We start from the raw sequence: 55785 nt of genomic DNA, 5'->3' as shown, positions 1-55785 counted from the left end.
AGCCGAAACGCTCGCCGCCGGCTGCGATCCGCAAGACGCGGTCTCGCTCCGTGGACACCGCGATGGGCCTCATTGAAGTGAGTAAGGCAGGGAGGACCGTCGCCAGTTCTCTAGGAGGAGCTGGCGACGGTCTTTTTTTGGAAAGGGAATTTCATGTCGGGTAGCGACTCTCAAGCGGACAAGCCAGTAGGTCAAGTTTGCAAGCCGCGCACTTCAAATCTGAGGCGATGGTCATTGCGTGCGATGATGCTTTTAGTGACCTGCATCGTGATTGCTAGCGCACTAGCTGGCTACCACATACAGGTTGGAAAGCGTCAAGCGGTGGCGATTGCTAAGATTGAGTCGTTGGGCGGCAAGCCCCTACGCACCATACAACGCGAAGACGTGTTCTACACGGCTGGGAAGATTCCCGAACCGCGATGGGAGTGGTTTCACGATTTCCTCGGAGAGGAATACTTTGTTTACGTGCCGTACGTTGACCTTACTGACCGCTCGGTAACTGAGGATGCTTTGGTTGAAATGATACCGTCAATTGAGACCTTGAGACTCAAAGAGGGGCTCAACGAGGTAGGCAAGTCCTACATCGCGCTGGATGTGACGGGGAACCCTAATCTTGGCACAGAGTTCATTGAAGAGATTCGCAATCGACTTCTCTATTGCAAAGTCATTTCAAGACTTACATCGCCTACGAATTCTTATAAATAGTTTTGTCTGCTTCTGTAGCCAACTATCACAACGTCACCGGCATCCCCAGCAACGCGGCGACGACGCTCGTTCCCGATACTGCCAACCACAGCGTGGAGGGAAAGACCTGCGTTAAGCATCAATTGCGTCCGAATTTAGGATGCCTTTGACAGCGTCGGCGGTGCGCGAAGGGCGGCTCACAGCCGGTAAAAGTCGTCGAGTAACCGGCGGGCCTTTTGCTTATTCAATCTTGTGACGTACGCGATTCTGTTTGGCTGGCCAGGTTGTTACAGTCCCAGAGCCCTCAACTATCGCACTGAGTGCCTCGGCCCTAGTCGCCCTCGCAGCGGTCCGACGTCGCCAATAACCCCGCCGCCATGCAAGCAATTAGCTGCTCTATCGTCGTTTTGGCAGGCTCCATCCTCTGCTCGGCAGCAACGCTCGCCGGACTCAATCCGGTCGTGTTCGTGATCGGACTTGGGGTGCTCGTCATCGGGCTCTACGGCTGGGCGCTTAGTTGCATTCGGCCGAACAAATAACCCCGCCGCCTGCCAATAATCTCGCATTCACGCAAGAGAACCTCGGAACTACCATTTAGCAGATGCGGTTGTCATTCACTTGACGCTATAAATGCCGCTGTCGCCGCGTTGCACGCTCCTGCGGCGAATGGACGTTGTGAAGCTGACGACCGTACCGGGCTGCCCCTCGGTACGGCGTCACTTCGCTGCAGGTTGCTAGCGCCGCTTCGCTCGGAACGGAATCACATCGCGCTTCACGCGCACGCGTCGAGCGTCAGCAGCCACACGCTCCACTGCCGCCGGGCAGCAGTTGTCGAGAAAGATCGGCTCGCCCCCGTCAGCCTCTTGCATCAGCTGGTTGGCTAGCTTGCCAGATTGCTGCTGTGAATCTCGCAGCACTTGGTTCCATTCTCTTGCGTATGGGGGCGGAGATTCACACTAGCAAGGCCATGGCTCGGGCCGCATCTGCTGGTGCGCAAATACCGAGTTTTTGCCCTCAGAGAATCCCGGCGCGCCGCTTGCATCTTCTATCGCTCGACACACCACCGAGCACAGAGGCGGACCATGGATACCGAAAAACTATTCCCGCTCGAATACCAGGGCAAGATGATCGCTTGCAAATCAGCCGACGATCGAAAGCTGCTACAGTCGGCAATTCTTCTAGACGGTCATCGGTCGGATTGCGACCAGTACCCCTCCGCCGAACTCGTGCAGATGAGCAAGGTTTGCGAGCGATACGAACTCACTGCGCTCTCGCAGTTGACCGCTGAATTAGCAAAACGCTGCGATGAGAGCGAACGCCCCTAGCCATCTACCTTGTTGCCCTGTGCGGGATGGTGCCCAGGGCAACCGGTAGTCGGTCCAGTTAGGGACGCTCTGGAGAGCTGGTGGCTGGGCCGACTGTCACTTTTTAGAAGTGCTGCACCTATGCCCCCCGACACTTCACGGCAGATCGAGATATCCGGACGGACAATCGATTGCGACTCTATTGCCGACCGAAGTCTGCTAACTCAGGCGAAAGCAATCATCAAGAATCGCGAGGCTGCAGAGCAGTTGTCAATTGACCGGCTACACGCAATCTTCGACGCGTGCCGGCTGTACGCTCTTGGTGCAGCGCAGCACGCCCTCCGAGAAGTAGTTGCGGACCGCCTGCCCTCCCCTGCCCGCGACGAAGAAGAGTAGTCGATCGCAGAACGGGCGAATCGTTCAATCCCGAAGCATTCGTGCTAGCAAGTCCTAGCAGCCCACCTCACGCGCTCTCGCGGCTCGATGGTGAGTGTGAGAGGTGGAGACGCACGAGCGGCGAATCTGTGCGGTCCATTTTCCGAAAGTAGTGCCAGCGCGACGCGACTGGTACACTCGTGATTCGCTCGTTCGCACTTTTCTAGCCAGAGGCGTTTACTTCATGAAGACAAATACACCCGCGTCCAACAAGTCCCCGATGGTGGCTTTCTACTATGCCGCGGCCGTAGCGGCGATTGCGCTCGTCGCGGACATGTGGGGTTACGCTGCGACGGGTGCGCGTGGAGTGGGGATGACTGCATACCTCTGCTTTATGCCGCTGGCGTTCATGTTCGTTTGCCATCAGGCGGTATTACAAAAGAAAGAACTGGATGCTCTAAGAGACGAAGTGGCGAAGCTGCGGACCGTTGATGCATAATTCTCCCCATGCCCCGCCCCCGCTTCACACTCCGCGTTGCACTAGCCGTCACGGCGATCGTGGCGGTGGTAGCCTGGAAATACAGCTTCGTATTCCGCCGAGTCCAAGCGATGGACGCAGGCCACCACACGTTCGTTGTATCTATGCCGCTTCCTGGACCTAACTCGCCAGACTCCACGAAAGTGGGCTGGCTACGAGATCTACTGGGAGATCGGATGATACATTCGATCTACGTTGCACCTGGCGAGAACAAAACAACGGAAACGGCACGTCTGCGAGAGTTGTTTCCGGAAGCTAAGATCGACCCTCCGCCGCCTGAGTACACGTTCTAGAACGCGAGTTAGTGTGTTGAACGAATTCGCTCATCCCTGCGGGCGGCTAAGACAGCGCGAAGCGTTGCCTCTGACTTCTTAACGAGGGGATGTATCCTGCTTGGCAGCCGTTGGCCTGTCTAACGCCTCCCTCGCGTATTTTTGGATACTGACACTCGGAAAGCCTTTCGCGACCTCCTCAATTGCGGCTATCGCCGCGTGAGAAGGGTGTTCCAACGTGCTGATTGCATAGATCAACCTGTTTACTGGCTCAAGTGTTCGGTTGCCGATGCGTGCATCGTATGGAGGGGGGGCAACCGCCATCGTCGCCAGCTTCTTAAGAGCGTCCACCATGTGCTTTTCGTCTTCGGGATTCGGCCCAATCGCCCGCAGCAGCTCCAGAGCCTGGGCCGCCATCCAACTCTCTGAATCAGCAAAATGGCTGTAGGCAATCTCCCGAGTGTCTGGTAGGCCGAGGCTTTTCAGAATCAGCATGGCAGCGTGGCGGCTCCTACGGTTGGGAGATTTAAGAGCGGTGCGGCAATGTTCTACCAAGTCCGCCCCCCCGATCGCGACAGCAGCCTGCCAAGCTGGGGTGAAGGCTTTGTCGTGATCTCCCATGGCCTCAAAAAGCGCGAACAGACCTGGAAGCGCTCCACGTGCCTGGGTGTCAACTAGGTCTCTCATGAATAAGCGATAGAATGGTTCTGGATTGACCATCCTGAAACTCTTCATTTTCTCCATAAACTGCTCGTCACTCATGGTCGGCGATTGCTGCTTCCAGTAGCGCCGGAGGAGGCCGCCGCCGGGGCGGCCACCAGAGTGCAATCGCAGAAAATCCTCCCACGTTTTGTAAGTGAACTCTTCAAGCGATTTACCTCGCAGGAGAGTAAACGCCAACTTGTCATTCACCACGAACTCGACGTTGCCTTCCCACTTTGGAAAGCTCGCCACAAAGAATCGCGGCGCATTCCACATCCCGGTTTTTATGCCAACTTCTGGTATCTCCTGAGTAATTGCGATGACAAGCGAGTCGCCAGCGATTGCGACTGCGTCAAGCGTTCTCTCGCTTCCGTGCCAGGAGGTAAGGACTATTAACGAGTTACTCTTGAGATTAATCTCAGGCAACTTCGGGATTAGCAGACGACACCGCTCCCACTCCCAATCATCTTCGATAAGAAACATCCTATCGGTCCCGCCGAGCCGATGGATTCCCTTAGGAATACCGTCGAGCGTGCCGATCCGCTCGAAATCGACCGGTTTGTGTGAAGTCTCACAGCGACCGCTGTGCATTCCGATGTTGGCGGCTACAACGATCGAAAAAATAACTAAGTGTTGTCTCATGCCCCGCATTCTACCCCCGCCGCTCCCCAGCGAAACCAGACCTAGCCGCCGGATTCCGGGGCGGGGTTAGCGAGGAGCACGGAAGGCCTTCATGAGAAGCACTGCCAGAAGCAAATACCCAACCCAGACGAGCGCCAACGAGTTCAGCGCGGGGTACAGCCACGCGGCCAATGCAACGATTGGAGTTATCACGAACAGGAAGGTGCGGAGAGAGAACTGGAATCCAGGTCGCGTCATGCCGCCCATTCTAACCGCCGCCGCGGGAGTGCGATGGCTAAATGTGCGCCGCTGCATCTACTTCGAGCGGACTCTAGTTCCGGCAAGAGTCAATTCGTGCTGCTCGCGCTCCGAATCCAGAACATTCGTCAAGAAAGCTACGCGGGCTCTCGCCTGAAAAGCTTTATGTTCAGCCCGCGTGATTTCATATTTCAGCCGGGCAACTTCCGACGAATGTCGTGCGTCGCGGCGACTTGCGTCAGCCTTCCATAGCAGGCCAATGGAGATGAGGGCCGCGGCCCAAATTGCGCGAGTGAGCGTGAGTCTGTTCATGTGGGGCAGTATAACCGCCGCCGAGGCGGGTGGGAGACTGGCTGGGACGAACGACTCAAGACATTAACGGGGGATTTGTTGCCGCTAGAGTAATTTAGATGTATCCTGCATTCCTCTCGTGGGACGCTAGTCTCCTCAATGACTCAAGTGTGCGATTTTCGAATCAGGCGCTCTGCAATATGCGAAAGATTTCCTGTTGTGCTGCCCTCAGCGCCCTAAGTCTCGCAGTTTTCGCGCCAGCCGAATCAGCAGCAGCGATCACCTTCTCCGAGATTCCAGGCCTAATTCAGGTTACCGGGATTTCTGCCGATGGCTCGACTGCGATCGGCATCCAAAGCACTCGGGTAACTGGAGAGGGATTCACCTTGATCGAGCGACGCGCGGTGCGCTGGCGCCGCGGAAGTTCATTGGATGTGATCGGCGATTTTAGCGGCGGCTTCGTTAATGGCAGGCCGCTTGACGTGTCCTCAGATGGCTCGGTCGTCGTAGGCGTTGGTGAGTTCGATATAATTGGAGAAAATACCCCGCCATGGGACGACGTGATTTCGAAAGAGGCGGCATTTAGGTGGACCGAGAGCAGCGGACTTCAAGCACTGGCCCCCCTTGATCGCAACGCCCCCAATTCCGCTGCGCAATTCGTTACGGCCGATGGCCTAACTGTATTTGGCAAGTCAGGCTCGCAAGCCTTCAGCTGGACCGAGTCAACTGGGGCGGAGTTCAGTAGCCGGTTGTCGTATGGAATTTCCGGAGATGGGCAAGTACATGTCGGTATCGGCGACTACCCCTCGTTTCGCCCAATACATTGGACCTCTGGAGAAGCTGCGCAGGTAATTCCCGTGAGTGGATCGTTCTTCGCTGGAGGGGGAGGAGAACCCCTCATCGGCGTGAGTGACGACGGCAAGGTCGTGTTTGGAAACTATCAGGTCGATTTTGGCGGCTCCTGGCACATGTATCCCTTCACATGGTCTGAAGGAGACGGCGTCAATCTGATCTCGCCTTCGCGTGAATTGGGAGTATCAATCGCAGCCTACGACGCAAGCGGAGATGGATCGGTGCTAGTTGGAACGCACGATAGGTTTCAACCTTCTCACGTCTTTCGTGCGATGATGTGGAGCGAAGCTTCGGGCCTTACCTTGCTCGACGAGCTACTTCAGTCGAAAGGCATTGACCTACTTGGTTGGCAGCTGCAGAAGGCGATTGGTATTTCAACGGATGGTTCTGTAATCGTTGGGATCGGAGTGAATGGAATGGGCCAAACCTCAAGCTGGATGATCGATCTCGCAGCAGTACCCGAACCAAGTGGAAAATACATCTGCTTTTTCGCTTTCACCACACTTGTCTTCGGCGTCCGCAAAACTCGCGATTCTGCGCCGGGCAGCCTGCGATTATCCGCTTAAGCAACTGCCGAAAACATCGGCATGGCGAGCGGCGCTGGAAGCACATCGTCGCCACGGCGTAGCGTATGACTTTGAGCATGCGGGGCAGTATAGCGGACGGCGAGAGCAGGAAATATTCGGCAGGCGAGGCGTTAGCTCACTATGGTTAAAGGCATGGCACGCTCACCAGAATGGCTTCCTTTGCTTGGAGTCGCACTTGTCCTCGCAGGCCTTACGTCGGCGGCATGGGTTGGCGGTGGTTTGGCAGGCCAATACCGAGGGCTTGGGATGATAAGCGGCGGAGTTATTCTGATCATCGCCTCGATCGTTGAAATCTTGCGCACGCGACGATAGCACTGCCAGGAAGAGTAGCCAGAGGAAGGTTTACTATCCGCATCCACGGGCAGTGAGTTGCGTGCTTCGCCTTCACCTAAGCTAAGGTTGCCGGTTCACCGGCGCTCCAGCTGGTTCCAAATTTCCGGTCTCTGCGTGATGAGCACGCCTCGGCGGCCGACGGCGTAAGCCAGTATCTGCAGTTTTGCGCCCGCAGATCTTGTTACTGCCACACGGGAGTGGTTGCCGCAGGAAGCTGTAGCGAGGCAGGAAAAAGGCCAATCGTCCGGACCCTGCAAGGCTGGGCTGCCGCTTCGGCGTTACCTCGTTACGGGCCGGTCGAAGTCGTATACCCTGAAAATCCCTTGTTCGGCCGGCGGGATGTCAGGGGCAGCCATCCCGAACACGTGCAGCGACGGTAGCTCGCGACTAAGATAGGCAAGATCCCGGCGACAGGGCTCGAGCCTTCCCTCCCTCTAGCCGCGAATGTCATGCCTCGCGCGACGTAGTGCGCCCGAGTCGACGATTCTCATCTAGATCACTGACGCGACGGACGCCTACAGCAGCCAGGAACAGTGAACATGTCAGCTCGCAGAGTGTTTTCATTCGAGGCTTTGGAAGGGCGGTTGGCGCTGGCCGCCAACCCGGTCATCACCGAATTCATGGCGTCGAATAGTTCGACGCTGCTCGACGGCAACGGCGTCGCCTCGGATTGGATCGAGATCTACAACAAGGGCGATCAAGCGGTTAACCTCGCCGGCTACTCGCTCACCGACGATCGTCTAGACCTCGATAAGTGGACTTTCCCCAGCGTCGCGCTCAATCCTGGCGCCTACTTGGTCGTTTTCGCGTCGGGCAACGGAACGCCCGACCCGGCAGGCAACCTCCACGCGAACTTCGCTTTGAGCGCTGGCGGCGAGTATCTCGCGCTAGCAAGTCCAGGCGGAGTCGTCCTGTCGCAATTCGGAGTAAATGGCCAAGACTATCCCCCGCAAACTACGGACGTCTCGTACGGCTTGGCATTCGACACGGCGACGTCTAATCCGGTGACTCCCGCGAGCAATGCGCGTTACCTTGTGCCGACGAACAACTCCGTCGACGCGACCTGGATGAATTCGTCGTTCAACGACGCCAGCTGGACTGCGGGCAAGGCGAGCGTCGGTTACGAGACGTCGGGGAACGATTTCGCCGGCTTGATTCAGACCGCCGTGCCGCCGGGAACGACGTCGGTCTACATCCGTATTCCCTTCACGGTCACTTCGTCGTCGGCGCTGCTCGATAAGCTGCAGATGAAATACGACGACGGGTTCGTCGCCTACCTCAACGGGCAACGAATTGCGAGCGCCAACGCGCCTCAGTCGCCGGGATTCGCGTCGATCGCAACAAATCAACACGAAGATTCTCTCGCAGTGCAGTACGTCGACTTCTCGGTAAGCAGTTTTTCCAGCCTGCTCCACACTGGGACGAACGTACTAGCGATCCATTTGCTCAACAACAGCTCCGGCAGTTCCGATCTGTTGTCAGTTCCTAATCTAACGCTCTCGTCGGGCACGCTTATCGAGCCCCCCACGGAGGGTTTTACGACTGCGCCCACGCCTCGAGCGCCAAACGCCAGCTTGCAGGCCGATTCGGTGTTGTTTTCTCGCGCCGGCGGCGCCTTCAGCGCGCCATTCCAGCTGACGCTGTCCACGGCGAGCGTCGGCAACACGATTCGCTACACGACCGACGGTTCGCAGCCGCAAGCGAATTCGCCAATCTACACGACGCCGATCACGATCAGCGCGACGACGCGCGTTCGCGCCCGCGCGTTCGGGTCGATCGGACAGATCAGCGCCGTGTCGAGTGAGGCCTACACGCTCGCCAGCAGCGCCGCGAGCTCCGTCACGTCCGACCTGCCGATCGTCGTGCTGGAGAACTTTGGCCAAGGGACGCCAGGCGACGTCTTTGAAGACGCGTGGTTTTCGCTATACGACGTCGCCAGCGGCAACGGCCGCAGCAGCCTCGCCAGTACGGCGAGTTTCACGACGTTCATCGGCCAACAAGTGCGCGGATCGAGCACCGCGGGCGACCCGAAGACCAACCTCCGCATCGAGCTGCGCGACGACGCTGGAGCCGACAAGTCCGCGTCTCTCTTGGGCATGCCCTCAGAGTCGGATTGGATTCTGTACGCGCCTTATAGCTTCGATCGTGCGATGCTCCGCAACACGTTGTACTACGACCTGTCTAATCAAATGGGCAACTATGCCGCCCGCACGCGATTCGTCGAGGTTTACGCGAACTACGATAACGGCGTTCTCGATAGCAACGACTACATGGGCGTCTACGTGCTCATGGAAAATATCAAGCGCGATTCCAATCGAGTCGACATCGCCGAGCTGAGCGGCGCTGATATTACCGGCGGATACATTCTGAAACTTGATCGGTCCGATGGAACTCCGGACAGCAGCTGGTATACCGAACGCGGCGTTCCGACGCTGCAGGATTCGACGCTCGTCCACGTCGAGCCCGAACGAGCCGAGATGACCACTGCTCAACGCGATTACATTCGCGGCTATGTTCAAGATTTCGAGGACGCGCTGTACGGCCCGAATTCCACGGATCCCACGTTGGGCTACCAGGCCTATTTCGACGTTGATAAATCGATCGATCACCACCTGCTGCGCGTCCTGAGCAAGGAGCCCGATGGGCTGCGCCTCAGCACCTACTTGGTGAAGGATGCCGGCGGGAAGCTGTATTTCGGACCGGTGTGGGATTTTGATCGCTCCGCGGGCGCCGACAACGACGGACGCTCCGCCGACCCCAACGGATGGTATCTCCCGGATGTTGATTTCTTCGAATCGGACTGGTGGGGAAAGCTCTTCGACGATCCCAATTTCACGCAGAAATGGGTCGATCGATGGCAGGAACTGCGTCGCGGCGTGCTGAGCGACGCCAACATCCTGGCGACGGTGAACGGCCAAGCGGCCGAGATCGCCGAGTCGCAGGCGCGCAACTTCGCGCGCTGGCCGGAGGTGGCGCCCAACGGCGGGGCCTATGCGACGCCAGGCCTGACAGGTTGGGCGGCGGAAGTGAGCCACTTCGCCAACTGGCTGATCACGCGCGCTCATTGGATGGATGATCAGATGATTCGGCGGCCTGGGTTGTCGCCGGCCGCTGGCAACGTGCAACCCAATACGGTGGTCACGCTCACTTCCAACCAGGCTGGAGCCGCGATCTACTACACTCTCGACGGCAGCGATCCGCGTGCGAGCGGCGGCGGCATTTCGCCGGCGGCGATTCTATACACTGGTCCATTTGTCGTGAGTCAGACGACTCAGGTCATTGCACGGGCGAACGGCACGCCTGGGCCAGCCGTTCCGCAGGGTAACAGTAGCTACCCCGGGGGCGAGTCGCCGATCCAGGCGCTCGACGGCGATCCGTCGACGAAGTACCTGAATTTTGGCGAGCAGAATTCAGGTTTGATCATCACGCCCGTGTCGGGAGCATCGATTGTTCGCAGCATGCGCTTGACCACGGCCAACGACGCCGTCGAACGCGATCCGAGCTCCTACGAGATCTACGGCACGAATAGCCTGATCTCAAGCGCCGACAACAGCACCGGGCTGGCTGAAAACTGGACGCTCATCGGCTCCGGGACGTTGTCGCTGCCGGAATCGCGGCTCACTAACGGTCCACTCGTAAGCTTCGCCAATTCGACGTCTTACACGTCGTACAAGATTTTGTTCCCAACGGTCAAAAATACTGCCGCGGCCAACAGTATGCAGATCGGCGACATTCGGCTGTACCAAACCAGTGGAGGGACGGGGACGCAGATCCAATCTTCTGCTGACGGCGTACGCGCTGTGCACGTCGGCACGCAAGGCGACAATCCGGGGAGCAGTCCATGGAGTGAGCGCATCGTTGCGTTGTACTCCGTTGAGACGCCGGCCAGTGCCTCAAACCTGCGCGTGACGGAACTCCATTACCATCCGGCCGACCCGACGCCTGCCGAGTTGGCGCTCGCCCCCGGAACCGCCGACGGCGACTACGAATTCCTTGAGTTACGCAACACTAGCGCCGGCGTCATCAGCCTCAACGGAGTCGAAATTTCCGGCGGCATCGAGTTCAAGTTCAACAACGGGACCATCACCTCGCTGCAGCCCGGCGCTTACGTCCTTGTCGTCAGCAATCTAACTGCGTTCACGGCGCGCTACGGGTCGGGTTTGCCGGTGGCGGGGCAATACTCTGGGCAGCTGAGCAACGGCGGCGAGGCTTTACTCGTCTCCGACGCCGCCCAGCTCCCCATCAACGACTTCACCTTCGACGACGTCGCGCCATGGCCGACGGCTGCCGACGGCGGCGGCCCGTCGATGGAAGTTGTGAATCTCTCCGGAAACTACAGTTCGGGAACCAATTGGCGCGCGAGCGCGACGCCCGGCGGCAATCCAGGCCGGGCGGCGAACGCGCCTGGCGACTTCAACGGCAACGGGGTGGTCGACGGCACAGACTTCCTCGTCTGGCAGCGAGGATTCGGCGGCGCCTACTATGCCGTTGATTTGTCCATCTGGCGCGCGAACTACGGGAGCGGCGCTCCAGCCGCCGCGATGGCCGTCACGGCCCCAACCCTGCCCGCGACTGTCGAGACTTCGGAAGCGGCTGCTCTGACGATGGCGATTACCGCCGTCGAGTTGCCATCGGAAACTTCTGTGCGAATGAATGCCGCCGGCCAAGAGGGAGGTAGCAGAGCCGCGCTCACTCCTGGCCAATGGTGGTTGACGGCTCCAAGCGGCGAAGTTTTATCGTGGGCGTCGCGGCGAGAAGGCAACCAATCAACCAAAACTGCCGACGCCGCATTGGCCGAGTGGACGCCTGACCGTCGTAATTCGTCCGTCGGGGATGAATTCAGCCGTAAACTGGAAGGTACAGATCGCGGACGGGTGGGAGATTTCACGACGATCGAGCGCCGGCAGGGTGGCCAGCGAAGCCTATCTGATCGCGAGGAGACGCCCCTAAATCTGCGCGACCAAGTTATCGACGCATGGAACCTTCCATGACGATCGACAGCGTCGTTGGTCGTGACCGCATGCCGGCCATCCTCAAGACCGAAGCCGAGTACGCGCGCTGGCTCGACCCGGAGATCAAAGAGCGCGGGCCGCTCGATCAGTTGATGCGGCCGCTGGCGGATGGTTTGCTTGAAGTGGAGGCGATTGGGAAGATTTTCTAACGCTCACTTATCCGACCGCCATACCGGCAGCAGTACGTCAGCCCGAATTGCCTCCCCGCTAGTAGTTAATTGCCGGTGGCGATAAAGTTCCAAGTTCTAGATGTCGATTTGACGTTTAGGGGGACTTTTCTATGCGAATTTCTAGTTTGCTCTTACTTGTTGCTTGCGCGCTTTGTGTCGGTTGTTTGCCTTTCGGCCCAAAACGCCACGCAACCTACATCAGCCAGAAGATTTACAATCCGGCATGCCCATTCCGTGGCGTGCCGGTGCAGGTCTACAAGCTGCACGCTGCCGTTGTCACGTCAGTGAAAGATGGGAAGGTCGAGAAATCAATTCATTTCATTCAGCTGTCAGAACTTTTCGCCGTCGACATTCAGAAGGCGTTCCTAGGCAAAACTGAAGCCAAGGCGACCATAAGTGGAGATGGAGCCCTCACCGGCATGGAAGGGAAAATAGATCAAGAGATTCCAGAAATACTCACCTCCGTATCCGAAATCCTCAATGCCCTGCCGCTCGACCCAGCAGCAATGCAGGCATATTCCAAGCTTACCGAAGGTGATGTCCCCAAAAATACATTCAACCCGGCCCTGCCAGCTGGTGCGCAAATCATCGGAATTTCTTGGGTTCCAATGGATGGTGGCTCTGCTGAAATCGAATGCGAGTCGTCAGCCCACCTTGGGCCGGAAGTTATCGTCACGCCGGACGGCTACAGCCAAAAAACTGCCGGCCAGAACATGCGGCGCACCGCCTCCGCGTCACCGCAGAGCCGTGGAAGGTAAGTAGTGAGTTTTCCGCTGCCAGCCTACGGCTAAGGTCACCAGTTAGCCGATCATAAATCCGCCCGCATTCTCAGCCATCAGCCGGGGAGTGCGGGCGTTTTCGTTTCCCGGCTCAACCCGGTATCTACCGTCTTGGCTCGATTTTCCGCGACCTCGGACTAGATGTAGAGCATTGTTGCGTGGCCATTGCTAGACTCTGATTGGCCATATCACCATCTAGTGTCTCGCGAGGTCGCAAATGGCAATCGAATGGCACGTTCTCGAAAATGGGCGAACTCGAAAGGGTGTGACGAGCGAGCAGTTGAAGAATCTTGCTGGCCAAGGGACGCTCGCGCCGTTTATCCCGATCCGACGAGTAAATGGCGGCGACCAATCGAAGCGGACGCGAGCGGGTGAGGTTAAGGGACTTTTCCTCGGCGACGTCTCGCACCTACTAGGGCCTCCAGTATGTGAGGACTGCGGAGCGCGGCTTGCGGAAGGTCCGCCGTGCCTGGAGTGCGCTTCACGAACGCCACCGCCTCCCCGGCGCCGAAACCGTTGCAGATCATCGTCACGACCGCTGACATCCCATCACCCTATGAGATTGTTGGCCCGGTCTACTTTCAGGTTTCGAATAAGGAAATCTTCAGCAGTGCCTTAGACGCTTACCTGAAGAAGCACAAAGCCCTGCTCGCGAGCATGCGTGCGCAGGACCAAGTCGATGGCTACAGGTCGGACTGGGGCTTCCTAATTGGCGAATGGAGCGTCGGCCAAACGGATTTTGACAAAGCCTTTTTTATCGCCGTACAAGAACTCAAGTCGCGGGCCACGATGATTGGCGGCAACGCGATCGTCGGCATGCGCCAGGATATCGATTTAGACTCCACTGGCTGGCAGTACTTCTATCTGCAGATGTACGGTACTGCTGTGCGCTTGCTTTAGAGTAGGCAGAGTCACTCGCCATCTTCGCGGCACTCCAAATCCCGCGACTCGCCAAACCTGAACGCTTCGGCCTGCATTAGCTGGCTTGGCAGCAGGAGCATGTGCTCCGGCGTGCCTACAATCGGGTTGAACAGTATGCGGAAGCTGTCTGAATCTGGTCGCTGCAGCATTTCCTTCACCGCATCCAGGGACGTCAACTCGCCCAGCGTGTAGAACTCGTTCGCGTTCAGGCGTCGCGACTCGGCAAAGAGTTTTGCGTTCTCCACCCATGAAAAAATCGGAAGTACCACCCCTTCGTTGCTACTGAAGAAGAAAGCAGAGCCATTTGGCAGCAGTAGCACCCAAAGCGGCAGCGGGATGTGGATTCGCGTCATAGCTGACCCGAATTGCCCGTCGAGAGTTTTCGCGTTGCTGATGTGCTCGATAATCTCGCCGCGCCGAGCAACCGCTGCCCCCGCACTCGTGCTCTGTCCTCCCACGGCCGCACGAACTCGTTCGCTTCGCTATTCCAACTCGCGCGCGTAATCGGTTCTTGCTCAATTGAAAAGGACCACGAAATGGAGCGGAGCCTTCTGTCTATTTGCAGTCGATGAAGGCCGTTGTACTCCCGCTGAGAACCTGGCTGACGAAAGAACCGCTCTGACATGGCGTCGAGGTAGTAGTCGCATTCCGCCTTGATTCGCTTCAGATTGTCGGAGCCGCCTTTAGTCCACGAGGCGGTTTTCTCGATAATCTCGCGCACGATCGACTCATGATACTCCCGATGTTCACCAGCGCCGTAAGTTTGACCGGTGTTCTTGCGGAATTGCTCGTAGCGGACGGTAACTCCGTCTTTCGAGACGGCGTAGGCGCAGATCAACTCCAGGTCAGCTGAGGCGTTGACTTGTGATCCGTCCACCGACTTTTTTCTATACAACGGCTCGCCTCGGCCTTCGGTGCCGGCGCGGAACGGCCTTGAATCAACCACTCGGCAACAGGCGGTCGTAGAACGCCTTGCTCGCGCTCGTGCCGTGCGGGCCGAGGTAGTGGTCGCGGCCGTTCAGAGTGACGACCGCTTGGCCGGAAGCCTTATGCTTGCGGTATTTCGGAAGAGCATCAACGAGACGTGGCATGACGCGTGTCTCCCATGGTTTAGACCACGAAAACGGTACATACCGTTTTGGGTCATCGGGAAACGCCGCACTGCCGAACGTCGGCAGGTATCAGAAGTCGTTGATTCGGCGGGACTTACAAGTAGTGGGCGGCACATCACTCGAACCTGTGACCTCTACGGTGTGAACTAATCGCCAAGCCTGTTCGTCGGCTCGTTAATCGCATGTGGGCCGTTAATAAGTATCCTACAGCGAGATTGCATTTGTTTCTGTTAGTTGCCGAGGAATTGCAGTAACAAAGGGTAGGTGGCTGCTAGTCGGTAGTTGCGGGTAGCTGTCGATGCAGCTTTCAGTATCTTGCGTAACTGTGTGCGGCAAGCAATCGCCTACTGATGTCGGCGCACCCTCAACAGATTCCGAGAATTATCGGATGCTGGATTGAGGGGGACTGCAGCGGGACAAATATCCGCAGGTCTCGTACCCGCCATTCTCCTACTACGCGTGCCTCCGCCGCACCTACCGTGGCTTAACCAGTTTATAATCCTATTCGCTTGCATTCGCCACGCTCGATAGTTGGAACTCGACAGTGGTGTTGATCAAAGCAGCGGGAACTATTCTCATCGCATTGACGTTTATGTTGTTCGGATGATTTCCAGGCGATGTTAGCGAGATGTGCTATCTCCTTGCGGATTGCCGATCCGAGCGTCAAGCTTTGAGCATGGAAGATCCTTCGCAGTTTCGCATGGCCAAGATTCGCATTGAAGGCCGCACCATTGAATGCAGCACTGTCGAGGTGCGTAACTTGCTATTGGCGGCGAAAACCATCGGCGAAGATGCGACTGCATGTCGAGATATATCAATCGGCCGGTTAATGATGATCAAAGACGCTTGTCAGATGTATTCGCTGGGGCGCCTTCAGAGGGTGATTTATCGGGTGATTGAGGGACGCAGCGCTCCAGCGCCGGGCTAGCGCCTGAAAAATGGAAGAATTCAGAGGCGTGCGTCAGCTGCCCGCCCCCATAAGTTGCCGCAAATGCTCATTCCACATTCGCAACTTCAGCCGGCGACACTGCGGTCAGTCGTGCTTGAATTTGTGACTCGCGACGGCACTGACCATTCGAACGTAGAGAGTCGCATTCAGCAGATCCTCGTACAGTTGGCCGAGCAGCGAGTCGTCATCGATTTCGATGCTGCAACTCAGACCTGCAACGTCGTGCCCAAGTCTCCAGGCTAGCCGAGCGGTCCGCATGCGAAGCGACCTCTGAGAGAGGGTTGGGCGTCAGTAGCTTCAACCGGATCAATCGACGTCGCAAACACGCCGACGAACTTAGGCTTGCTCGACGGTAATCGCTGCGAACGCCCCGATGACTCCGCAGATGATCGAGGCTGGTGATGGAAACGGCGAGTTGGTGAGTGCAGAGATGCCGACGGCTGCTAGAACAGTGACGACTGCAATGCCGGTGATCATGGATACTTTAGTCATCGCCTCACCCTAACTCATCCTTGCCGGTACGTCTCCCGCTTACTGCGAAAACAACGCTAGTTCCAAGAAACAGTTGGAACGCGATCGCACATACGGCAGCACCGCATCTACCGTGCTGCCTTCTCATTCGCATCGACGAATCGCGTATCAGTCTGTCAGCTCGACTTGGCTGGTGCACTGAGGACATTCAATCCAACGTCGCTCACCGTCATAGTCACCCGCACTATCGTACCTCGGCTCAGATAGCACGTCGTTCTTGCTGTACTCTAGCACCCCACTGCAACGTCCACACGTAACGCGACGGACGTCCTGCTCGCCGTGACCGACGATTCTCACAGCCATGCTTTGCCCCTCAGGGATGCGCGTTGCGATGACAGTTTAACATTCATAGATGACGCATCTTCGCTTCGCCATTCTCTCATGTTAACAGTCCCTATCGCCGTGAAGACGATGATTCCGAAGTATTAGTCGCATTGACTGCTTGAAGTTAATTAGTGGAATTCCAACGCGATTAAACGCACTTTTCTCATGCGTCGCGCCAATAATGCGTTTACCTCTATGGCTGTAACCCTGAAATCCGCAACTACAAAGAGGTGTGCTAGGTCACGCTGACTGTCGCACAGATCACTTCTCGGAGCGCCAATGCGATTCATCAACGCCCCCTCGATTCGCAACGTTCCGAACGTTGGATGGCAGATTATGCTAGAAGACGAGCGTTGGCACACCTGTCGCCAAGAAATCGACGCTCGGTTTATTGCGAACGGAGTGGCCATCGCCAATAGCGTCATCCGCGGCGAACGTGCAGGCGAGGAGGTGGCTCGCGAACTTGATCAAGCCGCGGCATCTGTCTCCCGGCATATTGGCGTGTGTGAAACCGGGACGCTCATCGCTGCGGCCGCCTCGCACGCTAGGCTTGATACGAGAGTCTGCGACGCAACCTCAGATTGGGTCCGCGAGGACGAGTCGTTTCCGATTCTAGTATCCGGGACGGTCGTGAAGTGCGAGTCGGAGGAGGATCGGCGGCTGCTAGCGGATGCCAAGCTGATTGTCGAACGCCAAGTCACGAACACTTGGTTTGCACCCGATCGACTGGAGCTGATTGGCGATGCTTGCGAGCGTTACTCCATCTGGAAATACCAGCGTCTTGTAAAGGCCGCAATTGATCGCTCAGGCAGCCGAGCCGCCGAGCTCCCGCCTCAGCACTCCTGAAGCGTGCAGATTTTCTTCTGTTGAATCGCCGACGACGCATCGTCCCCATAGTTTGTTGCTCGAAGGGTTGATCCTTGCGGGTTAAGTTCTCAAAAGTATGTTGATCCACGCGGGTTTTGAAGCCGCTTTCGATTTCGTGGCGCCGACGACGGTGCTGCTCGTGGGAAACATCCATCCGACGCGCACGGCGTCGATACGCCGGCTGGAGCCACTGACGGTCACGCCGCAGAGCGCCCTCAACGGCTACTTCGATCTTTATGGCAATCAGTGCGTAAGAACCACGGTTCCCGCCGGCCGGGTTGTATTTCGAACCAACGCGGTGGTGGAAGATAGCGGGCTACCGGACCATCAGGCGCCGCAGGCTCGTCAGCATGCGCTCCAGGAGCTTCCGGACGATGTGCTGCATTACCTTCTCGCCAGTCGCTACTGTGAGGTGGATAGCGAGCTACGCGACACTGCATGGAAGCTATTCGGCCACCTGCCCGCCGGATGGCCGTTGGTGCAGGCGGTTTGCGACTTCGTTCACCGGCATATTCGCTTCGACTACTTGAAGGCTCGGGCGAACCGCACCGCGCTAGAAGTCTACCGCGAACGCGTCGGCGTTTGCCGCGACTATATGCATCTCGCGGTGACTTTCTGCCGTTCGCTGAACATTCCGGCTCGCTACTGCACGGGATACCTCGGCGATATCGGCGTCCCGCGCCAGCCCTCCCCGATGGATTTCAGCGCCTGGTTCGAGGTGTACCTAGGAACGGCATGGTACTCCTTCGACGCCAGGAACAACATTCCTCGCATCGGTCGGATATTGATGGCCCGCGGCCGAGACGCCGCCGATGTGGCCCTCACGACGACGTTTGGGGCGAATCAACTCGCGTCATTTCGAGTGTGGACTGATGAAGTGTCGCCGGACGCTTTCTAAATGTAAGTCTTCGGGAGTTGCCTCCCGCGGCGCGTCAGGAGTTTCCCGCAGGCGTTCGACATTTTGGCCGAACCATCCATCGGAGAGCGAAAAATTGACCGATGCGTCATAAAAACGCCTCCGGCACGAGATTTCCGCTGTGGCGTGAAACTCCGTACAGGCGTACGATGGTAGTTGGAGGGGAGATCCTCTCTCACTGACCGGCCTTCGGCCATATGGTCGATCCCTTTCCCTGCGTCGCGAGTTCTCATCGCGGCGTCTTCTTCTATTGGAAAGGCGATGCCATGCTCGGCCGCAACCAAGTCTCGGACAAGGATCTTTTGAAGGCCGTCAATCAGCGATTGATGCGGTCAGGCTCAGGCTCTCAATCTCGTGTCACGGCCACGGTTCAAAAAGGAATGGTCACGCTCACCGGCTCGCTACAATACGCGATTCAGCGGAACCCGATCATGAAAGCCGTGCAAAGCGTCCCAGGCATCAGTCGCATTGTCGATCAGATGATCCTCGTTGAGAAGAAGCCCCAGCACTAACCGCAGGGATTATTTTCGGTACATCACCCCTCCGCTGCATTCGGCCTCAGCGCTGAACCGGAGGGATGTTCTTTCGATCGGTCGAGCGCCGATCGGACGCCGCGACGCGGACCGTCGCCCTTTCTTTGATGAGCGCCCTATGGTTCGCAATACGGATTTTCGCAAACTCGGCTTTGTCGGCGACTACCTGCCGCGCAAGTGCGGCATCGCCACCTTCACCAGCGACCTGTTCGGCGCAGTGGCGACCCAGTATCCGTCGATCGACTGCTGCGTCGTCCCTGTCAACGACATCGCCGAAGGATACGACTATCCGCGGGAAGTACAGTTTGAGTTCGAGCAGCAAGATCTCGACTCCTATCGCCGCGCGGCCGACTTTCTTAACTTCAGCAACGTTGACGTCGTTTCGCTGCAGCACGAGTACGGCATCTTCGGCGGGCAGGCGGGTCGACATATTCTCGCGCTACTCCGCGACGTGAGAATGCCGGTCGTCACGACGCTCCACACCGTATTGAAAGACCCCTCGCACGATCAGCGCCGCGTGCTGCGAGAATTGGCCGAACTCTCATCGCGACTCGTCGTGATGTCGCAGCGCGGCCGCGAGTTTCTACTAGATATTTACGGCGTCCCCGCCGCGAAGATCGATGTGATCGCTCACGGCATTCCCGACATGCCGTTCGTCGACCCTAACGCGTCGAAGGAGCAGTTCGGCGTCGAGGGAAAGCACGTCATCCTCACTTTCGGCCTCCTCTCGCCGAATAAGGGGATCGAGCACGCGCTTCAAGCGTTGCCGGAGATCATCCGTGAGTTCCCCAACGTCGTCTACATCGTCCTCGGCGCCACGCATCCGAACCTCGTTCGCGAACAAGGCGAAACGTATCGACTCAGCCTGGAACGGATGGCGAGCGACCTCGGCGTGCGGAAGAACGTCATTTTCTACAACCGTTTCGTTGAACGGCACGAACTGATCGAGTTCATCGCTGCCGCCGACATCTACCTCACTCCCTACCTGGAGCCGGCCCAGATCACTTCCGGCACGCTGGCGTACGCCTTCGGCTGCGGCAAACCGGTAGTTTCGACGCCCTACTGGCACGCCGAGGAACTGCTAGCCGACGGCCGCGGCGCCCTTGTGCCATTCCGCGACTCAAGCGCTATCGCTCAGCAAATCTGCAGCCTGCTGCGTGACGAGCCAAGGCGTCTTGCGATGGGACGCCAAGCGTATACGCTCGGGCGTGAAATGATTTGGAGTCACGTCGCCCACCTCTACATGAACTCGTTCCAGCAGGCGCGGCGGGTTCGCTTTGATCGCCAAGTGAAGCCGCTGGCAATCCAAACGCTCGACGAGCGCCCCTGGGAGCTGCCCAAATGGCGTCTGGAGCATCTGCTGCGCATGACGGATTCTTGCGGGCTGCTGCAGCACGCCAAGTACACGCTACCCAATTTTGCTGAGGGATACTGCACCGACGACAACGCCCGCGGCCTGCAATTCGCCATGGCACTCGAAGAGATGGGACTCGACACACTTGAAATGCAGCGCGCCACGACCCGTTACGCGGCATTCGTCGACGCAGCGTTTGACCCCGAGAAACGTCGATTCCGCAACTTCCTCACGTTCGACCGCCGCTGGGTCCACGAAGATATCCTTGGCTCCGACGACTGCTTCGGCCGCGCGATGTGCGCTCTGGGGACCTGCATCGGACGCTCGAAGCAGCGGAGCTTGCAGTGCTGGGCGATGGAGGTCTTCCATCGAGCGCTGCCGGCGAGCGTCGAGATTCACTCACCCCGGGCCTGGGCGTCGACGCTGATGGGGATCGACCAATATCTCCGCCGTTTCGACGGCGACCGCGCGGTGACACAAGTTCGGGCGACGCTCGTTGAGCGGCTGGTCGACCTCCACCAACGAGTCTCCACGACATCTTGGCCGTGGTTTGAGGAAACGCTCAGCTACGACAATGCCGCCCTATCCCATGCGTTGATCCTCAGCGGGCGTTCTACGGGAGAGGTCGCAGTTCAACAGCTGGGGCTGCGGTCGCTCCAATGGCTCGTGGGCGTCCAGCGAGCCCCGCGCGGGCACTTCCGCCCCATTGGCAGCGATGGCTTCCACAAGCGCGGCGGTCCACGCGCAGATTTCGATCAACAACCGATCGAGGCCTGGGCGACAGTCGCAGCATGCGTCGAAGCGTACCGCACGACTGAAGAATCATCGTGGCTAAATGAAGCGAGATTAGCCTTTGAATGGTTCCTCGGTCGCAACGATCTGGGCGTGGAAGTCTACGACGCCAGCACAGGCGGCTGCCACGACGGGTTGCATGCCGACCGAGTCAACGAAAATCAGGGCGCGGAATCGACTCTCGCATTCTTACTGTCGCTCGCCGAGCTACAGCAACTGGAAAGCTCGCTCGCAGCATTCCGCCGGGCGGCTGAAGCCGCAGCAATGCTGCAACCGAGCTGATGCGATCTAACTCGTGAGGCGATCCAATAACCGTTCCACCGACACCATCCCAAACCGCGTTGTCGTGTCCGAAGTAGCAAACGGAATATACAACTGATCGCTGTGGATCATCGCCCCGCAGGTGTAGGCGACGTTCGGCACGTATCCGTCGCGTTCTTTCTCGGTCGGCACAATGAGTGGTTCGTCGAGAACGCCGATAATGCGTTGTGGATCGTCGCGATCGAGCAACATCGCCCCGATGCAATAAGTTCGCATCGGCCCAACGCCATGAGTCAGCAAGATCCACCCTTCAGAAGTCTCTAAAGGCGAGCCGCAGTTGCCGATCTGCACAAATTCCCACGGCTGCTTCGGAATTTGCAGCAAGTCCGCGGTCTCCCAGAAGTGGACGTTGTCCGACCGCATGATGTAGAGATTCTCGCCGTCGATCCGCGAGCACATCACATAGTTGCCGTCGATTTTCCGCGGGAACAGCGCAAGCCCTTTATTCAGCGCCTTGGCGCCATTAAGCGTGTGGACGCCGATCGTTTGGAAATCGCTCGTCTCGATCAGCTCCGGTAGCGTCCGGAAGCCGTCGTACGCGGTGCAGGTGCCGAAGTAAGTCACCGCGCCGTCATCGTGAACGAATCGCACGAGCCTTAAGTCTTCGATGCCGCGGCTCTCGTTGATGGTCTGCGGGAAAATGACCAACTCCGAAGCCTCCGCGTCCGTCGGCAATTTCAGTTGGTAGTTGGACATTGCTAGCCAACGGATTCCCTGCATTGAGTCCAGAGAAGGAACCAACTCTGGCTCGCGCTCGCGAACCGCAATCATCGCCTGCTCTAACTGCGGCATCGTGAATGAACCAGGCAGACAATTCATCACCGCCTCCGCCACTGGCTGCGGCACGCCAATGTCACCGAGCTTTCTGGCGAATAGCATTTTGTCGAACAGCTTGTCTTGCATCACGCTGATCGGGCTGGTGTGCCGACTGAGCGGATCGACCTGAATCCGTTGATCGGAGTAGATAATGCCAGTCCGGAAGACGATCGACGAAACGTGCCCCTCACCAGTGGCCCGCAGACTCATGACAAAGCGCACCGCCCCGTCGGGGAGATTACGCTGGTTCAGGTGCGGCACGATCGAAGGATTGAAGAGCGCTGCCGATTCGATCGAGTACTCCATCGTGAAGTACGAGCCGAGCAGCAGTCGGCGATTAAGATCAACGTCGCCCGCGTCGCCAAGCAGCGTCGCGGCATTGCGGAAGTTCTGCTCCAGCACCGCGACGATGTTGCTGTGCCGCGTTCGAAACCGCTGGAAGACCTCGTCTAGCAACCTCGCAACTTCATCGTCGTCTAGCCGATCGATCCGCTCGGCGATGTTCTGCATTCGACCCTTGCTGCCTGGGTCGAAGAAGCGAGTGATGACGCGGCGGTTGTCGCTGGCGAAGGTAACCGGCAGGCGTTTGACGGCCAGCGGCTTGCGGCGACTCGGTCTCTTGGCTGATGACATCGTTGGCGCTTGCTCATGCGCTTCTCCTGGTACTCGACGGCAGCGAATCAAATTGACAAAACAGTAACGCTTCACTCACAACGCTATCGCGGCGCGCTGTTATCCTTGACGCTTCCTTGTTGAACCATCATCCGCCGCTGATCTGGATACAGCGCAAACCGAATCCCTCGTGCTCGCGACTTTGGCGAACGCCGATCGAGCCGATTCAGCTCAGTCAGTGCCTGCAACAATCCCAGGTGAAGCTTGAGGGCTTCATCCATCGTCATGTCGATCTCGATCGGCTTGCGACCTTCGACAGGAATCGGAGGCGAGATTTGGTCGAGGAAAATCACGCCATAGCTGAGGGCTTTCTTCTCTCGCAATGTCGCCGCCTTCTTTTTCTTTTTTGCCATCTTTCGCTCCAAAATTCGTAAGAGAGTTGAGATTCGCCTACTAAAGTCGCAATCGCGAACTGCTGGCAGCGGTCGAAATGGCGTCAACAGCCGTTATACTCCTTTCCTGAGGAACTTAATCCACTAGTTCCGCGACGACTGGTGTGGTAGAGTCGAACCACTAAGACAGCGAAGGCATCTGCGAGAAGCATGGCCAGACGCCGCATCAGTCAGTCCTCTGTGACTTATTGCGTGGCGATGCAGCAAACTTCTCGTTGATCTCTGCCCTTCATCTTGGCCGGTCTTCATACCGGCCTCCAGCGACGTTGATCTACGGTGTGGATCAGTTTGCTTTCTTACTTTTGGGCCTCCCGTTAACGGGGCCGCCCATGCGTTGCCCGAGTAGTTGCACGGTGCGCGGGCTGCGCGTCTGACTGAGAACTGCGTGCTGGAGAATTTGTGACGTGTCGCAAGGTACAATTAAGAAGTTGACTGACAAAGGCTTTGGCTTCATTCAAGGTGACAATGGAGATATCTTCTTCCATTCGTCCGCGGTTGAAGGAGCCGGCTTCGACAGCCTGTACGAAGGTCAAGCCGTGCAATTCAACGAAGGCATGGGCCCCAAGGGCAAGTGCGCCGAGAACGTACGGGTGAGCTAAGGCCGCCTGTATTTTTTTGAAGTAATGCACGACGCTGCCGGAGAACGCCAACGCGATCTCCGGCGTTTTTTTGCGCACTCGCCCCGCTCTGACTTTATGTAGACGATTCGACGCCGGGCGTCAGCAGACGGCGGCGAGGCGCCACCAGCGCTACACCACGTTCGCTACTTGGCCGCGCTGATGCGGATTAAGTCGCTTGGGCCCATTTTGAGCGAGATCAATAATCGTCTTACGCCATGCTATTGGGTCATCCGCACGTTCAGCCCCAGAACCTAATATGCCACCGAGCGTGTGCGGTCGTGCCCTTCGAGGGGCAGCTAATCAGGACCCTAATAGCCGCGAGCGGGCCCTTAGGCATCGACAGACCATCAATTTTAAGCTGTCGGTGGGCTCTTGAAGAGTAGCTAGCGGGTCGAGCTACCCGTTTTATTGACGCGGTCGGCTACTTACTAGAGCGAACTGCTACACATAGTCGGCTCACGGCGCCCTCAGCGTCTCTTCCGACCCCTCGGTCGAACACCTAGCGCACGGGGTATTTTGCTGGCGTTCTGAACTGGATGGCGAACAGCCTAAGACCAGCAGTAACTAGTTGCAGTTGACCAGCGGCTCACGTCAAGTCCGCTCAGAACCCAGCCCCGAGGGTGTGCTCAGCAGCAGAAGAATCAGTTCGAAACGGCGGGTCAGAGAGAGACACGTTCTGCCAAATCCCCGACGGCTTCAATGTTTTGCGAGATTCTCATAGGGTATTCATTGCGCTGCAGTCTTACGATTCTTCACCGAAGATGATCGCCGAAATCGCATCAAGCTCGCTCTGATCAGCATCGACCGCAAGTTGCTCTAGGTCGCATTGCTCAGACCAAACTTCATCAAGCGACCCAGCTTCCCACGGTAAAGTGACTGTTCGAAGCATCGGAAACGCGGTAATTGGAGCTGCCACCCGTGTGAGGAGAACAGGATTCAGAACGCTGCCGTGATGCTTACGATGTCGCAACTGTGCCGACCACTCATCGCGTTGCGAGGTTAACGGCGACACGTCTGATCGCTTTGCCATTGCAGCATCGACCAACTGGCCGTTAAGGCTAGCAGCATGCGACGCCTTACCGGGTACGGTTGCAGCGTCGAGCGCAGATATTCGTGCGGGCTCGCTGTATGTCGGAAGTGCCTCGAAGGTCGACGAGGCGTCTGTGAATATTTCTGAGGCCGCACCAGCTTGCGCGGGCACACTCACGGCGACAATGGTCGGAGGTGCACCGAACTGGGTTTTCCAAATGGCTAGGTCAGCGGCGTCCACGTCGCGGTCGTTGTCGGCGTCGCCATTAGCTTTCACCGCGCTCGGTGTCGCGATCCCGAAGCCTCGTTGCCAGGCGAGGAAGTCGCGTCCATCGATGCTCCCATCCCCGTCAAAGTCTGCCGAAGGTGGAGCGACGGGCTGCACTTCGAACGCCCCAATATCGATCCTCCCGCCGATGACTCTCGTGAAGGAAACTCCCCGTTGATCAACGTTTGGCGGCGGCAAGTACGCCGGAGTTCCCGCATTGATAGCTGGGCTGCCGGGTAAGAGTTCCATGGTCCAGGTCAAACCCCCGTAGTCGGCGAGGATGCCGAGCTTGGGATCCGCCGTGCTGACGATGCCACCCGCGAAGCCGCTGGAGCTGCGGATCAAGTTGTTGCTGCCGGAGGTGGAGTTCGTCCCGCCGACGTTGGTCGTGCCAGTAAAGTCCTCAACGGCGACATCCGACCCCTGGCCTATGATCGTGTTGGTAATGATGGCGGTAGCGGTCGTCGACTCCGTGGTGGAACCCAAGTAGTCGCCAAGATTGAAGATCCCGCGGCCACCCTGGGCGGCCGTGTTTCCAGAGATGGTGCTGCTAGCGACGGTCAGCGTGCCGTTTCGATTGAACAGCGCCCCGCCCAGCCCTGCGCCCGCCTCTCCACCCCCGCCGCCGATGGCGGCGTTGCCGTTAAGCGTGCTGTTGGTGATGACGACGACGCCTGCTTCATTGAAGATAGCTCCCCCCATGCCGGCCCCACCGCCGCCGGCGTACGAGTTGTTGCCCGCTCCGCCGCCGAAACCGCCGGCGCCTGCAGACGCCCTGCTGCCGGTGCCGCCGCCGCCGCCGCCAAAGCCCCCAATCCCGCCGGCGCCAGGGAAGACGCTGGCGCCGCCGCCGCCGCCGCCGCCACCGCCAAAGCCGCCGTAGCCGCCAGACTTCCCGCCGGAACTACTGCCGTCGCTCGCTCCGCCGCCGCCGCCACCGCCAAAGCCCCCGACGCCGCCGTAGGTGTTGCCTGCGGCTCCGCCATTGGGCCCGCCGCCGATGGCGCCATTGTTCGATGTTGCGTTCGTACCGTGGGAACCCAAGCCGGCCCCGCCAGCCCCGCCCTCGCCACTCGAGTTGTCGTCATTCGCACCGCCCGCGCCCCCCTGAGCGACGTTGCCCGTGAGCGTGCTGTTTTGGATCTTCAATGAACCTCGGTTGAAGATAGCGCCCCCCAACCCGGCGCTGCCGCCCCCACCGCCGCCGAGAAAGCCGTTGCCCCCGGCGAATCCCTGAGCTCTACCGCTGCTAAGAGTCAAGCTTTCCAGGGTCAGGTTGCTGCCAGCGTCGACGTCGAACAGTCGGAAGCTCGGCACTTGCCCGCCTACATAACTCGCGGGGTTGGTATCGCGTGCGATGGCAATTCCCTGGCTTAAGCCGGTTTGCCCATCAATCACCAGGGAGGTTTCGTAGATGAAGAAGGCCGAAGGTCCGGCCATCGTGGAGCCAGCCGCTGTGTCATTGACGAACTTCGACAGGGCAATGGTCTGGCCATCGACGCTGCTGGCGAAGGTGATGGTATTGACATCGCCCGCGGTGCGCGTAACCAGCGCCTTCTCGGCCGCCGACAGAGCCCCGTAGCCGGTCGCACCAGTCGCTAAGTTTATTGCCTCGCGTAGCGATAAAAAACTATCAGCGACGATGTCGTCGGCAGCGACATTGACCACCATGTTGCCCACAAATTTGATCTCGACAGATCCGATATCAGGCGTTGAGTCGCGACGCTGGCCCCGTTGATCTGTTGTCGGTGCACCCGACTGAATGCCTGCGTCGAGCACGGGGCCGCCACCTAGCGGCGCCATCGTCTTCGTCACGCCGCCGTTATTCTGCAGCGGGCCGAGCAGCGGGTTCGTGGCGACGATAACGCCGCCGACGGGGAACGAGCCGCGGTTGCTCATCAGGTTATTGGAGCCCGCGTTGATCGGGGCGTTGCCGCCATTGTTGGCGCTGTCGAAGTCTGCGACCGCCGTCGCTCCTGCCTGGCCCAAGATGCTGTTGGTAATGTTGGCCGTGCCTGTCTTCCCGGCGCCGTCGCTGACGTTGAAGACGCTGCGGCCGTTGCCGCTCCCGCCATCGCCGTTCGTCACTGTGTTGGCAGATAAGGTGCTATTGGTGATCGTGACCGTGCCGTTACGGTTGAATAATCCGCCGCCCAGTCCCGATCCGGCTGATGCACCATAGGGCTGCGAGCCGCTGACTCCGCGGTTGCCTCCGATCGCCGCGTTGCCCGTGATCGTGCTGTTGGTGATGACGACGACCCCTTCATTGTTGAAGATAGCGCCGCCCATGCCAGCGCCGCCGCCGCCAAGCCCCTTTCGACCGCCGTTACCGGCGCCGAAGCCACCAGCGATTGGGTTATTTTGGGCTGGCGAAGCGCCGCCGCCGCCGCCGAAGCCGCCGACTCCACCTCGGCCGCGAAGCCTCCCGCCGCCGCCGCCCCCGCCGCCGAATCCGCCACGCGCCCCGTCGTAATAGTTGGAGTAAGACGTACCAGTGCCAGTGCCGCCGCCGCCACCGCCGCCGCCGCCGAATCCGCCGGTCCCAGCGGGTTGCCCAGCAGTCAACGTACCGCCCGAGCCGCCGTTAGGGCCGCCGCCGCCCCCGCCGTATCTCTGCGTGGACACCGCTGCGCCGGGGCCCCCCAGCCCAGCGCCGCCGCCGCCGCCATATCTGACCGCTCCGCTCGCTGTCGTTCCGCCGGCGCCCCCCTGAGCGGTGTTGCCGGTGATCGTGCTGCTGAGGATCGTCAGCGAGCCCTGGTTGAAGATCGCGCCCCCCAACCCGGCGCTGCCGCCACCGGCGCCGCCATAGTAGGCGACGCCGCCGGCGAACCCCTGAGCGAGCCCGTTGCTGAGCGTCAGGCTCTGCAACGTCAGGCTGCTGCCGGCCGAGACGTCGAACAGCCGGAACGCGCTGGCGCTGTTCCGCGCGATCGTGATCCCCTGGCTCAACCCCGTAAATCCGTCGATCACCAGCGACGTGCTGCCGCTGATGAAGAAGGCCGACGCACCGGCCATCGTCGAGCCGGCCGAGACATTATTAACGAAGCTCGTTAGGTTGATCGTCCCGCCGTCGATCTCGGTCGAGAACTGAATGAGGTCAGCGCCAGCACCGTTGTTAACGCTCGCCGTGATCGCATCGCGCAGGGTCCCAGGTCCGCTGTCAGCGACGCTGGTCACCACGAAGTTGGCGAGCATCCGCCGGTCTTCGAGCTGCATCACTCCAGGCTTGTATCCAAATTCCGCACGGCGACGCCCCTTGCCGCGGCGCGCAGTGCGCGTCGCTTTCGTAGAAGAACCGAACAACTCGCGCATCCGTTGCTGAAAATTCATCGAAGCGTCTCTGCGGTAATGAAAGTGGCTTAGTTTTGTTTGGCCGCATGGCGCAGCGGACCGGGCACCTGGTCGAGCGCCTTATCTGGCACGACAAACGAATCGGCGATCAGGCTCGGCTCGTCGTTGATCACGTCGGGTCGCCGCACGCCTGGCAATACGGTCACAGCGAAAATTTCTTGGACTGCATCTTCAAATTTCACGCGGGCGATCGTTTGCCCCGTATGGATGTTCACTACCCAGACGCCGCAGCAGCGCTCTTCTAATGGCCGTTCGGCGATGGGAATGCCGCTGAAGACGGCACTTTCTCGCACCTGCGACAAGCCGATGAAAGCCAGCGGCCCGCAGAAGTCGAGTCCACGCGTAAATCCGGGCAACTCGGCAAGCGGCTCGTACTGGCCTGTAGCAGGATCAATCCAACCGATGCTCCCGCGCCCCGATTCAAGAACCCACAGGCGGCCGTCGTACCAGCGCGGCGAGTGCGGCATCGACAGACCCGAGACGATCGTTTCTCCGGACGAAACCTCGAGCACGACGCCGCCGCTCTTTTTGTTCACTCGCCAGCCGCCGGACGTATCGGTCGCGCCGAGCGCCGTGACGAACGTGGGACGACCTTCCGCGACGCAGAGTCCGTTCAGATGGCAGCGATCTTCAGGCGCGAGCGCCGAAATAAACGGAGGCTTCCAGCGTGGCACAAAGCTGTGATCGCTGCTCCGCGTACATAGGCAAGAGAAACGCGTGTTCACAAACCACAATTCAGGGTCGCGCTCCGTCCCAGTTCCCAATGCCCCGTCGCGGGCGTGGCCCCAGGCCATCTCGTGGATTTGAATGTCGCCGGTGCAGACCGACGAGCGCGGCAGGTAGCAGGCGTCGTGTGTCCCGATAGGCTCCAATTGCCGGGCTACGGCCGGCGCGTTGTGATACTCCCAAATCTCCACGCTCGTGCCGATGGCGAGCCGATCACCCTCAACAGCGAGGCCCATTGGTTTGCTGAAGCTGCGGAAGTGCGTGTTGAGTTGTCCGCCGTGCGGACGGAGCATTACCAGCTTGCCCGCTTGGTAGGTGGTAACGAGTAGTGAAGCGTCTAGTTCCTGCAAGATCGCTGGAAAGTTGTCGGTGTGAATGCTCCGCAGCGGCGGCGCTTCATTCGCGGGAGGGCTCACGTTCGTGGGCGCGCTCACCGAGGCTTCGGGCGATGTCATCGGCATTGAGCAAACCCGCCCTCAGTCCAGGTCGATGTCGATGAAGCCGTGCAGCTAAACCCAGACAGTCGGTGGAGCCGTGTGGCGGCTGCTTGACTTACGGGATCCCTCTTCGAACTGAATCTGTTGTGCATCGAGGACTCGTAGCGGCGAACGTATTGAGGAGAAGTGCGAAGCGAACAGAGCCTCGTCGGAGGTCGTAACTGGATCGTAGTCGACGCATGCCCACGACGCCACACGATTGCGCCACTCGCGGCCCACCCCCGTCTAGATAGCTGCCTGCAACGGCAATAAAGCGTGGCAGCCCGCAGTTCTGAACCGCTGAAGCTGTCTAACGTGAACTATTCGTGCCCAGCCGTCCCAAGGTTGCGGAGGCCGGTTAAATCCTAAGTTGCGGACCGCTGTAGTGATTTCCTCTACAGGGATTGCCTCTACCCACCTGCAGCCATGTGTCTCCCCAAAACCAAGGGTACCAGTGAGTGACTGCAGAGGTTGGCGAGAAATGACTGGGGGGAGGTTTAAACAAGCAGCACTACCCGGTTAGTCGCGGGTTGCGGCCAAACCGCGTCGTGAAAAAATGCCCTGAAACTGGCCGCTACGGCGGACTCAAGGACGAGCGACTTCTAGGTCGACTGCCTAGCGCCCACGTTCTTCGGGTTGGCGTGTAGAGAGTAAAACGCGCCTATCTCATGATAGCGGCCAAACTTTCGGCGATGGGTTGCGTATGTATGGCAGTTTCCGCAACTCTGCATGCTCGCGTCTCTGACTCTCGCCTTCCATATCGATCAGAACCCGAATGGCGGCTGAAGACGCATTTCGAACTGCTGAACGTACCAGGAAGTTAGAAATCGTGCATTCAATAGCTACGCAGCCGGCGATGGCTTGCTTTTCATAGCCCACAGGATGCCGCCGAGAACCATGCGTTGAAACCGCACATCGTCCCATGTCGACTCCAGGTGCCCCCAGCCGACATGGAACACGCGGCCCTTGCCATACTGCCGCGACCACACAACTGGATAATCGCCATCGGGCCGCTTCGTGCGATGCTCGGCAGCAATCGACGTCGCATCGACGCGCATAATGACGTGCACGAAGTCCCTTGAGTAAGGTTCCTTTACGATAGGATGCTGCTCGGTGAACTCGAATGAAGCGCCGCCGAATGCGTCGGCGCCTGGGAAGGCAAGATCCTCAACGATGATTCGCGCCGTCGACATAAGTTCGCCGGCAAAGCCTCCCCCAGTTAGTTCGTGGAACTCCGGCCACTCGAAGAAGGCCAGTATTCCAGCGTGGCCGATGACAAGCCCCTTGCCGTCATCATGCACGAACGCGAGCAGATCGGCCTTCTGCTCGGCTGTAAGCGTGCCGGTGCCGCTCGGTAGTAGGAACAACGCATCGTACTCGCTCAGCGTCCGAGCGTTCACTCGCTTCCCGCCATACTTTGGGCCCGTGCCGATGATTGGCTGCCGCGTGATGAGTTGCGAATCAGTACGGATGTTTGTCACGAACGCCCCCGACTCTCGGCCAATCCGCGAGAGCGTCGCCAACGCATGGGAAATCGAATCGTGGTGATAACCTGTTTGGACATCGGCGACGGCAAGCAGCTTGCGCTTGCCAGCCCAAGGGTCGCTCCGCTCGCCGCGTCCACCGGCACTGGCCGCGATCTTGGCGCCGCCGTTTCTTGCTGCGTCTTGGTCGCTCACGTTCGCCCTCCGTCACGATAGGGTTCGTAGCGGGCCCGCTCCTCGTCCGTTACAGGAATAAATCCGTTGCGGCATGTAGTGAATCGCCCCAAATTCCCGTAAACGCCGCCTCCTCGACGCGGCGCGGCGCCGGCAAACGACGCGGCCGGCCCGTGATCGACCACCTCGCGGTTCGCAAGCCCGCGGATAGCGCGAATGAGCACTCTCCATCCCGCCGTCGACGCTGGACAGGCGCGGTGCAGCGTCCAGTTGTCGAACAAGACGAGCTTCTGAGGTTCGAGATGCCACCGCCGCAACGCACAGGCCCGCAATCCCGCTTCGACCTGCTCGTCCCAAGACGGCCGCGCGCCCATGCGGCGCATGGAACTCTGGAGCGCCGGCGTACGCAGAGGCAGCCCACCTTTCTGCTCCGCCTCCGGCTCCAAGTGCTCCAGCGGGCCGAGGATGAACTCAGTTTGAGACCCTCCGCCAAGCAGCACCATCAGCGTTTCGACCCGCTTCCCGTCGATCGCGGTCTGCCCTCCCCAATCGAAGTGGTAGTGCGGGCCCAGCGGGTACCAACCCTCTTTGAGATAAAGCAGCCGACTGAAAATCTCCACTGCGGCGTCGGCCTGCCACTCGGCAGGCAACGCTTCAATGAAGGCTCGGTGGGCAGGTCCCGCACCGACAGCCTCGGCAATCGGCGTCCTCGCTTGGCTCTGCTCCAAGCGAACGACTTCCTGCGGAAAGCAGGGAAAGTCGCCCAGCACTTCGAGAGTCGACTCGCGGATCATCTGAGAGATTCCTCAAAGTTGAGCGTGATTTCGCAAGCCGTTTACGCAGGGCCGGTCGTCGCCGCGCGTGGCACGCACGATGAACTGAAAGCCATGCGTCGTAGCTGGGCGAGAACGCATGAGCGTCCCCCAACCGAATTCAACGACGGTAGATGCCGGCAAAGCAGCGATTCGCACGCTTCTTTCCCCCAGGCGGCGAGCGATTTCCTGTTCACGAAAGGTCACGCTCTCAGTAGCGAACCAAAACTCCTCGGCCTCCGCGGCAGTCACAAACGCGAGTTCCCCCTCGACTACCTCGGGCGTAGAGCCAACGCCGAACACGGCAAGCCAGTGCGTTGCCTCGCGATTTCGATTTGCTGCCCCGCGCACGCCGCTCATGACGCCAGGAAACGGTTCGTGAATGAAGTGGAGAGGTCCGCGCGCCCCGGAAAGCGGTCCCGCCGGAGCCAGCACGTGCGCCAACCCGGGAGCGAGCCACACAAGCGATGAGTCGACGATGACGTTCTCGTCGCGGTCAAGCGGGAGCGACTCCAAGAAGGCCTGAGTCAACCGACCTCCGTGCGCCAGCGCGAAATTGCGATCCGCGGCGAAGAGCGGCGTCTCTTCCTCGACCGGCAAATTAGCGGCAGCTTCGATCGGATGAAGCGCTCGCAGCTGGCTGCGAAAGCGTTGGGGTGCAGTTCGATGCTCGTCCATAAAGCACGTTATCAACGAAGGGGGCTTCCGCATCAATGATAGCGACGCCGCTCGCTATCGCAGCGGTGTCGACGCGCGCGACGCGGCAGTCGCTTATTTCAACAGGCCGGTAAACCGCAGCTTGATTTACTACCATTGGAAATGATTGCTCCCGACAACCCTCGTACAATGAAGCGTCAATCGTGGCGGCGGCAACTCAAAGACAGAAAGCGACGCAGTCGCAATTGCACAAGTACACACGTCGGCTATTCGGGGAATCCTCACGTGAATTCTGAACTTCCGCGCCGGCACGCATTCACGCTGGTCGAACTGCTAGTCGTCATTGCCATCATCGGCGTGCTGGTCGCCCTCTTGCTGCCAGCCGTTCAGGCAGCGCGCGAGGCTGCTCGACGCAGCCAGTGCAGCAACAATAGCCGGCAACTCGGGCTGGGCTTCATGAATTACGAGTCGGCCCACGGCGGTTTGCCTCCGCGCCGCTGGAATCGCGTCGACGAAGGCTACACCGGCTGGGGAACGTTCCTGCTGCCTTACATCGAACAGCAAGCCGTCTACAACGCTTACAAATGGGAATACGACTTCTACGATCCCGCGAATAAAGCAACGGTCGAAACGCAGATCGCCACCTTCATTTGCCCCAGTTCGCCACGCGAAGAACCGGCCCTCAGCGGCGGCAAAGCGACGACGCTCGCCAATCCCGATCGCAGCACCAGTTACACCGTCGAAGGCCGCATCGATTATCTTGCCCCGAACGGATTTTACGGCCCGACGAACGGCTGGGGCATCCAGCTTGGCGGCGGCACTCTCTTCACGAAGAACGACCCGACGAACAATTGGCATCAGGCAATGCTCGATAGCACAACTAATGCGGCATTCGCCAACGTAATGAATCGCGCGCCGCGCAAGCTGAAAGACATTACCGACGGTACTTCGCAAACGCTGCTAATCAACGAAACCGCAGGCTGGCCGCAACAATGGGTCGGTCGCAATCGCGTCACGACCGATCTCGCGGTTGCAAACCGCGCTTCCTGGGCTGGGTGGCAAGCCTTCGTCTACTGGCCCTATTCCTCCGATGGCCTGCAGGACGCCAATTCCAACCCCGCGGCGGGCGACTTGCTCGATTGCGCCGTCAACTGCAATAACTTCCACGCCATCTACGGCTTCCACGTCGGCGGCGCCCTGGTGACGTTTTGCGACGGTTCAGTCCGCTATGTGAGCGAGCAATTGGACGGTCTGACCTTCGGTCAGATCGTCATCATCGACGACGACCAGGTGGTCAATAATGTCAATTTCGTCAATTAGCCCTACCGCGGTTCGCTCTCTGCTGTTCGCCGCTTGCTTGCCGTCGCTGCTGTTGCTCGCCGTCGTCGCAGGGTGCGACGCGCCCGCGCCAGTCGGCCCGGCTGCTCAATCGGTTCAAGGGAGCGTGGTCTATCAAGGCAAGCCCGCCAATGGCTTCCGCGTGACTTTCTACCCCCAGTTCGACATTGGACCGCAGCAGTTCGCTCCTTCGGCGATGACCGACGCCGAGGGAAAATTCACGCTCACTTCCTACAAAGCGGACGATGGCGCTCCGGCGGGCAAGTACGCCGTCGCCATCGAGTGGCCGCAGGAGATCGACAAGGGCGAGGGGTACGACGTTCCGCCGACAGTCGACGGTCTGAAAGGGCGGTTCGCTGATCCCGTTAAGTCGAAATGGCAGGTCGACGTGCTCGTCGGCGAGAATCGCTTGGAACCTTTTCAAATCCCCTAAGCTCCGCATGAAGCTCGCAATCACATCTCTCCTCGGAGCGGCAGTCATGGGCTGGGCGCTCATGCGAACTGGCCAAATCGCGGTCGAGGTGCAGCGCAGCGGCGCGGGGCGGCAGTCGCTGCAGGCCCGGCCGGTCGTGCTATTGGAAGAGACAGACGACTATCGCATCGTCGAACATCCGCTCGGCGAAACTCGCGCGCCACGTCGCCCCCAACGGATCGTCAGCCTCGTCTCCGCCGCCAACGACGGTTTGATCGCGCTCGGGGTCAAACCAGTGCTAGCCGTCGGCTCAATGTGGACGCCCCGCGGCAAGCAAGGATATCTCGACCAGCAGTTGGCCGACGTTCCGCGTCTGTCGCAGGCGGGGGGAGTCAATCTCGAAGCAATCTACGCCGCCCATCCCGATCTGATCATCGCCGGCGCCCGCGAACTTCGGGCCTACGGGCAACTTAGTAAAATCGCGCCCACCATCTGTATGCCGACCGACGCCAGCGGCGACCGCGAATTGTCGCTCCTCGACGTCGGCGTCGCGATTGGCAAAGAGCAGGAAGCAAACGAGCGGCTCGCAGCGCATCGGGCGAAGGTCGCCGCCGCACGGCAGACGCTGACAGAATCGGCTGCCGACGAGAAAGTGACGTTCCTCCGCTTCCGTAAAGGAACTTGCGTCATTTACACGCGCACCGCCATGTTCGGGCCGCTCCTGTTCGAGCAACTCGCGCTGAAGCCTGATCCCCATACTCCAGAGGTGATGCACAGCGGCGGGTGGGACGTATTGTCGGTCGAACGCCTCTCAACGCTTCAAGCCGACCACGTTTTTGCGCTGGTTGATCCCGACAGCGAATCGTACTTGGCAAAGATCGCAGAGACGGCGATCTGGCGCGGCATTCCGGCCGTGCGTACGGGGCAGTTTCACCGCGTTGACTCCGACGTCTGGCTTGGCGGCGAAGGCGTGATCGGAACCGAAGCGATCGTCGACGACGTGCTCGCCGCGCTGAAGTCCGTGCGGAGCGACGATGGCAAGCAGTGATCCGATAGCTCCTACCCAGCGTTTGCGAGGCAACGGGCGAACGATGTTCCTTCTCGCCATGGTCGTCGCAGGCACGGCGGCGATGGCATCGCTATTCGTGGGCGATTTATGGATTGATGCTGCGACCGTATGGGACGCGCTCGTTCATCACGATTCAGCATCATCAGCTCAGGTGATCGTTCGCGACTGGCGATTCCCGCGAGCCGTGGCCGACCTCCTCGTCGGCGCGGCGCTCGGCATGGCGGGCGCGATCATGCAAGCCACGACTCGCAATCCGCTCGCTTCTCCCAGCATTATGGGCCTCTCAACCGGAGCCAGTTTCTTCGGCTTGCTAACGACGATCGCGATTCCCACGGCCGGCCGCCTGGAACTCATGCTCGCCTCGATCGCCGGCGCCGCATTCGGCGCGGCGCTCGTGTACGGCGTCGCGTCGGCCGCGCGCGGAGGCATGACTCCCGTGCGACTCGCTCTGACCGGCGTCGCCGTCTCGTCGATCCTCGCAGCAATCGGCAACGGCGTGACAATCTACTTCAACATCGGGCAAGACATGCTTCTCTGGTATGCCCGAGGGAGCGAAGGGGTCCAATGGCCCGACGTCATCTTCGCAGCTTCGCTGATTATCGCCGGACTTGCCGGCGGCGCCGTGCTCAGTTCCTCGATCAACGCCCTCGGCCTGGGAGATCACGTCGCCACGGGCCTAGGACTGCGAACCAGTACGGCGCGGTTCCTCTCCGCTTGCGTCGTCCTGCTGCTTGCCGGCGCGGCGGTGGCCCTAGCGGGGCCGGTTGGGTTTATTGGTCTACTGGCCCCGCACGTCGCGCGAGGCTTGGTGGGGCTCGACTACCGCGCCGTCATTCCGAATGCCGCCGCGATCGGAGCCGCCGTGATGGTTCTCGCCGACGTTGGCGCTCGCTTAGCCACCACGCCCTACAAAGCACCGGTCCCAGTCGGCGTCGTGACGGCGCTGCTCGGCGTCCCCTTCTTTCTCTATTTGGCGAACAGTCGGTCGAGCCGCGCGCAAGGAGGGCGAGTATGAATCGCACGCTCCGCTCGTCGTTCGCTGCCGCTGCCGGCCTGACGCTGCTGCTAACGGCGACCTTCGTCGTCAGCCTCACGCTCGGCGTTGCTGACGTCTCGTGGTCGCAGTTGCCCTATCTTCTGTTTGGCGGCGGCGACGTGGGCGATCAGCTAGTGATTTTTCAAATCCGCATGCCACGCGCAGCCGTCGCGATGCTCGTCGGCGCAGGACTGGCCGTTGCCGGGACGCTGTTGCAGGGCCTTAGCCGCAACGACCTTGCCAGCCCCGCCACTGTCGGCGTTGAAGCTGGTTCCGGGTTGGGGCTCATGCTGCTCATCGTCGTCATGCCGACGGTCGCCGCACGCCACCCGATCTTCGCGCCCCTCGCCTCGATCGCCGGGGCGCTCGCGATCGCAGCGCTCGTCTTCACGCTCGCCTATCGCGAAGGCTCGATCTTGCCGGCACGCCTTCTGCTGGTCGGCATCGCCGTCGGTTACGGCATTCAAGCGGCGATGCTGATGCTGTCGTTGCGGATGAACTACGTTACCTACAGCCACGTTCTTAACTGGATGTCGGGAAGTCTTTCGTCCGCCGATTGGAGTTCGGCCCGCATGCTGGCGATTCCGCTCGCCGCCGTCGCTCTACTCGCCTACGGCAGAGCGCAGGTTCTCAACGTGATGGCAATCGGCGACGAAGCCGCCTCCTCGCTCGGCGTCGCCGTCCATCGCGAACGCTTGACGATGATCGCCCTCGCCGGACTATTAACGAGCTTGTGCGCCGCTGTCGCTGGACAAATCGGCTTCATCGGCTTGGTAGCTCCCCATCTCGCACGCAAGCTTGTCGGCGGCGATTACCGCGCCGTGATCCCCGTATCAGGCCTGTGCGGAGCGCTGCTACTGCTGCTGGGCGATTCGCTAGGCAGACATTTCTTCCGCAGCGTCGAACTTCCCGCCGGCGTCTTCGTCGGGGTTCTTGGCGGCGGCTACTTCCTCTATCTCCTCGCCACGACGAAGAATTAGCCCCCGCCCCGGCTCATCGCGTTCACGAAAGCATCCCATGGAACTTGCTGCTCACGATCTCACGCTCGCCTACGAAGGGCTCGAAGTCGTCGGCCATTTGAACTGCACAATTACGCCTCGACAGATCACGACTTTCATCGGACCGAACGGCTCCGGCAAGTCGACGTTGCTCCGCGGACTTGCGCGGTTGATGAAACCTCGCAGTGGCGCGGTATTGCTCGACGGCAAGGAAATCCATCGCTCGCCCACCAAGGCGGTCGCTCGGCGACTTTCGATGTTGCCGCAACGCCCCTCGGCGCCAGACGGGCTGCTCGTTCGCGAACTCGTCGCACTCGGCCGATTCCCTTACCAAGGGCTTCTCGGCGCACTGAGCCATGAGGACGATCGCCAGATCGATCGCGCCTTAAGCACGGCAGGCATCGACGCACTTGCCGATCGTCCGCTGGGAGAACTCTCCGGCGGCCAACGGCAACTCGCCTGGATCGCGATGGCGCTCGCGCAAGATACGCCCGCGATTCTCCTCGACGAACCGACGACGTTTCTCGATTTGGCGCATCAGCTTGAAGTGCTGGAACTCATGCGAAAGCTCCATCGAGAAGGGGAACGAACCATCGTCATGGTCCTCCACGACGTCAATCAGGCGGCCCGCTTCTCCGATCGCATCGTCGCCCTTTCGGACGGCAAGATTGTCGCGAGCGGATCGCCTGAGGAGGTGCTGACGATCGAGCTGATGCGCAGAGTCTTCGCCATCGAAACGGAAATCACCCACTGCGCAACCACTAACTCCCCCATCTGCATTCCCCTCAGGCGGTGCGATCAGGCCGACCACTCGCGGTCGTGAAAAACCACGCTGCTCTAAGCCCTTCACCGGCCGCTCCCAGGCCAATGCTAAGATAGCCGGCAACTACCGCCAAACGCTTCTTCGATGACGCCATGACCGATCAGACCAGCAATTCCGCCGAACCGCCCGCCGCCGAGCCGCAGTCGTGGCTCAACCGCAATGTTTTCGCTTTCGGCGCGACGAGCCTGCTGGCCGACCTCTGCTACGAAACTGCGACGACCGTACTACCCGCCCTGTTGGTGGTGGTCGGAGCGCCCCCGTTTGCTCTCGGTTTGATGGAAGGTCTCGCCGACGCGCTGTCGAGCTTCGTCAAAATGGCCGCCGGTTGGTACAGCGATCTGTTGCCGCGGCGCAAGCCGTTCGTCGTTTTCGGCTACGGCGTCACTGCAGTGTCGATCGGACTGATCGGTCTAGTGACTCTCTGGCCAATCATCTTGCTCCTCCGCGTCGCCGCCTGGATCGGCAAGGGCGCACGCGGCCCGGCCCGCAACGCCATGCTCACCGCTTCGGTGCCACCCGCAGACAAAGGAAAGGCTTTCGGCTTTCACCGCGCGGGCGATACCATTGGCGCCATCATCGGTCCGCTCGTCGCTGCGGCGCTCATCGGCCGATTCGGCGCCGACGGGGCGACCTCCGCGGAACCCTATCAGTGGGTGATGCTCGCCACGCTCGTGCCGGGGCTCGCGTCTGCCGCAGTCGTCGCCATTTTCGTCACCGAGCCCCGCCGCGGGCCGAGCAAGCCTCGCCAGTTTTGGGAATCGCTTGCGGCGCTTCCGCCGCGCTATCGCCGCTGGCTCGTAGCAATCGGCGTCTTCGGCGCCGGCGACTTTTCCCACACGCTGCTGATCCTCGGCGCTATCAACGCCCTAACTCCAACCCGCGGCTTCGTCGAAGCGACTCAGATTGGCGCGGTGCTCTTCTCCGTGCGAAATATCGCCGCCGCCGTCGCCGCGTTCCCCGTCGGAGCCGTCAGCGACCGCATCGGCCGCCAGGGCCTGCTCTTCGCAACCTACCTCCTGGGAGCGATCGTCGTCGCCGCCTTTGGCGTGGTCGTCACTTTCGACCACGCCGGCCTCCCGCTGCTGACGCTCCTGTTCGTCGGCGCCGGCATAGTGAACGCCGCCCAAGAAGCCCTCGAAGGCGCCGCCGCCAGCGACCTCGTTCCCGATCACACGCTGCACGGCACCGCGTTCGGCCTCCTCGGCGCGGTCAACGGCGTCGGCGACTTCATCTCCAGCGTGATCGTCGGGGCTCTCTGGACCATTGCCCCCGAAATAGGCTTCGGCTACGCCGCGATAATGATGTTTTTGGGGGCTGGACTGCTGTTGCGGGTCGCTGGAAACGAAGCTGAGGCCAATTCCTAGCGCTGCGACCCGTCGCAGAACGCAGCGCCGACATTCGGATACTGCAGTGCGGTCGCCCAGAGTCTTTACGATAGCTATCGACGTGGCGCTGGTGACCTCAGTGCTGCACATGCTTTCGATGCAACATTTCCGCCTAGCTTCGACGCGTTTCAGAACGTCGGAAATGCGACCTTTGCTGACGCATCGAGCGGGAGGCTCGCCTACCGGCACAGGGTTTACAGTCCGCAAGTTTGAAAAGCTGATTCTTAATGGCAAGTTCTGGCCATCAGTCGAGCCTGAGAAAGCATTGATGCCAATTGGCAAGTTGGCAGATGGTCGGTACTACATAGAAGGCAAGCTCCTGACTCCAATAGAAGCTGAAACATATCTGGAGCAGCTTCGTTCACGACTTCATGCGGTTGGAGTTCGTCTTGCAGTGATGTTTATGGACCCACGGGGTGATGGTTACCGGCCCACTTTAGTCCAGAACTTTGAATCGCTTTAATCTCGCTTGGGGCGCAGTTCGTTCAATCGGTCTGCTAATAGAATTGTCGGCGCATTAGACGCATCTGACATTTCTTCTAATGACGGCTCGCGGCTGAGCTTCCGCCTCAGTCCTAAAATGGCAGCCTTTAATTCTTCACCTGTCAAAGTGCAACGGCTACCGCAAGTGCGTCAGTGTTATCAGAGTCGAGTAGCACATTCCGAACACAGTATTACGGCCGAACGATCTGACAATCGGGCAATGATCGTTTCAAAGCGACGACGCTTGCGTCCGTGACGGATGTTCGTCCAAGGTCCAACGACGCAAGTGATCTCAGACCAATCAACGGACTTACATCGGCAACGCCAGTCCAATTCAGGTTAAGTGTCTCAAGTTCAGTCGCAGATGACAGGCGTGAAATGTCGGATACCTTGGTCTTGTATAGGCTAAGAAAAATCAGATGATCTGGAGCCAAAGCAGAGATGTCATCTACGAGCGTTCCATCCAACCACAAACGTCTCAGGTGTAATTCTTTCAGTGGTGTTAGGTCACTGACGCTAGTGCGAGCCAAGCTTAATGCATCGAGGTTTGGGAGATTCTGCAATGGCGACAAGTCGACAACGTGCGTGTGATCAAGCGATAAAAACTTGAGGTGTTTCATTTCCTTTAAGGCCGAGATGTCTCGCACGCCAGTTCTGTCGAGATGCAGTATTTCGAGATGATCGAGCCCCAGCAAGCAAGAGGCGTCATCAACGCGATCATTAGATTTACCAGCATCGCTGAATGATACGTGGACGGCCTTATCGAAGAAGTGAGGCCCAAGGAGTTGGCGTAGCCATGTTGGTCCGCTTGGTTCGCTCCAGTTCTTTTCTTGGTATTCATACGTTACGGTCCCGCCAAGATTTTCGATCGCGCTCACGGTTGAAGATTGCCTACTAGCTTGCCGAAGTCTCAGCCCTAACCAGCCGCATGCCACGCAAATTACTGAGGCAAGAAATAGTAGGGTTCTGATACTGAACGAGAACCATCTTCGTTTGGCGATCGCTCTTGCCATTGCTACCGTCCTGAGTGTGACCAAGGCTGTCCGATACGTCATCCTACAACGCCACCACCATCCCCAGTAAGCCAGCGACGACGCTCGTTCCCACCAACGCCGACCGTAGCGTGAACCGCCTTATGCGAATCGCCGCGACGGCAGCAAGGGCGAAGACGAGCGCGGGATACCAGAGGGGGAAGATGATAGTGTTCCCATTCGCATGGAAGTACCTCCAAGACCGAAACTCGCGTGGTTCACCCGGCTCGACACGGCGTGCGGCATGTTGGAACTCAAATACCAAACCGCGTGACTCTTCCTCCAGACCGAGTGCCAAATCGACGTGGCCGCCGTACACATCGATCCATAGCGGGCGTGTGGGACGCACGTAGGTAGGCGCGAAGACTACATCCCGATAGGTCATGCTCCGCCACCACAACGATAAGCAGCCCATGCTCGCCGCGAGGCAAATCGCCGCCAAGTTGTAGCGGATGGCTTTGAGCATCTTGGGGGAGGCTAGCTGGCTAACGCTTTGGCGACAGTTCGCCTCTGAAGCTTCGGAGCGTTAGTTTTTCGAAGTAATCCTCTGCGGGGAAGACATCGAGGATACCGTAGCGGACGCCGAGAAGTTTCGGCGATGGCTGAAATCGACCGAGAAATTAGCCGCCAGCACCGTTCGTCGTCGCTGTACGGCGGCGCGTCAGTTCTTCAAGGAAGCGGTCAACGATCGGCTTATTGAGATCAATCCGTTCGGCTCGATGAAGGGGATTAGCGTTAAAGGCAACCGGACGCGTGATTTCAACGTCGACCGCGAAATGGCTCAGCAGGTACTCGAGGCTTGCCCTGACGCTGAGTGGCGTCTGCTGTTCGCACTGAGCCGATTTGGTGGTCTGCGCTGTCCGTCAGAGCATTTGGCGCTTTGTTGGGGCGACATCGACTTCGCCAATGGCCGGATGACGGTCCATTCGCCCAAAACAGCGCATCACGAGGGCAAAGAATGCCGCGAGGTTCCCCTTCCATGAGCTTCTGGAGTACCTGGAGGACGCCCGCGAATTGGCCGGGGACTTGGCGAACGATCCGACCACTCCGGAGATCAGCCATTACCGGTCCGCCAACGCAAATCTACGGACGCAGCTTCAGCGGATCATCAAACGGGCTGGCTTAACTACGTGGCCAAAGCTGTTCCAAAACCTCCGCGCGACGCGGGAGACGGAGTTGGCGGAAACCTACCCGATTCACGTCGTCTGCGCCTGGATCGGAAACAGTCCGAGAGTGGCCAACGAGAGCTACTTGCAGGTGACCGAAGCTCACTTCAAGTCGGCTCAAAAACCGACGCGCGAGACGACGCGCTCAGCAGCGGAACCAGAGGAAACCGAGTGGACTGGAGAGGACACGACCTGCGAAATTCCCGATGATTTTGATAATTCGCGGGATTCGCAGGGGTGTTTAGTGGGCGGCACAGGACTCGAACCTGTGACCTCTACGGTGTGAATGCTTTCATTCCTTCACCGTACCCCACCGCGAGACGCGGGAACAACGCCTTTTCACTGTAAAGCGTTGATTCTACTAGCGGCTCGCCCTGCCAACAACTGCCCTGATTACCGGCCAGCCGTGTAATTACCGTGTAGTCAGGCGACGGGGAGAGTGGGTATGAAGTCGACCAGTGTGCGGAGTGGTTTGACGTGGGCGGAACAACGGACTGGAGCTGAGTTGCTCCGCGTCGGTGAGGGCTCGTCGCGGGCTTTCATCATCTTATCAACTGCCGACAGCACGACGCTGCGGGCGCTGGCCGACTCGGCTATCGAAGCGGCCGACTGGCTGGATGAGTCACAGAGCATGGATGCTGAGATGCGCCTGGAAATGGCCCGCTGATCGCCAGCACCCCTCCCCTTCTCTTCCCGCCCCTGAGAGTCCGCGCTCATGTTTCGCCTTTACACCGTTGAGCTGGGCAGCTTTGTGATGGCCGTTGAGGCCCACTCGCCGGAGATCGCTGAGAACATCGCCCGGTTCTTCCTTGCCGCCAGCGTCAGCCGTGACGTGCCGGCCGTCGTCCTCGCTTAATCCACGCTGGCAGGCTCCGCATCGTCAGAGCGTCCTAGGCCTCGGTGATCGTGCGGAGCCGCCAGCCCTTTTCTCGGAGCCCCTGTCATGTCGGAACTCGAATCGCTCGTGAACGCTTACCTCGCTGTCGGTCTGGTGGGCGGATGCTTCGCTTGGATCACTTGCCATTTCACCCGCTGAGCCGTTACCGCCAATCCCACCCTGGAGTCTCTGCCATGTTCCGGACCCTTCCTGCCTTAGCTGTCGCCTTGCTGCTACCGTTCGCGCCTCATGCCTTCCGGATGCTGGGCGAACCGGCTCCCGTCCAACTGGACCCAGCCCCTAGCGTCCCTAACGAGACGCTGGCGCAGATTGAGGCCGAAGCCGTCGCCCGTAAAGCTGCGAGCGCAGAGAAACGCGCGGTGCGCGACGCTGAGTATGCCGAGCGTAACCGAGTCCTGGATGATCGCGCAGCGGAAATCGCAAGCGTACATCGCGAGGTGGAACGGGAGCTGGCAGCGATTCGCACAGACGCGGAGCAATCGCTTGCGTACTGGCTGCACCAACGGTCGCAGCTTGCCGCACGGCGAGCACACTACGCACAGAACGAGGCGGCATACGTCCGCGCAGTCGGCGCGGCGGAGTACGCCGATATGATCGCGGATATGGACGCCAACGCGCGAGGGATAGACGAGCTGTGCGCTGAGCTTAGTGCGACCGTTGCCAATGCAGTTATGCCGTAGTCCAACTGCAATCACCGTGAGGGGAGCCCGGTAGCCGCAAGGTTGCCGGGCTTTTTTTATTTGACAGGGTGGGCCGCTTTGGTAGAATCGCGACGTGCTGACTGCACAAACGTAGTCGGGCTTATGTGGTCCGGCGTCCGATCTATCACTTCTACAGCCCCATGTGGGTGAGGAAGCCCCCAATGTCCGAACTCGATTTAGAGGCCCTTGCTGCGCCCATCGAAGCGCTGCGCAAGGACGTGAAGGCGGCCTACACGCGCCTTGACGCGAAGTGGGAAGCCATCGCCGAGCGGCTGCGCAAGCTGCCTATTCCATGCACCGTCTCCTACAAAATTTCGGAGAACGACAACTGCGACCAGTCTTATCGGCTCGACTTCCGCAAGCACGCCGGCAAAAAGCGTATCTGCACCGGCATCTACTACTTCAACCCTAACACCGGCGACGAGGAAGTTGACGTAACGCCATACGAGGAGTGGAGCGGGGAGCAACGAGTGGAATTGCTCAGGCATGTCCCCGCGCTCTTCGAGGAAGCGGCGAAAGCGGTGAAGGAATTCATTCAGAAAACCCAGCTTTAGGAGGGCTCGCGATGCGTTCTCCTAGACAGGTTGAACTGCCGCCGTGGACGGCGCAATTCGTTTGCGTCTTCCCATACTTGATCTTGGCCGCCCTGGCAGCCGGAGCGCTTTACGGCAGCGAAGCTGCGGCCGCCGCGTTCGTGCCGTTCGCGTTCGTCTGCCAGCGAGTAACTAAATGGGTGCTGCGCGTCCCCGGCGATGATCCGCCGTTGCCGCCGTCCATAACCAACAGCGCATAAAAACGGCACTAGCGAATTGGACCGCTAGTGCCGCTCGGCGATGGGCGAAGTAACATTTCCATCGTTGGATTGAATCGTACTCTATCCCCGTTTTCGGTCAAGCGGCTTCATTAGCCGTCAATCGAATGACAGTATCCTCCCGCGTGCTTGTGACGACGGCGAATCTTTTGTCGCCCGCGATGACAACGTCATTCGGCGACAAGCGGTCAAAAGGTACGTCCCGCGTATAGAGCAGCAGCGTGGTCCGCCCCAGCGTCTCTTGGCACTCACGCGCACTTATCTTGCGGGCGTAGGTTGTCGGCTCTATGACTGCCAGGGCCGTGGTTGTGGCTCGCGTAGAGCTACGCTGCCCCGTCGTGGGGTCAACTGCGGACGCGGTCAGACGCGAGATAATTACTCGCTTGCCCTTGCGTCGGGTGAGGATGTAACCCGGATCAGCGCTCAAGATTCGACTCCCTCTAATTGCAGTTCTTCGGCGGCAGTGGCTGCTGTCTCCAGAATTCGTGACGTGGCCAGCACCGCTTCGCCGAGCGTCTTCAAATGGTTGGGCAGGTCGAGCGTCTCGGCCGCGTTCGCAGCCTCGACGATGCGTGTCGCGTCGCCGCTGTCGATCGCTTCTGTGAGCACCTTCCAACTTTCGCCGATGCGCTGGAGCTGCCCGGCTGCTGAAAGAAACGAGCTGGCAGCCAGGGCGGCCGAATCGGAGAGTGATTCAAAATGTTCGGTCACGATGAGTTATCCCAGGTGTACGAGGTGTAAAGCGGGGTTAATGTCGACCGCTGTGCCTAGCAGCGCGGACGTTGTTTCGGGTCGCCGAGCTGGAATCTGCGAAGCGGGGGGTGCGGTGATTTGAAATTGTCAGTGCTCGCGGTTTGATGCGTGAGCGCCGCCATCTGTACGTCAGCGAAGGTGCCCTGTCGCAGCTCAACATGGCCGCGCGGTTCTCCGATCAGCCGATCATCCAACATGCGGAAGCGGACGGTGGTTGCGGACTCTTTGACCAGAATGCCCACCGCAGTCTGAGCCCCGTTCCGAGCGATGCAATATTTGAGTTGACGCATTAGCTTTTCTCCAAGGTGTGAAGTGGTCGAAAGTGACGCGGCCCTAGCCGAGCCCCAGACGCGCTTGACGCTGCACTGCGTTGACGAACTGCTGAATCGTGGCGTTGTCCATCATTCCGCCCTGTAGGGTGACGGTAATGTTCTGATTGACGGGAGAGGGGCCAACCGCCGCGACGGCGGCAGCAGTACCCCGATCCACGCCAGGGGCTGCGTTGATCGCTGCCGTGGCGTTCGTTGAGGGATTAAAGCTGAGCCCTTCCATGTTCCGCGCGATTGCTGCTGTGGCCGTGGCGGCCCCCGCAAGGCTGGTGTAGATGCTCTTGGCCGAAGCGTCGGCTGCGGCGAGCGGATCGGTGACCGCGCCGAGTTCCTCAAGCTGTCCCTTGTTGGAGGTGATTTCGCCACGGCCCTTAAGGATGTTGCCCGTTGAATCGTCCATCTTTTTCAGCGCCTCCAGCGCGTCCTGATAGATGGTGGGCAGCGTGTTGGCTTCCTTGCCAGCTTCGACCATTGCATCCTTGAATGCGTCTGCCTGCTTGGCGAGAGCGTCGTCGGATGCGCCGGTCCGGGCGAGCGTATAAAATTTGTTCAGCTCGTTGTATGCCGTGGCGATATCACCCTTCGCGTCGATGAATCGCTCTTTATTAGTCGCGCCCGACAGGCCGGCTCTGAGCCCTCGCAACGCTTCCTCCACCAGCCCGCGATTGGTAGTGAGGCCCTGGCCAAGTTTGCGCACGTTCGTGTCAACGTCGCTGTAAGCGTCTTGCTGTTTCTGAATCAAGTCGTGCTGCTCTTTGGTCAGCGCTAAGTTTTTCTTAGCGTTCGCGATGGCGTTAGCATCACCACCCAAGACCTGCCCCAGACCTTGCAGCCTCCGCTTGTACTCCTCGATAGTTGTGATGCCAGCTTCATAGCCAGCCTTCTGCTGCCCTTGCTCGGCGACTTGCTTACGCTGTGCGGCAACGCTGCGAGTGAAAGCTGCCTCTAGCTGTTTCTGCGCTTGGACCGCTGCGGACGTGTCCCACTGGTCATTGTCGCGCCCGGCTGCTGTAGTGATGAGACCTTGAGCCCGCTCAAATTGGCCGGCGTCGCGGAGCTTGGCAGCTTGCCGCAGTAAGTCGAGCGTCGACCCCTCCCGCTCCAGCCGCGCATCCTGAATCTGCGCTAGCTTCGCCTCGCTTGACTTGAGCTTGGATTGATTCTGGTCGTACAGGCTTCCGAGCTGGCGGTAATGATCCTTCCAGATGTTCAGCACGCCATCGGCTTGGGCCTGCGCTTCACGGTTGGCGGCTCGCTGTGCGGAGACTTCGATACCTTGCTTGTCGAGCGCTATCCGATCCTTACGGAACTCGGATTGCTTCGCAGCGTCCTGGAGATCGCTGATAAGTTTGCTCGTACGGTTGGCGCGGTCGAGCGCGCTACCAAACGCTTCGGCCCCTTCCGCCGAGTTTTTCATAAGGTCCGGCAGACCTAGCAGGTTCGACGCGACTGCTGCTGCGGCAACCGCCGCGAGCCCTAGACCGATGCCTATCGGACCAGCCGCGACTGCCGCCTTACCCAAGTCGAGCGCGATGCCGGCGATACCGTTGCCAGCGCCAGCGAACCTAGCGGCTCCCTCGCTCATCCGGTCAAACGCATCGGACGCTTGGTTGCCGGCGCGGTCAGTGTCCTTGCCTAGCTTGGTGATCGCGGCCGTCGCCTGCGACGTGTCGTACACCACCTTGGTGCTGACGGTGTTTGAGTTACTGGCCATTACTCTGCCTATCGTTTGTGGTGCTGGATCAAAACTCTGCTGGCGACAGCCTGCCCCATCCCCCACCTACCGGGGCAAGCTGTTCGCCGAGTCTCACAGTTACGCTGCTGCCGGTTCCCAATACTTGCCGGGGTCGCCTTCCGCGATACCTTTGGCACGCCAGTACGCTGCCTCGTCTGGGCTTCCCGATGCGGGGGAGGGGCTGGCGTCACTAGGCTCGGCGCTGAGCTTCGCCATAGCCCGCAGTTCGCGGTCGAGCTTGTCGCGCTCACCTTTGAGCTGCGCGACCTTGGCGTTGTATTCGTCTTGTTGTTCCTTGACGACGCCGGCACGCACGGCCTTCGCAGCCTGAACTAATCGTTCGCGCTCCTGGGGACACCCGCCCACCAGCTCGCATTGAACGATCGCGTTCTCGATGGTCTGCCATTGCGCTACGTCAACGCGAGATTCCCAGCGTGCCCAATCTTTCAGTTCGCGTAGAGCCGCGAGCGTGGGGGCTTGATTCTTGAGATGATCTTCGATTGCCGCCGCGTTCGCTCGCGTCTCCAACTCTTTCCGCTTCAACCGCTGTAGCTCCAGCAACGTGCGCCCCTTGGGCGTAGCGTTCTCGAACGCCTTCATTTCGGCATCGTGGTCGAGTTCCGCCTGTAGCTTTGCGATCTCAGCATCGAAGGCGACTGACGTTGCCGGGTCGCTGGCTACCACGGGCTTCCAGTTCTTCGCGGCCATGAGTGGTTCGGGGTCCGCTAACGGCCGCCGCAACTTCGGGCTGATCGCCTCATGGATTGTTCCGATTCCTGCGAACTCATCAGGCAGTAGGTCGCGGCCCAGTTCCTTCGCCTTACGCTCAGCTTGGTCCGCCCACGCCGAATCAGCTTTGGCCCTATCGGCCTGTAGCTGCGCGTTCGTCTTGAAGCCATCGCTGGCGGCAAGCGCGTTCATCGTCGTCCTGTTCATCTCTTCAAGGTTCATTTTCTGCGAGGCTCCGAATAGTTGTGAGTGGATGGAAGCCAGCACCGCACCGGTCATGCGCGGTGCTGGCGACGAGTGGTGCGCGTTAGTCTTCCTCAACCTCAAGGGCGACGAACACGAATTTCGTCGCACCACTGCGCGTGAGCTGTAGATTTGACGCCGTCGTGATTCCTACGAGTTCGCCGAGCCGACGTTGAATCGCCGATGCTGACAGTCCGCTCGTATGCTTGAGGGCTCGCTGAATCGCGTGGACAGAGCCACACGTCGGCACGCCACTGCCGGGAACACCCACCGGACCGAACGTGTTCATAACAGCGTCGCCGTCGAAGACGACGCCAGCGCCGCCGACAACTTCCGACACCAACGCGGCCCATGCTCGTTCAAACTTTGTCATTTCAAACACTCCTAATAAAAAGGTAAACCTGTACTAAAACCGACGGCAGCGGGTGAGCAATCTCGCGGAAAACCCCCACTGCCGCCGGGGCCTGATCCGGCCGTTCGGAGACTTGGAAAACCGCCGCGCCGGAGGTGTCAATCCACTGGCGCGGCGGTGAGTCGCGGCCGTATGGTTCCCGGCTGCGTCTCGTTGTTCGGTCCCGTCGTCGCTACTACCCGTCACGATGGGCATAGGTTGACGGGAGGGCTTCCACTGCAATTGCACTCAGTGGAAGCTGGTAGCCCAATCGCCGCCCGATGGATCAAAAACGGCGATAGGTAACGCGCGGCGTCGCTCCAAGCGTCACGCCTCGCATGTAACGTTCCTGCCGCAGGGAGAGCTACCAACCTGCGGCAGGATACGAGCCGTGCGCCTCAACACGTCTCGTGTATTCACCCGGCGTGTACCCACCGGGGCTGGTCGCCAACGTGGTGACCGTTATTTAGCTATCGGGATGTTCGCGCCAGCCAACCGAGCGGCGAGCAAGGTCGCGTCATGCTGGTGGATCGAATCGTATTGGAGCAGTCGAGCTTGCCCCTCCACCCCGTTGTCGTTCCAGTTGCCGACGATGCCCGGTGGGGTGATGCCGAATCGCTCACACGCGCGAAAGATTCGGTAGAGCCCCGATCGACCGGGCGGGACGTAGGGTGCTACGCCGCCGACAACTGACTCGCAAAAAAATCGTTTGCCGCCGCCTCCAACATTTCTTCCGTGAGAGAGTTCGCACGGTGGATGCGCTGAATCAAGGCTGCATGCTCTTTGTCGTCCAGGATCGCAGACAGCTCTGCGTGGGCGTGCTGCCAGCTAGACGGGTCTTCCAGCTTCACCTTGTCCCATTCGATCTCACTCGGCTCTAAACTCTTGATGAGGACGTACTGACCTCGCAGCAAGTCTTGGCGGTTGCGAGCTTCGACGTACCCCGGTGCTTCGAGATCATCGACGACGCCCTGCGGCGTACGCATCTTGCCCGGCTGTGGGGGAGGTGCAAGAGCGTGGAACTCCTCAAAATTCTTCACTGATTGAATCTTGAAGACGATCGAATCTTCGATCGGCGTGCGCCGAAACACGATGTGTTCAAACTCGCTCTTAGACTTTGGTTCTTTACCGCCGATTTTCATTTTTGAGGCTTCCTAGGTGTGGTGGTGTTGACGAGCCGCTACGCTGCGGCCGTCGCTGATTCCCAAACTGGGGGTTGTTCGCCAGCAAGTTTGCCGCTGTAGTTCGCTTTGCGCTTCGCCCATGACTTGGCGTAGTAGAAGCAACGAGGCGGCGCGATGGGCGGGTTGTCGCGCGTCGCCCAAAGGTGTTCTCGAATCGCTTCGATTGACTTCTCTGCCATGTTGAACTGGCAACTATTGCGCTGTCCCCGCTCGCAGGTGAATCCGCTTGCGATGGCAGCGGCGATGAATGTTCCCTCGCCGAGATACCGTTCCGGGGTCAGCAGCTCAAAGACATGCTTCAACCCATAGCTGGCATGCTTTCGGTTGATCGTCTTTGTGGGCTCGACATTCGCCAGGAGATCGCAGACCGCATCGAACTGGCCGCGAGTCTCCAGCAGCCCTTCGCTCGTGCCGACGCCGAAGCCTGCCTCTCCTAGCGTGGGGTGAGCTTCAATCACTTCCTCAAGAGTTAGTCGGCTCATGCGTCCACCGCCTTCCGACCCTTCGCGCCCTTGGGGCGACCAGCCGGCCGCGTGGCCAGCGTCCCCGCCAGGATGGCGTTACGGATCGTAGCGGCATCCCACCGGAGCGGCGCGACGCCGTCGACCGGTTGAGGAAGCCGGCCGTCTCGTTGCATGGCAACGAGCGTATTTCTGGTCACTCCGATCAGCCGTTGCACGTCTACAAATTTCATAAGCATCTGAGTCACTCCCGTTGTTAAAAATTGCCCCTGCCGGCTCAGGTGCTAACCAGCCGGCAGGGGCTAGCCTCAGGTGACTAAGCTGAGACTGATTCACCGTAGACGAAACCGTCAGGCAGCAGACGCACGCGACTCGCGGCGCGGTTACTATCAAATTCGATCTCGTGTGTCTTGTTTTTCATTCGGCCCAGCGCATCCTCGAACGTCCGATTGTTTATGCCCGCTTCCTCGCCAGCCATGTAGAGCGCTGGTAGGCTGTGCCACTCTCCACCTGCAAGGAACTCAGTGATAAGGCGGCTCGCCGATTTGCTGGTGCTGGACGTGGCGGCATTGGCCACAAGCAAGGCCCGCAGCCCCTCGTCTGCGTGCATGAGCACGGGCTCCGGTTCCCAGACGACTCGGCCCACGGTGTGCTCGTCTGGCGTGTCGTCGGACGCTTGAACATGGTTGCTAGCGTCATACGGACGGCTTGGATCGTACATGACAGACTCGACCCGGTAGGCCATCCCCGCAGGTTGCCGCGTGTAGCTGTACTTTGACGGCAGGAATAGGTGACGACTGCGATCGTTCGCGTCCGTGACGGCGTGCCAGATGATGCGTGGAATCGAGACGAACGCGGTGGATGAAATGATATGATCGTTGGCCCGTGGGCTCAGCGACGACTTGGCGTAGTGGCATACGCCAAGCACCCCGAGTTTGTGCTTGTCAGCCAGGGCGGTGAGACGATTCAGAACAGCGCGGACTTCGCTATTCGCGTTCTCGTTGACGTGCTCCGGCAGCATGTCGGTGAGCGCGTCCAAGACGATTGCGTCCACGTCGCCCATCTTTTCAATCGTCTTACCGATGAGCCGCATCCCGTCCTCACAAGCGGACAGGTCAATCTGTTGCAACTTCCCCTGACGCCGCGTAAACCCAACGCGGAGAATGTTCCAATAAGCTGGATCGGCCCCAGCAACGTCATGGCGACGGGCGATCATCGCCGATGGTTCTTCCGGCACAATGAACAGCACGCGGCGTCCACGGCGGGTGATCGGCCCTACGACCCTGTCAGCAACGATGAGACTTTTGCCCCCATGCTGCGGTGCCGCAACCAGTGAGATACAGCCTTCCATTAGCAAGTGCGGAATGATCGGCGTCGGAAGCACACGCTTTATGTCACGAGGGTCGATGACTTCGATGTACTCTTCCTGCGTGTCACCTTGTTCCGAGCCCCCAGCGAACATGTCCATAGCGTCTTCACGTTGGGCTTGTAGCTCGTCAGCCTTAATCAGCGCTTCACCGCGTTGGCCGTCTCTGTCGGCGCGGCCGTAGCCTTCGGTCAGCTTGCGTTTTAGGTTTTGTCCGCCATCCCCCGTAAGTGGCCAGGGCGGTATACCCTTCACCGCATTGACGCGCTGGATGATCTCCCACGCCTTATCGAGCGGGGCGTTGTAGCGACAGAGGTGGCAGGCCCATCCTAATGCGGTGCCGGAGCCATCGTCCTTGTAGACTGAATCCTTGCCCGCCATTAAGTCGGCTTCGCAGAGCGCCAACTCTTCCTCGGTTGGATCGCGAATGACGATCGCAGCACGAGCCGCCGCGAGCTTCGCCTTTGCTTCATGCTCCGCGATTTTCTCCGCCGCCGCCGTTACCAGCTCGGCGTGAGCCGCTGCGGGAATCTCTTGAGCGGTTTCGATGCCGCGTCCAGGCAACCATTCCCGGCCGGGGGTAGGCGGGACCGCACTCTGTACGCCGTTGATCCGACCTTCAAGCCCTGACGAGAGAATGACCAGTCCATTACGATCGAACGGGGCGCGAGTCATTAGCTCGCGAAGTGGACTGGCTTGCGGTAGCTTGCAGATGCGGTGAGTGCTGCGCGTCGAAGTGTACGCCGCACAGGTATCGGCAGTGTCGCCGAACAGCTCGCGAGCGTGCAGCTCAGCGGCCTCGCTGTCGCCTTCAATGTCGATGTAGTCGAGATTCCAGCGGGCTCCTAATCCCGGCTGTTTGCAATCGGGATTGGCCCATTCCCTCCGCAGCGTTGTCAGCGTCGGATTTTCAGTTTTCCATTTCTTCCGCCGCGCGGCCTTGCCGTCCAGCGCGACGAGCGGCAAGCCCCGCATATCGTACTGCGGCACCGCGCTGGCGAGCCGGTTGACGATCTCGGCTTTCACCGCTTCGATTTGTTCATCTGTCAAAGTCATTAGCACCTGATCCGAGTGTTTCGTTAAAGCGGAGTAGTCGCTCCGCGAGCGTCGAACGTGTATTTTCCCATGCGGTCGGAAAGTAGGTCAATCATTTCTTGACTCCGCTGCCCTTCCTCGATTGCGGGACAATTGTGGGCAGCTTGCTGCTCTTTCCCGACAAAGAAATCATCAGGATTTATTTAGTGCAATAGCCCGCCAGGGACTGGCATCGGCGATGAGCGTGAGCCGGATGAGACCCGGAAGATTTGCGGAAGGCTTCCCGCCACTTAACAGCCGGCGACCAGTGAAAAAACTCCACTCGGTTTTCGGGCTCGCCTGACTCAGATAGAGCGAGAGAGGGAGAGAGAGCCAGGGAGGGATGATATATAGGTAGTCTTTTTTATAAGAAAATGCCTATTTTTATAGGCTCAACCTGATGCGGCCAGAATCCAGCGTCTGTGAGTCTCCCTCTCTCGCTGTACCTGACTCGGGAGGCCCCCAAAATGGAGGCGCCTTTTTTTAACAGGTCACTGGCCGGAGAATGGCCGGAGCGTGTCAGATAGTCGCACGGATTTTCGGCGACAGACTTCCGCTAGACCGCGACGCGGCCCCCGGTGCTGGCGACCATCCGCCCAATTTGGGCAGGGTTCCAGGTGACGCCGGCTCGCGGCCGATGCCCTTCCTCGCTCAACACCTCGCAGATACTCCGCAAGACGAGCCCGTCTCGGCGCAGCTCCCGAGCCCGTTGAATGACGGCTTGCTCGGCGGCATCCTCCACCAGCGTCACGCCGTCAGTGCGGAGCCGGTAGCCGTACTTCACGCTGCCCACGCGCTCCCCGCGCGCGATCTTCACCTGTAGGGCCTGAGACGTCCTTTCGCCGATCGTACTCCTCTCCCATTCCGCTACGGATAGAAGCACGTTCAAAACGAGTCTCCCGGCGGCAGTCCGCGTGTCGACGGCATCCTGCACGCTGAGCAGCTCCCGATGGCGGAACGGGTTCTCCACGAGCCAGGACCAATCCCGCAGCGACCGCGTCAGCCGGTCGAGCTTTACCACGGCGAGCCCGTCAGCTTCACCGCGTTCAAGCATCGCGAGCGCTGCCTGGAGCCCCGCGCGGTCGAGAGTCGCGCCGCTCTCGGCGTCCTCTAAGATGGTGACCAGTTCAAGGTCATGCAGCGCGGCGAATTGCAACAGCTTCGACCGCTGAGCTTCGCGCCCTAGGGACTGATCTTCGGTCGACGTTCGGACGTAGCCAATGATGCGAAGTGCCATCCCTCAATTATGAACGACAGGACGCCAATTTCCATAAAAACCCGGCTGTATCGTGAATTTCTACCCGATTTCCAGGTCATCCCTCAAACGCGCGTCCCGGTGAAGCTTGGACGCCTCTAGTCCGAGGGCGCAGGACATCTCATGTTGAAGAGCGGCAAGAACGTCTACTGCGCCAATGTCTTTTGCGATCGCCGTATTCACGCTCGCTCGCCGTCGTGCAACGTCACCGAAAGTTGTGAATCCGCGAGGCGGCACGAGAGGGAGGAACCGCCTCGCCACCACCATCGCGACGACTAGGAAGTAGGCAGCGACGATCCCGTACCATCCGTTGAAGGCGGCTAGATACAATGCGAAAATTGTCAGGAGGAAGTAAGCCCATCGATAGGGAGTGTGCAGCCGTAATGAGGAGGGATACGAGCCGTACCACTCTCGCAGCGCAGCCCAGAAAGCTTTACGCTGTCTTGTGGGAATGACGGTCGTAATGAGCGTGCTTGGGCGGATTGAAATTAACGGCGCGTTGAGAAATTCACGAACGAAATTGCGCGTTTCTAAGAATGCCGGAAGCATCACACATGTCGCTTGGCGCGCGGCTGCTACTCGCTTTTCAATGGCGTCGGCAAGATCGCCGACTGTCACGCAGCCGAGCATTTCGTCGGCCGGTAGGGAGATTCCAAACCGCTTTTCGATTCGGAAATGGATGTCGAGAAATTCCAGTCCCATTATTGGAGGTTCCTCGTCCGGTGCGGGAATTTCTGGCTATTAGACCGAACCCCTTCACTCATTCCAACACCCCCGCCTAGGTCAAGCACCCCACCCACGTCAAGACGCAAGTCGCGCGGCCCCCGGATTTAGCTCCTGGCGAACTCTCTCCACCTCGCCCGACTGCCAACACTCCCCACCGGCCGCAACGCAGCACAGGGCAAGCCACGAGCCCCAGCGGCCCAATGGTCTCTCCGCGAGCCGCCAATTTGGCTATGCGCATGCTCACCCCCGTGCTGGCGAACAGTCGCACAATCGTAATAAGTGTTAAACGTCTGCATACCGTCACAATCGGCATAACCCTTTCCCCCAGGCCGGCAGCCCCGCATAACCGCTACAGTCGTTGCGACCAGGATAAAACCCACCACCCCTACGCCGTGCATAACTAACAGCGTGCCAAACGCCTGTAGCGATTAGCCGATTATAGGATGCGACAATCCGCAATCTCTCAGCGCCTCATAGTCGTTACCATCGGCAGTGGGTAGTGACGCGCAG

The 55785-nt window shown here is 59.5% G+C and carries 58 protein-coding genes; 32 read left to right on the top strand and 26 right to left on the bottom strand.

Annotation, left to right across the window (positions count from 1 at the left end; genetic code table 11):
- Positions 1-153 precede the first annotated feature (153 nt).
- From ACQY7R_RS07815 to ACQY7R_RS07805, 3 genes are all read left to right on the top strand, one after another.
- Complete coding sequence (locus tag ACQY7R_RS07815; RefSeq protein WP_428305044.1) at positions 154-705, top strand: hypothetical protein; 552 nt, start codon at positions 154-156, stop codon at positions 703-705.
- A 250-nt stretch (positions 706-955) separates the two neighbouring features.
- Complete coding sequence (locus ACQY7R_RS07810) at positions 956-1051, top strand: PEP-CTERM sorting domain-containing protein (RefSeq protein ID WP_428305043.1); 96 nt, start codon at positions 956-958, stop codon at positions 1049-1051.
- A 10-nt stretch (positions 1052-1061) separates the two neighbouring features.
- The gene (locus tag ACQY7R_RS07805) at positions 1062-1223 is read left to right on the top strand and encodes a hypothetical protein (RefSeq protein WP_428305042.1); all 162 of its coding nucleotides are present in this window, start codon (positions 1062-1064) and stop codon (positions 1221-1223) included.
- Between the two features lie 195 nt (positions 1224-1418).
- Here the strand turns inward: ACQY7R_RS07805 and ACQY7R_RS07800 are convergent, their stop codons facing one another.
- Positions 1419-1601, bottom strand: coding sequence for a hypothetical protein (locus ACQY7R_RS07800; RefSeq protein ID WP_428305041.1), 183 nt, complete (start codon positions 1599-1601; stop codon positions 1419-1421).
- 165 nt (positions 1602-1766) lie between these two features.
- Between ACQY7R_RS07800 and ACQY7R_RS07795 the strand changes: the two genes are divergently transcribed.
- The 3 genes from ACQY7R_RS07795 to ACQY7R_RS07785 all read left to right on the top strand — a co-directional run bounded on the left by ACQY7R_RS07795 (position 1767) and on the right by ACQY7R_RS07785 (position 2862).
- A complete protein-coding gene (locus ACQY7R_RS07795; RefSeq protein ID WP_428305040.1) occupies positions 1767-2009 on the top strand; it encodes a hypothetical protein in 243 nt (80 codons plus the stop codon).
- 120 nt (positions 2010-2129) lie between these two features.
- The gene (locus tag ACQY7R_RS07790) at positions 2130-2384 is read left to right on the top strand and encodes a hypothetical protein (protein ID WP_428305039.1); all 255 of its coding nucleotides are present in this window, start codon (positions 2130-2132) and stop codon (positions 2382-2384) included.
- A gap of 223 nt (positions 2385-2607) precedes the next feature.
- Positions 2608-2862, top strand: coding sequence for a hypothetical protein (locus ACQY7R_RS07785; protein WP_428305038.1), 255 nt, complete (start codon positions 2608-2610; stop codon positions 2860-2862).
- A 410-nt stretch (positions 2863-3272) separates the two neighbouring features.
- On the opposite strand, the gene ACQY7R_RS07780 is transcribed toward ACQY7R_RS07785, so the two are convergent.
- Positions 3273-4517, bottom strand: a complete 1245-nt coding sequence (locus tag ACQY7R_RS07780; protein WP_428305037.1) for a HEAT repeat domain-containing protein — start codon at positions 4515-4517, stop codon at positions 3273-3275.
- A 728-nt stretch (positions 4518-5245) separates the two neighbouring features.
- On the opposite strand from ACQY7R_RS07780, the gene ACQY7R_RS07775 reads away from it, so the two are divergent.
- The 5 genes from ACQY7R_RS07775 to ACQY7R_RS07755 all read left to right on the top strand — a co-directional run bounded on the left by ACQY7R_RS07775 (position 5246) and on the right by ACQY7R_RS07755 (position 13678).
- Entirely contained in the window at positions 5246-6463 is a 1218-nt protein-coding gene (locus tag ACQY7R_RS07775) for a hypothetical protein (RefSeq protein ID WP_428305036.1), read from the top strand.
- 893 nt (positions 6464-7356) lie between these two features.
- Positions 7357-11808, top strand: a complete 4452-nt coding sequence (locus ACQY7R_RS07770) for a CotH kinase family protein (RefSeq protein WP_428305035.1) — start codon at positions 7357-7359, stop codon at positions 11806-11808.
- The gene (locus tag ACQY7R_RS07765; protein ID WP_428305034.1) at positions 11793-11978 is read left to right on the top strand and encodes a hypothetical protein; all 186 of its coding nucleotides are present in this window, start codon (positions 11793-11795) and stop codon (positions 11976-11978) included. The genes ACQY7R_RS07770 and ACQY7R_RS07765 overlap by 16 nt, the downstream gene beginning before the upstream one ends.
- 131 nt (positions 11979-12109) lie before the next feature.
- Positions 12110-12757 carry a hypothetical protein gene (locus ACQY7R_RS07760; RefSeq protein ID WP_428305033.1) on the top strand — a complete coding sequence of 216 codons (648 nt, stop codon included), beginning with the start codon at positions 12110-12112 and terminating at the stop codon, positions 12755-12757.
- A gap of 486 nt (positions 12758-13243) precedes the next feature.
- Positions 13244-13678 carry a heavy metal-binding domain-containing protein gene (locus tag ACQY7R_RS07755; protein ID WP_428305032.1) on the top strand — a complete coding sequence of 145 codons (435 nt, stop codon included), beginning with the start codon at positions 13244-13246 and terminating at the stop codon, positions 13676-13678.
- Between the two features lie 11 nt (positions 13679-13689).
- Here ACQY7R_RS07755 and ACQY7R_RS07750 read toward each other — a convergent pair whose 3' ends face one another.
- The 3 genes from ACQY7R_RS07750 to ACQY7R_RS07740 all read right to left on the bottom strand — a co-directional run bounded on the left by ACQY7R_RS07750 (position 13690) and on the right by ACQY7R_RS07740 (position 14790).
- Positions 13690-14019, bottom strand: a complete 330-nt coding sequence (locus ACQY7R_RS07750) for a hypothetical protein (protein WP_428305031.1) — start codon at positions 14017-14019, stop codon at positions 13690-13692.
- Positions 14020-14048: 29 nt separating this feature from the next.
- On the bottom strand, positions 14049-14576 hold the full coding sequence (locus ACQY7R_RS07745; RefSeq protein ID WP_428305030.1) for a hypothetical protein: 528 nt from the start codon (positions 14574-14576) through the stop codon (positions 14049-14051).
- Between the two features lie 61 nt (positions 14577-14637).
- On the bottom strand, positions 14638-14790 hold the full coding sequence (locus ACQY7R_RS07740; protein ID WP_428305029.1) for a hypothetical protein: 153 nt from the start codon (positions 14788-14790) through the stop codon (positions 14638-14640).
- Positions 14791-15511: 721 nt separating this feature from the next.
- Between ACQY7R_RS07740 and ACQY7R_RS07735 the strand changes: the two genes are divergently transcribed.
- Together ACQY7R_RS07735 and ACQY7R_RS07730 are read left to right on the top strand one after the other, a co-directional pair.
- Positions 15512-15739 (top strand): hypothetical protein, encoded by a 228-nt coding sequence (locus ACQY7R_RS07735; RefSeq protein ID WP_428305028.1) that lies wholly within the window; start codon positions 15512-15514, stop codon positions 15737-15739.
- A gap of 63 nt (positions 15740-15802) precedes the next feature.
- Positions 15803-16003, top strand: a complete 201-nt coding sequence (locus ACQY7R_RS07730) for a YheU family protein (protein ID WP_428305027.1) — start codon at positions 15803-15805, stop codon at positions 16001-16003.
- 93 nt (positions 16004-16096) lie between these two features.
- Here the strand turns inward: ACQY7R_RS07730 and ACQY7R_RS07725 are convergent, their stop codons facing one another.
- Positions 16097-16252 carry a hypothetical protein gene (locus ACQY7R_RS07725; RefSeq protein WP_428305026.1) on the bottom strand — a complete coding sequence of 52 codons (156 nt, stop codon included), beginning with the start codon at positions 16250-16252 and terminating at the stop codon, positions 16097-16099.
- A 642-nt stretch (positions 16253-16894) separates the two neighbouring features.
- Here ACQY7R_RS07725 and ACQY7R_RS07720 point away from each other — a divergent pair.
- From ACQY7R_RS07720 to ACQY7R_RS07705, 4 genes are all read left to right on the top strand, one after another.
- Positions 16895-17461, top strand: coding sequence for a hypothetical protein (locus ACQY7R_RS07720; RefSeq protein ID WP_428305025.1), 567 nt, complete (start codon positions 16895-16897; stop codon positions 17459-17461).
- A gap of 97 nt (positions 17462-17558) precedes the next feature.
- Positions 17559-18380 carry a transglutaminase-like domain-containing protein gene (locus ACQY7R_RS07715; protein ID WP_428305024.1) on the top strand — a complete coding sequence of 274 codons (822 nt, stop codon included), beginning with the start codon at positions 17559-17561 and terminating at the stop codon, positions 18378-18380.
- Positions 18381-18664: 284 nt separating this feature from the next.
- Complete coding sequence (locus ACQY7R_RS07710) at positions 18665-18910, top strand: BON domain-containing protein (protein WP_428305023.1); 246 nt, start codon at positions 18665-18667, stop codon at positions 18908-18910.
- 139 nt (positions 18911-19049) lie between these two features.
- A complete protein-coding gene (locus ACQY7R_RS07705; protein ID WP_428305022.1) occupies positions 19050-21359 on the top strand; it encodes a glycosyltransferase family 4 protein in 2310 nt (769 codons plus the stop codon).
- Between the two features lie 6 nt (positions 21360-21365).
- On the opposite strand, the gene ACQY7R_RS07700 is transcribed toward ACQY7R_RS07705, so the two are convergent.
- Positions 21366-22847: a glycoside hydrolase family 130 protein gene (locus ACQY7R_RS07700; RefSeq protein WP_428305021.1), complete on the bottom strand. Its 1482-nt coding sequence runs from the start codon at positions 22845-22847 to the stop codon at positions 21366-21368.
- Between the two features lie 83 nt (positions 22848-22930).
- Positions 22931-23239 carry a hypothetical protein gene (locus tag ACQY7R_RS07695; protein WP_152099502.1) on the bottom strand — a complete coding sequence of 103 codons (309 nt, stop codon included), beginning with the start codon at positions 23237-23239 and terminating at the stop codon, positions 22931-22933.
- 443 nt (positions 23240-23682) lie between these two features.
- On the opposite strand from ACQY7R_RS07695, the gene ACQY7R_RS07690 reads away from it, so the two are divergent.
- Positions 23683-23877, top strand: a complete 195-nt coding sequence (locus ACQY7R_RS07690; RefSeq protein WP_152099501.1) for a cold-shock protein — start codon at positions 23683-23685, stop codon at positions 23875-23877.
- Between the two features lie 763 nt (positions 23878-24640).
- On the opposite strand, the gene ACQY7R_RS07685 is transcribed toward ACQY7R_RS07690, so the two are convergent.
- From ACQY7R_RS07685 to ACQY7R_RS07665, 5 genes are all read right to left on the bottom strand, one after another.
- Positions 24641-28528, bottom strand: a complete 3888-nt coding sequence (locus ACQY7R_RS07685) for a choice-of-anchor Q domain-containing protein (RefSeq protein ID WP_428305020.1) — start codon at positions 28526-28528, stop codon at positions 24641-24643.
- A gap of 29 nt (positions 28529-28557) precedes the next feature.
- A complete protein-coding gene (locus tag ACQY7R_RS07680; protein WP_428305019.1) occupies positions 28558-29736 on the bottom strand; it encodes a TIGR03032 family protein in 1179 nt (392 codons plus the stop codon).
- A gap of 857 nt (positions 29737-30593) precedes the next feature.
- On the bottom strand, positions 30594-31430 hold the full coding sequence (locus tag ACQY7R_RS07675) for a ThuA domain-containing protein (protein ID WP_428305018.1): 837 nt from the start codon (positions 31428-31430) through the stop codon (positions 30594-30596).
- Positions 31427-32203, bottom strand: a complete 777-nt coding sequence (locus ACQY7R_RS07670) for a hypothetical protein (protein WP_428305017.1) — start codon at positions 32201-32203, stop codon at positions 31427-31429. The genes ACQY7R_RS07675 and ACQY7R_RS07670 overlap by 4 nt, the downstream gene beginning before the upstream one ends.
- A gap of 12 nt (positions 32204-32215) precedes the next feature.
- The gene (locus ACQY7R_RS07665) at positions 32216-32899 is read right to left on the bottom strand and encodes a hypothetical protein (RefSeq protein ID WP_428305016.1); all 684 of its coding nucleotides are present in this window, start codon (positions 32897-32899) and stop codon (positions 32216-32218) included.
- Between the two features lie 264 nt (positions 32900-33163).
- Here ACQY7R_RS07665 and ACQY7R_RS07660 point away from each other — a divergent pair, with 264 nt between their 5' ends.
- The 8 genes from ACQY7R_RS07660 to ACQY7R_RS07625 all read left to right on the top strand — a co-directional run bounded on the left by ACQY7R_RS07660 (position 33164) and on the right by ACQY7R_RS07625 (position 40402).
- A complete protein-coding gene (locus ACQY7R_RS07660; protein ID WP_428305015.1) occupies positions 33164-34198 on the top strand; it encodes a DUF1559 domain-containing protein in 1035 nt (344 codons plus the stop codon).
- Complete coding sequence (locus ACQY7R_RS07655) at positions 34179-34649, top strand: hypothetical protein (RefSeq protein ID WP_428305014.1); 471 nt, start codon at positions 34179-34181, stop codon at positions 34647-34649. Before ACQY7R_RS07660 ends, ACQY7R_RS07655 begins: the two co-directional genes overlap by 20 nt.
- A 7-nt stretch (positions 34650-34656) precedes the next feature.
- A complete protein-coding gene (locus ACQY7R_RS07650) occupies positions 34657-35676 on the top strand; it encodes an ABC transporter substrate-binding protein (protein WP_428305013.1) in 1020 nt (339 codons plus the stop codon).
- A 43-nt stretch (positions 35677-35719) separates the two neighbouring features.
- The gene (locus ACQY7R_RS07645; protein ID WP_428305012.1) at positions 35720-36712 is read left to right on the top strand and encodes a FecCD family ABC transporter permease; all 993 of its coding nucleotides are present in this window, start codon (positions 35720-35722) and stop codon (positions 36710-36712) included.
- A complete protein-coding gene (locus tag ACQY7R_RS07640) occupies positions 36709-37713 on the top strand; it encodes a FecCD family ABC transporter permease (RefSeq protein WP_428305011.1) in 1005 nt (334 codons plus the stop codon). The genes ACQY7R_RS07645 and ACQY7R_RS07640 overlap by 4 nt, the downstream gene beginning before the upstream one ends.
- A 37-nt stretch (positions 37714-37750) precedes the next feature.
- On the top strand, positions 37751-38554 hold the full coding sequence (locus ACQY7R_RS07635) for an ABC transporter ATP-binding protein (RefSeq protein WP_428305010.1): 804 nt from the start codon (positions 37751-37753) through the stop codon (positions 38552-38554).
- Positions 38555-38646: 92 nt separating this feature from the next.
- Complete coding sequence (locus ACQY7R_RS07630; RefSeq protein ID WP_428305009.1) at positions 38647-39918, top strand: MFS transporter; 1272 nt, start codon at positions 38647-38649, stop codon at positions 39916-39918.
- Between the two features lie 82 nt (positions 39919-40000).
- Positions 40001-40402, top strand: a complete 402-nt coding sequence (locus ACQY7R_RS07625; RefSeq protein WP_428305008.1) for a hypothetical protein — start codon at positions 40001-40003, stop codon at positions 40400-40402.
- Positions 40403-40613: 211 nt separating this feature from the next.
- Here the strand turns inward: ACQY7R_RS07625 and ACQY7R_RS07620 are convergent, their stop codons facing one another.
- Together ACQY7R_RS07620 and ACQY7R_RS07615 are read right to left on the bottom strand one after the other, a co-directional pair.
- The gene (locus ACQY7R_RS07620; protein WP_428305007.1) at positions 40614-41300 is read right to left on the bottom strand and encodes a leucine-rich repeat domain-containing protein; all 687 of its coding nucleotides are present in this window, start codon (positions 41298-41300) and stop codon (positions 40614-40616) included.
- 178 nt (positions 41301-41478) lie between these two features.
- A complete protein-coding gene (locus ACQY7R_RS07615; RefSeq protein ID WP_428305006.1) occupies positions 41479-41919 on the bottom strand; it encodes a hypothetical protein in 441 nt (146 codons plus the stop codon).
- 548 nt (positions 41920-42467) lie between these two features.
- On the opposite strand from ACQY7R_RS07615, the gene ACQY7R_RS07610 reads away from it, so the two are divergent.
- The 6 genes from ACQY7R_RS07610 to ACQY7R_RS07585 all read left to right on the top strand — a co-directional run bounded on the left by ACQY7R_RS07610 (position 42468) and on the right by ACQY7R_RS07585 (position 45011).
- Positions 42468-42905 carry a hypothetical protein gene (locus tag ACQY7R_RS07610; RefSeq protein WP_428305005.1) on the top strand — a complete coding sequence of 146 codons (438 nt, stop codon included), beginning with the start codon at positions 42468-42470 and terminating at the stop codon, positions 42903-42905.
- 159 nt (positions 42906-43064) lie between these two features.
- Positions 43065-43286 carry a hypothetical protein gene (locus ACQY7R_RS07605; RefSeq protein WP_428305004.1) on the top strand — a complete coding sequence of 74 codons (222 nt, stop codon included), beginning with the start codon at positions 43065-43067 and terminating at the stop codon, positions 43284-43286.
- Positions 43287-43334: 48 nt separating this feature from the next.
- The gene (locus ACQY7R_RS07600; protein WP_428305003.1) at positions 43335-43475 is read left to right on the top strand and encodes a hypothetical protein; all 141 of its coding nucleotides are present in this window, start codon (positions 43335-43337) and stop codon (positions 43473-43475) included.
- Positions 43476-43690: 215 nt separating this feature from the next.
- Positions 43691-44197 (top strand): hypothetical protein, encoded by a 507-nt coding sequence (locus ACQY7R_RS07595; protein ID WP_428305002.1) that lies wholly within the window; start codon positions 43691-43693, stop codon positions 44195-44197.
- A 182-nt stretch (positions 44198-44379) separates the two neighbouring features.
- On the top strand, positions 44380-44772 hold the full coding sequence (locus ACQY7R_RS07590) for a hypothetical protein (protein ID WP_428305001.1): 393 nt from the start codon (positions 44380-44382) through the stop codon (positions 44770-44772).
- Between the two features lie 11 nt (positions 44773-44783).
- Positions 44784-45011 carry a hypothetical protein gene (locus ACQY7R_RS07585; protein WP_428305000.1) on the top strand — a complete coding sequence of 76 codons (228 nt, stop codon included), beginning with the start codon at positions 44784-44786 and terminating at the stop codon, positions 45009-45011.
- Positions 45012-45452: 441 nt separating this feature from the next.
- Here the strand turns inward: ACQY7R_RS07585 and ACQY7R_RS07580 are convergent, their stop codons facing one another.
- From ACQY7R_RS07580 to ACQY7R_RS07530, 11 genes are all read right to left on the bottom strand, one after another.
- Complete coding sequence (locus ACQY7R_RS07580) at positions 45453-45740, bottom strand: hypothetical protein (RefSeq protein WP_428304999.1); 288 nt, start codon at positions 45738-45740, stop codon at positions 45453-45455.
- 56 nt (positions 45741-45796) lie between these two features.
- Positions 45797-46072 (bottom strand): hypothetical protein, encoded by a 276-nt coding sequence (locus ACQY7R_RS07575; RefSeq protein WP_428304998.1) that lies wholly within the window; start codon positions 46070-46072, stop codon positions 45797-45799.
- Positions 46073-46115: 43 nt separating this feature from the next.
- A complete protein-coding gene (locus tag ACQY7R_RS07570; protein WP_428304997.1) occupies positions 46116-47891 on the bottom strand; it encodes a hypothetical protein in 1776 nt (591 codons plus the stop codon).
- Positions 47892-47924: 33 nt separating this feature from the next.
- Positions 47925-48797, bottom strand: coding sequence for a hypothetical protein (locus ACQY7R_RS07565; protein WP_428304996.1), 873 nt, complete (start codon positions 48795-48797; stop codon positions 47925-47927).
- 85 nt (positions 48798-48882) lie between these two features.
- On the bottom strand, positions 48883-49191 hold the full coding sequence (locus ACQY7R_RS07560) for a hypothetical protein (RefSeq protein WP_428304995.1): 309 nt from the start codon (positions 49189-49191) through the stop codon (positions 48883-48885).
- A 692-nt stretch (positions 49192-49883) separates the two neighbouring features.
- Positions 49884-50351, bottom strand: coding sequence for a hypothetical protein (locus ACQY7R_RS07555; protein WP_428304994.1), 468 nt, complete (start codon positions 50349-50351; stop codon positions 49884-49886).
- Between the two features lie 38 nt (positions 50352-50389).
- Positions 50390-50875 (bottom strand): hypothetical protein, encoded by a 486-nt coding sequence (locus ACQY7R_RS07550; RefSeq protein WP_428304993.1) that lies wholly within the window; start codon positions 50873-50875, stop codon positions 50390-50392.
- On the bottom strand, positions 50872-51093 hold the full coding sequence (locus ACQY7R_RS07545; RefSeq protein ID WP_428304992.1) for a hypothetical protein: 222 nt from the start codon (positions 51091-51093) through the stop codon (positions 50872-50874). The genes ACQY7R_RS07550 and ACQY7R_RS07545 overlap by 4 nt, the downstream gene beginning before the upstream one ends.
- Before the next feature lie 77 nt (positions 51094-51170).
- Positions 51171-53186, bottom strand: coding sequence for an AAA family ATPase (locus ACQY7R_RS07540; RefSeq protein WP_428304991.1), 2016 nt, complete (start codon positions 53184-53186; stop codon positions 51171-51173).
- Positions 53187-53850: 664 nt separating this feature from the next.
- Positions 53851-54531, bottom strand: a complete 681-nt coding sequence (locus tag ACQY7R_RS07535) for a recombinase family protein (RefSeq protein ID WP_428304990.1) — start codon at positions 54529-54531, stop codon at positions 53851-53853.
- Positions 54532-54591: 60 nt separating this feature from the next.
- Positions 54592-55251, bottom strand: coding sequence for an acyl carrier protein (locus ACQY7R_RS07530; RefSeq protein ID WP_428304989.1), 660 nt, complete (start codon positions 55249-55251; stop codon positions 54592-54594).
- Positions 55252-55785 lie beyond the last annotated feature (534 nt).

The organism is Lacipirellula sp. (assembly GCF_965279485.1).
GTDB lineage: Bacteria > Planctomycetota > Planctomycetia > Pirellulales > Lacipirellulaceae > Lacipirellula.
Note: the sequence above shows the minus strand (reverse complement) of the source record. Positions and strands in the feature narration are given on the sequence as shown.

Excerpts from the sequence above, each read along its gene's own strand:
- ACQY7R_RS07590 (WP_428305001.1), top strand. The coding sequence starts at position 44,380 with ATGTCCGAACTCGATTTAGAGGCCCTTGCTGCGCCCATCGAAGCGCTG.
- ACQY7R_RS07560 (WP_428304995.1), bottom strand. The coding sequence starts at position 49,191 with ATGACAAAGTTTGAACGAGCATGGGCCGCGTTGGTGTCGGAAGTTGTC.
- ACQY7R_RS07635 (WP_428305010.1), top strand. The coding sequence starts at position 37,751 with ATGGAACTTGCTGCTCACGATCTCACGCTCGCCTACGAAGGGCTCGAA.
- ACQY7R_RS07535 (WP_428304990.1), bottom strand. The coding sequence starts at position 54,531 with ATGGCACTTCGCATCATTGGCTACGTCCGAACGTCGACCGAAGATCAG.
- ACQY7R_RS07795 (WP_428305040.1), top strand. The coding sequence starts at position 1,767 with ATGGATACCGAAAAACTATTCCCGCTCGAATACCAGGGCAAGATGATC.
- ACQY7R_RS07650 (WP_428305013.1), top strand. The coding sequence starts at position 34,657 with ATGAAGCTCGCAATCACATCTCTCCTCGGAGCGGCAGTCATGGGCTGG.
- ACQY7R_RS07530 (WP_428304989.1), bottom strand. The coding sequence starts at position 55,251 with ATGGGACTGGAATTTCTCGACATCCATTTCCGAATCGAAAAGCGGTTT.
- ACQY7R_RS07665 (WP_428305016.1), bottom strand. The coding sequence starts at position 32,899 with ATGGACGAGCATCGAACTGCACCCCAACGCTTTCGCAGCCAGCTGCGA.
- ACQY7R_RS07740 (WP_428305029.1), bottom strand. The coding sequence starts at position 14,790 with ATGCCACGTCTCGTTGATGCTCTTCCGAAATACCGCAAGCATAAGGCT.
- ACQY7R_RS07600 (WP_428305003.1), top strand. The coding sequence starts at position 43,335 with ATGTTTCGCCTTTACACCGTTGAGCTGGGCAGCTTTGTGATGGCCGTT.
- ACQY7R_RS07605 (WP_428305004.1), top strand. The coding sequence starts at position 43,065 with ATGAAGTCGACCAGTGTGCGGAGTGGTTTGACGTGGGCGGAACAACGG.
- ACQY7R_RS07790 (WP_428305039.1), top strand. The coding sequence starts at position 2,130 with ATGCCCCCCGACACTTCACGGCAGATCGAGATATCCGGACGGACAATC.
- ACQY7R_RS07775 (WP_428305036.1), top strand. The coding sequence starts at position 5,246 with ATGCGAAAGATTTCCTGTTGTGCTGCCCTCAGCGCCCTAAGTCTCGCA.
- ACQY7R_RS07615 (WP_428305006.1), bottom strand. The coding sequence starts at position 41,919 with ATGCTCAAAGCCATCCGCTACAACTTGGCGGCGATTTGCCTCGCGGCG.
- ACQY7R_RS07640 (WP_428305011.1), top strand. The coding sequence starts at position 36,709 with ATGAATCGCACGCTCCGCTCGTCGTTCGCTGCCGCTGCCGGCCTGACG.
- ACQY7R_RS07705 (WP_428305022.1), top strand. The coding sequence starts at position 19,050 with ATGGTTCGCAATACGGATTTTCGCAAACTCGGCTTTGTCGGCGACTAC.
- ACQY7R_RS07645 (WP_428305012.1), top strand. The coding sequence starts at position 35,720 with ATGTTCCTTCTCGCCATGGTCGTCGCAGGCACGGCGGCGATGGCATCG.
- ACQY7R_RS07555 (WP_428304994.1), bottom strand. The coding sequence starts at position 50,351 with ATGAAAATCGGCGGTAAAGAACCAAAGTCTAAGAGCGAGTTTGAACAC.
- ACQY7R_RS07805 (WP_428305042.1), top strand. The coding sequence starts at position 1,062 with ATGCAAGCAATTAGCTGCTCTATCGTCGTTTTGGCAGGCTCCATCCTC.
- ACQY7R_RS07780 (WP_428305037.1), bottom strand. The coding sequence starts at position 4,517 with ATGAGACAACACTTAGTTATTTTTTCGATCGTTGTAGCCGCCAACATC.
- ACQY7R_RS07765 (WP_428305034.1), top strand. The coding sequence starts at position 11,793 with ATGGAACCTTCCATGACGATCGACAGCGTCGTTGGTCGTGACCGCATG.
- ACQY7R_RS07725 (WP_428305026.1), bottom strand. The coding sequence starts at position 16,252 with ATGACTAAAGTATCCATGATCACCGGCATTGCAGTCGTCACTGTTCTA.
- ACQY7R_RS07785 (WP_428305038.1), top strand. The coding sequence starts at position 2,608 with ATGAAGACAAATACACCCGCGTCCAACAAGTCCCCGATGGTGGCTTTC.
- ACQY7R_RS07655 (WP_428305014.1), top strand. The coding sequence starts at position 34,179 with ATGTCAATTTCGTCAATTAGCCCTACCGCGGTTCGCTCTCTGCTGTTC.
- ACQY7R_RS07685 (WP_428305020.1), bottom strand. The coding sequence starts at position 28,528 with ATGAATTTTCAGCAACGGATGCGCGAGTTGTTCGGTTCTTCTACGAAA.
- ACQY7R_RS07630 (WP_428305009.1), top strand. The coding sequence starts at position 38,647 with ATGACCGATCAGACCAGCAATTCCGCCGAACCGCCCGCCGCCGAGCCG.
- ACQY7R_RS07545 (WP_428304992.1), bottom strand. The coding sequence starts at position 51,093 with ATGCTTATGAAATTTGTAGACGTGCAACGGCTGATCGGAGTGACCAGA.
- ACQY7R_RS07565 (WP_428304996.1), bottom strand. The coding sequence starts at position 48,797 with ATGAACCTTGAAGAGATGAACAGGACGACGATGAACGCGCTTGCCGCC.
- ACQY7R_RS07595 (WP_428305002.1), top strand. The coding sequence starts at position 43,691 with ATGTTCCGGACCCTTCCTGCCTTAGCTGTCGCCTTGCTGCTACCGTTC.
- ACQY7R_RS07815 (WP_428305044.1), top strand. The coding sequence starts at position 154 with ATGTCGGGTAGCGACTCTCAAGCGGACAAGCCAGTAGGTCAAGTTTGC.
- ACQY7R_RS07670 (WP_428305017.1), bottom strand. The coding sequence starts at position 32,203 with ATGATCCGCGAGTCGACTCTCGAAGTGCTGGGCGACTTTCCCTGCTTT.
- ACQY7R_RS07720 (WP_428305025.1), top strand. The coding sequence starts at position 16,895 with ATGCGATTCATCAACGCCCCCTCGATTCGCAACGTTCCGAACGTTGGA.
- ACQY7R_RS07770 (WP_428305035.1), top strand. The coding sequence starts at position 7,357 with ATGTCAGCTCGCAGAGTGTTTTCATTCGAGGCTTTGGAAGGGCGGTTG.
- ACQY7R_RS07760 (WP_428305033.1), top strand. The coding sequence starts at position 12,110 with ATGCGAATTTCTAGTTTGCTCTTACTTGTTGCTTGCGCGCTTTGTGTC.
- ACQY7R_RS07585 (WP_428305000.1), top strand. The coding sequence starts at position 44,784 with ATGCGTTCTCCTAGACAGGTTGAACTGCCGCCGTGGACGGCGCAATTC.
- ACQY7R_RS07735 (WP_428305028.1), top strand. The coding sequence starts at position 15,512 with ATGGCCAAGATTCGCATTGAAGGCCGCACCATTGAATGCAGCACTGTC.
- ACQY7R_RS07710 (WP_428305023.1), top strand. The coding sequence starts at position 18,665 with ATGCTCGGCCGCAACCAAGTCTCGGACAAGGATCTTTTGAAGGCCGTC.
- ACQY7R_RS07680 (WP_428305019.1), bottom strand. The coding sequence starts at position 29,736 with ATGCCGATGACATCGCCCGAAGCCTCGGTGAGCGCGCCCACGAACGTG.
- ACQY7R_RS07550 (WP_428304993.1), bottom strand. The coding sequence starts at position 50,875 with ATGAGCCGACTAACTCTTGAGGAAGTGATTGAAGCTCACCCCACGCTA.
- ACQY7R_RS07575 (WP_428304998.1), bottom strand. The coding sequence starts at position 46,072 with ATGCGTCAACTCAAATATTGCATCGCTCGGAACGGGGCTCAGACTGCG.
- ACQY7R_RS07695 (WP_152099502.1), bottom strand. The coding sequence starts at position 23,239 with ATGGCAAAAAAGAAAAAGAAGGCGGCGACATTGCGAGAGAAGAAAGCC.
- ACQY7R_RS07700 (WP_428305021.1), bottom strand. The coding sequence starts at position 22,847 with ATGTCATCAGCCAAGAGACCGAGTCGCCGCAAGCCGCTGGCCGTCAAA.
- ACQY7R_RS07730 (WP_428305027.1), top strand. The coding sequence starts at position 15,803 with ATGCTCATTCCACATTCGCAACTTCAGCCGGCGACACTGCGGTCAGTC.
- ACQY7R_RS07715 (WP_428305024.1), top strand. The coding sequence starts at position 17,559 with ATGTTGATCCACGCGGGTTTTGAAGCCGCTTTCGATTTCGTGGCGCCG.